The following is a 54,083-nucleotide window of genomic DNA, read 5'->3' as shown; positions in this document are numbered from 1 at the left end:
GCAATGTGCTAAACGCCAACGACCGCTTTCTCAACGGCATGGGCTACAGCCTGGCGCAGATCAAGGGCAAACATCACCGCATGTTTTGCACGCCGGAGGAGTACAACAGCGTTGATTACCAGAATTTCTGGCGACGTCTGAACAATGGCGAATTCGTGGCTGAACGGTTCAAACGAGTCGACAGTCATGGTCGTACGGTCTGGCTGGAAGCGTCCTACAACCCCGTGGTCGATGCCAACGACAAACTGTACAAAGTGGTGAAGTTCGCCACGGTGATCACCGATCAGGTCAATCGCGAACAAGCCGTGGCCGAAGCCGCCAACATTGCCTACAGCACGTCGCAGCAAACCGACAGCACCGCCCAGCGTGGCACCACGGTGGTGACCGAGGCGGTCAACGTGATGCGCGATTTGTCCAGGCACATGCAAACCGCCGGGGAAGGCATCGAAGCGCTGAACGAGCAGTCGCTGGTGATTGGCACCATCGTCAAAACCATCAGCGGGATTGCCGAGCAGACCAACCTGCTGGCGCTCAACGCGGCCATCGAAGCCGCGCGGGCCGGTGAGCAGGGCCGTGGCTTCGCGGTAGTGGCCGATGAAGTACGCCAACTGGCCTCACGTACCAGCCAGGCGACCGACGAAATTGTCGGCGTGGTTCGGCAGAATCAGGAGATGGCCCGCAACGCCGTGGCGCTGATGACCGACGGCAAGCTCCAGGCTGAACAAGGACTGGCGCTGGCGGCAGAGGCGGGCACGGTGATCGTCGAGATTCAGGACGGTGCGCAGAAGGTCGTCAATGCCGTCGGCCAGTTCGCCAACCAACTCTCGCACTGAAGCCCCACCCAATCCCTGTAGGAGCTGTCGAGTAAAACGAGGCTGCGATCTTTTGATCTTAATGTTGAGGTCCAAGATCAAAAGATCGCAGCGTTCCGCCGCTCCTACAGGTTTTTCACCAGCAGATATTTCGATGCTGGCGCTACAATCGGCTCCTTTTCTCCCCGGAGCAGACCCCTATGAGCGACTCCCACCGCCGCCCGGTTCCCCTCAACAGAGCCTACCGTTTGCTCAACCACGGGCCGACCGTATTGGTCAGCGCCGCCCATGATGGCCAACGCAACATCATGGCCGCCGCCTGGGCGATGCCGCTGGATTTCGAACCGCCGAAAGTTGCCGTGGTGCTCGATAAAGCGACCTGGACGCGGCAGTTGCTCGAAGCATCGGGCACTTTCGTCCTCAACGTACCGTGTGCCCAACAGGCCGATATCGTGCAAACCGTCGGTACCACTTCCGGTCTGGATATCGTTGGCAATCAGGGCCACGACAAGTTTGAAGCGTATGGCCTGCAAACTTTTGCCGGAGATCTCGTAGACGCGCCGCTGCTCGACGGCTGTGTTGCCTGGCTTGAATGTCGGCTGCTGCCGGAGCCGCACAACCATCAGCAGTACGATCTGTTCCTCGCCGAAGTGATTGCCGCTCACGCCGATGCGCGCGTATTCAGCGAAGGGCGCTGGCATTTCGACGGCCACGATTCACTGCGCACGCTGCACCATGTGGCGGGCGGGCATTTCCTCACCATCGGTGATGCGCTGGATGGCAAAGTGCTGACGGCGAAACCATCGGCATGAAATATAAATTAACGTTTTGCAGTAATTAATTATTGTTTTACGATAATTTTATCGTCTATGGTTTGTCTCACATTCATTCTGTGAGGCATCCCATGACTTCCGTTTCTCTCGCGCAATTCAGCCGTCGCATGGCCACGATCACGCTGCTGCTGATCATTCTTATGCTGGTACTCAACGCCGCAGTCTGGTTATTCCCGACGCTGGGCAGCAAGGACGGTCTGGGCCTGGGGTTCGCCTTGAGCGAACGCCAGCTCTCGGACATGACCAGCGCCGCTACGGTGTTCCCGTGGTGGCAAACCCTGGGCGCCATCGTGCTGTCGAGTATTCCCCTGATCGCATTGGCCTTTGGTTTGAAGGCGCTGCGCCGTCTGTTCCAGTGCTACGCCACGGGTGAGTATTTTTCCGCTGAAGCCGCCGGTCATCTGGGCAAGGTCGGGCGCGCCGTGGCTCTTTGGGTACTGCTGGATTTTCTCTGCGAGCCAATGCTCAGTCTGTGGGTTACGCAAAACGCACCGGTCGGCGAGCGCATGGTGACCCTGAGCGTCACGGCTTCCACCTTCGTCGCACTGTTCATGGCCGGCTGCATTTCGATCATTGCGCGTATCCTGTCGCAAGCCAGCGAAGTGGATTCCGAAAACCGTACTTTTATTTGAGATCGCCATGTCTATCGTGATTCAGCTGGATGTGATGCTCGCCTTGCGCAAAGTCAAATCGAAGGATTTGGCCGCAGCCATCGGCATCACCGAGGCCAATCTGTCGTTGCTCAAGCAGGGCAAGGTCAAGGGCCTGCGTCTGGCAACTTTGGACGCCATCTGTGAATACCTGAACTGCCAACCCGGCGACCTTTTGATACGCGTGCCGGATGGCGAACCTGCTGTTTAAAAGCAGTGCTCAACCCATGGCAAAACGCTGTGGGATGCTGCAAGGTATGGGGCATTGTCGAATCAATCAGGCACATGCCCCATGGATCTCTCAACTGTGAGCTACTTTGCTCCACTGCTGTCGCTGGCGTTTTTGTGGACAGTCGCGGTGATCACGCCGGGGCCAAACTTCTTCAATATCGCGCAACTGGCCGTCAGCCGTTCGCGGCGCCATGGCGTCGTCGCCGCACTTGGCGTGGCCAGCGGCACAGTGTTGTGGGGATTGGCCGGCGGATTGGGCATCCAGTCATTGTTCAGCGCCGCACCGACGCTGTACCTCAGTTTCAAGATCGCGGGTGGCTGCTACCTGATCTACCTCGGCCTCAAGCAATTCAAGCGCAAAGCCGCTACCGCGCCGGGTACGCTGGATGCGTCGCAGCAAACACTGCGCGGCGCCTATGCCCGGGGCTTTCTCGGCAACATGACCAACCCGAAATCGGCACTGTTTGTCGCCACCATCTTCGCCACGGCCATGCCCGCCCACATACCCCCTCTGCTGCTGGCGTTGGCGGTGCTGACCATGGCCACGCTTTCCTTCACTTGGTATTGCAGCGTCGCGCTGTTCTTCGCCAGCCGCCGGATGGCGAGTATTTACGAACGCTCGCGTAAGTGGCTGGATCGACTGGCGGGTGGCTGCTACTTGCTGTTTGGCGCGCACTTGGTGGCGAGCCGTTGAGCGAAAACAGGCTGAACGAACAGAACTTGTGGCGAGGGAGCTTGCTCCCACCGGGGCGCGAAGCGGCCCTAATCTTAAATCCAGGAGCAGGGCCTGCTGCGCAGTCCAGCGGGAGCAAGCTCCCTCGCCACAATCCTCAATCCCCCAACGCTTCCCCTTCACGCCGTGGATCCGCGCCACCTTCGAGCGTTGCTTTGCCCTGCGCATCCTTGACCCGCACGATGGCCTGAGTGCCGCTGGTCATGTCGATTTCGCTCACGGCATGTCCCTTGTCTTTCAGTGCCTGAATCAGCGCCGGGCTGAATTGGCCTTGTTCCAGTTCGGTCGGGCCGTTGCGGCTGCCGAAGTTGGGCAGGCTGATGGCGCTTTGTGGGTCGAGGTTCCAGTCGAGCAGGCCGATGGTGGTTTTGGCCACGTACTCGATGATCTGCGAGCCGCCCGGTGAGCCGACGCTGGCGAGGAATTCGCCGCTGTTGCGATCGAAGATAAGCGTGGGAGCCATCGACGAGCGTGGGCGTTTGCCGGGTTCGACGCGGTTGGCGACTTTTTGGCCTTTCTCTTCAGGGATAAAGGAGAAGTCGGTCATCTGGTTGTTGAGCAGAAAACCCTGAACCATCAGGTGCGAGCCGAACGCCGCTTCGATGGTGGTGGTCATCGACACGGCACCGCCGAGGTCATCCACCGCGACCACTTGTGACGTCGAGATACGCAGTGGCGAACGGTCGGGCGCGTAGGCCACCTGCACACCCGGCGGTGTGCCAGGTTTAGCGGTGCCCATGCTGCGCTCGCCGATCAGGCTGGCGCGGCTGGCCAGATAACCCGGGTCGACCAGGCCTTTCACTGGTACAGGAACGAAGTCAGTATCGGCCACGTATTGCGCACGGTCGGCGTAGGCCAGACGTTCAGCTTCGGCGATCAGGTGCACCGCTTGTGGCGCGGGTTCGATGCCGGCGGGTTTGTCAGTTTTCACCGGTTTCAGTGGGTTGAGTGACAAGCGCGGATCACGGGTTTCCAGCGCCTGCAAGGTGCCGAGAATCTGCGCCACCGCGATGCCGCCCGACGACGGTGGCGGCATGCCGCAGACCTGCCAGCGTTTGTAATCGGTGCACAGCGGCGCGCGTTCTTTGGCTTGATAGTGCTGAAGATCGTTCAGCGACAGGCTGCCCGGGTTGGCGTGGCCCTGAACCTTGGCGACGATTTCTTCGGCGATCGGGCCTTTGTACAACGCATCCGCGCCTTCGTTGGCGATGCGTCTGAGCACCGCAGCCAGGGCCGGGTTTTGCAGTCGCGTGCCGACGGCTTTGACGCTGCCATCGGCATTGAGGAAATACGCGGCCATGTCCGGCGAGTTGCGGATCACCGGATCAGATTCCAGCAGCGAATACAGGCGCGGGGAAATCGCGAAACCTTGTTCGGCGAGTTTGATCGCCGGTTCAAACAGCTTCGCCCATGGCAGGCGACCGTGTTGTTTATGCGCCATTTCCAGTGCGCGCAAAACGCCCGGAGTGCCGACTGAGCGGCCGCCGATCTGTGCCTGTGGGAACGACATCGGTTTGCCGTCAGGGCGCAGAAAGAGTTTCTCGGTAGCACCGGCCGGTGCGGTTTCGCGGCCGTCATACGTGCGCACGTGCTTGCCGTCCCACAGCACGATCATCGCGCCGCCGCCGATCCCGGAGGATTGCGGCTCAACCAGCGTCAGCACCGCTTGCATCGCAATCGCCGCATCAATCGCCGAACCGCCCTGACGCAGCATCTCGCGACCTGCTTCAGCGGCCAATGGATTGGCGGCCGCTGCCATGTGTTGGCTGGCGTGGCGGGTTTGCAAATCGGTGCGGAAACCGGACGCGGCTTCCGGTGCCAGCGGCAGGGTCGAGGAGGGCGGGGCGTTGCAGGCGGTGAGGGTCAGGGCACTGATGATCAGTGTCAGGGCAGGCAGGCGAAAGCGCTTCAAGGGCAAGGCTGAAAACACGCGGGCTCTCCGTCCGTGGATTAAAAGTCTGAGGGACTTTATCGACCGCTCGGTCGCGACGCAAACCGGTGGGCATTTTTGTCTTTCTTTTCCGGGCGGATGTTCGCTAGGGTCAACCTCGATTGATCGGGCGCACGCGTCCCCTTTCAGGAGTGAGCCAGCTCGCGATAGCGGTGGGTCAGTCAGCGATGATGTTGAATGTGATGACGCTATCGCGAGCAGGCTCATTCCTACAATTTCAACTTCAACAAGAGGCCGACATGCACAGCGAGTTCCCCACCGAATCCAGCTACCGCGATCAACGCGAACAGTTCATCGCCGCCGCCAATACCGCCGGAGCGGCGCTCACCTCGTATGCACATCCGCGCTGTGGGCCATTTGGCGAACCGTTGAGCACCGACGTCGCTGTGCTCGGTGATCCACAGGCCAAACGCCGATTGGTGGCTCTCAGCGGTACTCACGGCGTGGAGGGGTATTACGGTTCCGACTGCCAAATCGATTGGCTGAAAGATTTTCTCCCAGGCTCCCTGCCCAAGGATGTCGCGGTGGTCATGGTGCATCTGATCAATCCGTGGGGTACCGCATGGCTGCGTCGGGTCAACGAAGACAACATCGACCTCAACCGCAATCACCTGGATTTCACCGGGCCGCTGCCGGACAACCGCGCGTACGCCGCACTGCATGAAATCTACGCCTGCACCGATTTGCACGGCCCCGAGCGCAAACGCGTCGATGCCATGCTTGATGCACAGATAAAAGAACACGGTTGGCCAGCGGTGATGTCGGTTGTCGAGGGCGGTCAGCACAGTCATCCCGACGGACTGTTTTACGGTGGCCGCGCGCCGAGCTGGTCGAATCGCACCTTGCATCAAATCATCGAAAAGCATCTGGCTGGCGCTGAAACCGTGATGTGTTTTGACCTGCACACCGGCGCCGGCGAATACGGTCATCCGATGTTGCTGACGATTACGCAGGCACCTTACCCGGCACTCGCGCAAGCTCAGACAATTTACGGCCCATGGCTCTACACCCTGCACACCGGCGCCGACACGTTGAGCGAAACCGGAGTGGCAGCGACGGCTACCGGATACACCTCACAAGCGTTGCTCAATGCTTTACCAGACGTGCAGTTGATGCCGTTCGTGATCGAATGCGGAACCTATCCGGGCGCGGACGTGCATCGGCATTTGCGTGATGACCATTGGCTGCATCTGTATGGTGATCCACTGGATGCGGTAGGGCGTGAGATCAAACTGAATCTGCTGGAGCAGTTTTATCCGGCCGATCCGGATTGGCGGGCAATGGTCGGTTTGCGCACTCGACAGATCTGGGCGAAAGGGTTGTCGGCGTTGGAAAACTGGTAGCAGTAAATCATCAGTGTCTTTGCTGCCGGCACTTTCCTCCAAGCACAGAAAACGGCTCACTTTGCGTCGCATTGCTCACTTACGCACAGTGCACGAGATCACACAGACTCGGTTTGCACGGACCTTAGGTCTTTCCCGGCAGACCTTTCAGGGCTACGAGGAGGGCGCGCGCAGCATGCCGGTCACGACGCTGGTGAAGATGGCATTTGCGCTGCGCGTTCCTGTTGCATACCTGCCCGGGGTTCCCTCGTACACGGAGACGCCCAGACGCAGCTTGACCTCGACATGGTATCGACGGCTGCAGTCCATCAATGAGCTTTCGAAGATCCAGCAGAAGGTCATTGCGCAGATGCTCGATGCCCTGATCGCACAGGCAGCGACCAAAACAAGCGACGAAGAGAAGGATGTTTGAAGTGACAGATCACCTCGACTTTTCTCGAGGCATAAAAAAACGGCCTACCTTTCGGTAAGCCGTTTTTAGTACTTGGTGGCTACACAGGGACTTGAACCCCGGACCCCAGCATTATGAATGCTATGCTCTAACCAACTGAGCTATGTAGCCAAGTGGCGCGCATTATTCCCCTGAAATGGAAAAGCGTCAAGCGTAAATTTAAAATATTTCTTCTTATTTTCAACCGCTTATCCTCCAGCCCCGAAAATAAAGGCCGGGCAGGGTGTCAGTTCAGCTGGAATCTCGCCGTATTGGCACTTAATGCATGGCTGCCCCGGCTCAAGGTATCCGCCGCCAGATTCACCGCACGTGCGCCTTCAAGTAAACGTACGGCCGCCTGATCGACCTGCTGAATATTGCCGCTGACTTCATCGGCGGTGCTCGCCTGTTCTTCAACCGCCGTGGCGATCTGCGCCAGGGTATCGGTGACGCTCTGCACGGCGCTGGCGATTTCGCCCAGGCGTTCACCGAGACCGGTGACCGACTCGGCATCGGTTTGCGCCTGGCCGCACGCCGCTTCCATCAAGCTCACCGCTTCGTTGACCGTGGCGCGCAGGCTGTCGACCGTACCGGCGATCTGTGCGGTGGACGATTGCGTGCGTTGCGACAGGCTGCGCACTTCGTCCGCCACTACGGCAAAACCGCGACCCTGTTCACCGGCCCGCGCGGCTTCGATGGCCGCGTTCAGTGCCAACAGATTGGTCTGTTCGGCAACGCCGCGAATAGTGTCGACCACCAATTGAATCTGTTGGCCTTGCTCGCTGACCCGACCCAGCGCCGCAGCAGTGTCGTTCAAGCGCTGATTGAGCTGCTGAATACTCGCCGTGGTGCGCTGGCTGTCGCGGCTGCTGTCAGCAGCGATGCGCTGGGTGTGCTGAGCGCTGCCTGAGGCCTGTTCGCAGCTTTGCGCGACACCTTGCGAGGTCGCGGCCAATTGTGTGGCGGCTGCGGCGATCTGGCTGATCTGCAACTGTTGCGCTTCGACTTCGCCGAGGGCGCCGCTGGAGTGCTCGTTGAGACTGCGCACGGCCTGGCTCAACTGCGAGGTCTCGTGATCGACGCCGAGCATGCTTGTGCGCAATTGCACCACGGCAACGTTGAGCGCAGTGCTGATCGCCGCCAACTCATCGCGGCCCACCACCGGCACTTGCAGGCTCAGGTTGCCGTCGCGCAGGGCTTCGGCGAGCAGGGTGATGCCGCTGGCGCTGCGGCGAATCGAAGCTTGCAGGCAGACAAACAGATACAGCGCCGCGAGCAGCAGGCAGCCGAAGATCGCCGCGACGATGATGAACTGACGGATCGCCGAGCCGTGATAGGCGTCAAGTCGCTGATCCAGCGACACCAGTGATTGCTGGCGCAAGGCGGCGAGGTCGCTCAGCAGGGCATCGAGGTTGCGCTCGAAATCGTCCGGTTTGAGCGTGATGCTGCCGCCGAACACGCCGTCGTCGAGCACCTTCAGGCCGCTGTCGAGACGTTTCAGGCTGTCGTGGTATTGGCTGGCCCAGCTCTGTTGATCTTTCGGCAAGCGTGCTTCGAGCAGCGTGGCGGTTTTCACCAGTTGTTCGCGGGCATCGCCGATGCGGCTGCGCAAGTCGCGTAATTGCAAACGGCTTTGCAGGGTGAATTGGCCGGAGACCACCGAGGCTTGACCGACGGCGGCGAGGCGGCCGACCCGTTCGATCAGGTCCGGCGCGTGTTGCGTGGAAATTTGCGTCAGCAAGTAGGTTTCCAGCCACGGCGCGAGGGTCAGGCGATTGTCCATGACGATCTGTTCGCGCAACGCTTGCAGAACGCTGAGGGCGTTGGTGAAACGGTCATAACCGTCCGGCCACCAACCGACACCGCTGAGGCTTTTCGAGTCCAGGCCATTGAGCGCGGTTTGCAGGGCCTGATAGCGGCTGAGGGTTTCGCCTTCGGCACCTTCGTTTTTCAGCGCGTTACCCAAGTCCGTGGTGGCTTGCAGAACTGCCGGTTGCACTGCGTCGAACGCGCCCATGGCGGCGAGGGTAGCGGGCGTCGGCTGGCGATTGGTTTCCGTGGCGCGCCAACGGGCGGCGCGATCACGTTGGGCGGCGAGCAGGTTGTCCAGCGCATCCAGCGCCAGCAACTGGCGGACACCCGCGCGTTCGCCGGAGATCAGATTGAGCTTGTCGCGATAGTCCTGGCCGATCATCAGCAGACTGCCGGCCAATGGCAGAATGAACAGCAGAAACAACAACTGGAATTTACCTGCGAAGCCAAATCGCCCCAGCAATCTGATCCCCGGTGAAAGAAAAGCCTGCATGCCCCATGACTCCTCTGGACACCACGCACCAACGGCGTGCATCGCGGTCGTTCGACGTTGATGTTGTGCCCTGCTAAAAGGCCTCGAAAGTTCACTCTCGCCCGCTCTGTAGGCCGGCTCTGTAGCGAAACTTCCCATTGTCGGTGCCCTTTGTAAGGGCGCCGCGTTCAAGGGAAGTAGCAAGGCAAGATTCAGACCATGGCGTTGCGCTATCACCTAAATCCCATCCCCTGTAGGAGCTGCCGAAGGCTGCGATCTGTTGATCTTTGTTTTCAAGATCAAGATCAAAAGATCGCAGCCTTCGGCAGCTCCTACATAATTCATGTCAGTCAGTTGGTCAGTTGGTCAGTTGGTCAGGTTTAGTGGGTCAGGTTTAGTTGGTTAGTTAGCTGGCTAAGGGGATGGCGCTCGCGCACTGAAAAATGGCACATTGACGCACCTGCCTGTGCGCACCCATCTGTTGTCCGGAAATTCTCATGGCTATCAGCAACGCTCAGACCGCCGCTGCCTCGGCGCCCGCTGTTCCGCAAAGCAGTCCATTGGTGATGCGCATTATCGGCGCGGTGGCGCTGGCGCATTTGATCAACGACTTGATCCAGTCGGTACTGCCGTCGATCTACCCGATGCTCAAGGCCAATTACGGCCTGACGTTTACTCAGGTCGGCCTGATTACTTTGACCTTTCAACTGACGGCTTCGCTGTTGCAGCCGTGGGTCGGCTATCACACTGATCGGCATCCGAAACCATGGCTATTGCCGGCCGGTTCGATCTGCACGCTGATTGGCATTGTGATGATGTCGATGGTCGGCAGTTTCCCCTTGATTCTGCTGGCGGCGGCGCTGATCGGTATCGGCTCTTCGACGTTTCACCCCGAGGCCTCGCGAATTGCACGACTGGCCTCTGGCGGACGCTTTGGTCTGGCGCAATCGACCTTCCAGGTCGGTGGTAACGCCGGCTCCGCGTTCGGTCCGCTGCTGGCGGCGGCGATCATCATTCCGTTCGGTCAGGGCAACGTGGCGTGGTTCGGCTTGTTCGCGGTGTTTGCGCTGTTCGTGATGTACCGCATCAGTCGCTGGTACGCCCATCACTTGAACCTTTTCAAGCTCAAGGCCGGCCAGGCGGCAACTCACGGTTTGTCGAAGGGCAGGGTGACCAGTGCGTTGGTGGTGCTGGGGCTGTTGGTGTTTTCGAAGTATTTCTACATGGCCAGCCTGACCAGTTACTTCACGTTCTACCTGATCGAGAAGTTCGACCTGTCGGTGGCCAGTTCGCAACTGCACCTGTTCCTGTTCCTCGGTGCGGTAGCGGCGGGGACATTCTTCGGCGGGCCGATTGGCGACAAGATCGGCCGTAAGGCGGTGATCTGGTTCTCGATCCTCGGCGTGGCGCCGTTCACGCTGCTGATGCCTCACGTTGATCTGTTCTGGACGACTGTCCTCAGCGTGGTGATCGGCTTCATTCTGGCCTCGGCGTTCTCGGCGATTGTGGTGTATGCGCAGGAACTGGTGCCGGGGAATGTCGGGATGATTGCCGGGGTGTTTTTTGGTTTGATGTTCGGGTTTGGCGGGATTGGCGCTGCGCTGCTGGGGCATCTGGCGGATGTGCACGGGATTGAGTACGTGTATTTCCTGTGCTCGTTCCTGCCGTTGTTTGGCGTGTTGGCGATCTTCTTGCCGCGCACCAAAAAGGCCTAAGATCAAAAGATCGCAGCCTTCGGCAGCTCCTACAGGTGTACATCAATCCCATGTAGGAGCTGCCGCAGGCTGCGATCTTTTAACAATCTGCCATGTCTAGTCCTGAAATAGGTTTACACCTATTTCAGGACTAGACACCAGGCACAAAAAAGCCGCGTATCAAACGCGGCTTTTTCTTGGGCGTAATGCTTACACGTTGAAACGGAAGTGCATCACGTCGCCGTCCTTGACGATGTAATCCTTGCCTTCCAGACGCCATTTACCGGCTTCTTTGGTACCGGCTTCGCCCTTGTACTGGATGAAGTCGTTGTAGGCGATCACTTCGGCGCGGATGAAGCCTTTCTCGAAGTCGGTGTGGATCACGCCGGCGGCCTGAGGTGCGGTGGCGCCGACTTTGACGGTCCAGGCGCGGACTTCTTCGACACCGGCGGTGAAGTAGGTCTGCAGGTGCAGCATTTCGTAGCCGGCGCGGATCACGCGGTTCAGGCCAGGCTCTTCCAGGCCCAGGGCCTCGAGGAACATGTCTTTCTCTTCGCCGTCATCGAGCTCGGCGATTTCCGCTTCGATCTTGTTGCACACCGGAACGACCATCGCGCCTTCTTCTTCGGCGATGGCGCGAACCACGTCCAGGTGCGGGTTGTTCTCGAAACCGTCTTCAGCGACGTTGGCGATGTACATGACCGGTTTGGTGGTCAGCAGGTGGAAGCCCTTGATCACTGCCTTTTCGTCAGCGTTCATGTTCTTCATCAGGCTGCGTGCCGGCTTGGCTTCGGTGAAGTGCGCGATCAGCTGCTCCAGCAGACCTTTCTGAACCACTGCATCCTTGTCACCACCCTTGGCGTTACGCGCGACTTTCTGCAGTTGCTTCTCGCAGCTGTCGAGGTCGGCGAAGATCAGTTCCAGGTCGATGATTTCGATGTCGCGCTTCGGGTCGACGCTGTTGGAAACGTGGATCACGTTTTCGTCTTCGAAGCAGCGCACCACGTGAGCGATCGCGTCGGTTTCACGGATGTTGGCCAGGAACTTGTTGCCCAGGCCTTCACCTTTCGAGGCGCCGGCAACGAGGCCCGCGATGTCGACGAATTCCATGGTGGTCGGCAGGATGCGCTTCGGATTGACGATGGCCGCCAGTGCTTCCAGACGCGGATCCGGCATCGGCACGATGCCGCTGTTCGGCTCGATGGTGCAGAAGGGGAAGTTCTCGGCCGCAATACCGGATTTGGTCAGGGCGTTGAACAGGGTGGACTTGCCGACGTTAGGCAGGCCGACGATGCCGCAATTGAATCCCATGGTGTTTCCCCTCGGAGTAGAGTCAGGCCTTCTGGCTGTGCAGGTTTTTCATCGCGCGGTTCCATTCACCGGCGAGGATATCCGGCAGCACGCCGAGGGCAAAGTCGATGCTGGCATCGAGTTTTTCCTGTTCGGCGCGTGGCGCACGACCCAGGACGAAATTTGAAACCATACTGGCGACGCCCGGGTGGCCAATGCCAAGCCGCAGGCGGTAGAACGTATTCTGATTGCCCAGTTGCGCAATGATGTCGCGCAACCCGTTGTGACCGCCATGGCCGCCGCCCTGCTTGAGCTTGGCAACGCCCGGAGGCAAGTCGAGTTCGTCGTGCGCCACGAGGATTTCTTCAGGCTTGATGCGGAAGAAACCGGCGAGTGCCGCCACGGCCTGGCCGCTGCGGTTCATGTAGGTGGTGGGAATCAGCAGACGAACATCCTGACCCTGGTGCGAATAGCGCCCGGTCAGGCCGAAATATTTGCGATCGGCCACAAGATTCACATTCTGTGCGTGGGCGATGCGCTCAACAAAAAGGGCCCCTGCGTTATGCCGGGTCTGGTCGTATTCGGCGCCTGGATTTCCCAGGCCAACGATCAGTTTGATGGCAGTCACGATAGGGGCCCTTCCTTTGAGTGGTGGATAACATCGCCGCGATCAGGGATAGCGGCGAAAGTGGACGAAAAATGCTCATTTACCATGAATGTAAACTCCGCGATCTCGCCCGCTTTCTCGCTACGTTCCAGTCCGCGATGTTACTTGCTCACTCAGGCATGACAGAGTGAATTACTCTGCTGCGCCTTCTTCAGCTTCTGGAGCAACGCGTGGAGCGTGTACGTTTGCAACAGCTTTGTCGTCACCGTGAGCCAGTGCAACGAACTCAACGCCTTTAGGGGCTTTGAGGTCGGACAGGTGAACGATTGCGCCGATTTCCAGAGCCGACAGGTCGACTTCGATGAACTCAGGCAGATCTTTCGGCAGGCAAGTTACTTCGATTTCGTTCAGGACGTGCGAGATCTCGCCGCCTTTCTTGGTCGGAGCTTCTTCACCAACAAAGTGCACAGGCACGATAGCGGTCAGTTTCTGGCCGGCTACGACACGTACGAAGTCAGCGTGCAGAACGTGACCCTTGGACGGGTGACGTTGCAGAGCTTTGATGATGACGTTCTGCTTTTTGCCGCCAACGTTCAGTTCGATAACGTGGCTGTAGGCAGCATCGTTTTCGAGCAGTTTGGCAACTTCTTTGGCCAGCATGCTGATGGATTCAGGGGCTTTTTCGCCACCGTAAACAACAGCTGGAACCAGAGCGGCGAGACGACGCAGGCGGCGGCTCGCACCTTTCCCCAGGTCGGAACGCAGTTCAGCATTCAGAGTAAAATCGTTCATTGTGTATCTCCAAAATAGCCATGACCGGAGTGGCGTTTGCGACCAGCGCCAAACACGGTATGGGCAAAAAAGCCCCGCCCCGGCAGGAATGCCGGGGCGGGGCGCTTTTCGTCAACGAGACATTTCGAGAAGGGCAGGGCCCTTAACGGAACATCGCGCTGATCGATTCTTCATTGCTGATGCGGCGAACCGCTTCGGCAACAACCGGTGCGATATCCAGTTGACGGATACGTGCACAGGCTTGTGCTGCAGCGGACAGCGGGATGGTGTTAGTCACCACCAGCTCGTCCAGCACGGAATTTTCGATATTCTCGATGGCCCGACCCGACAGCACAGGGTGTGTGCAGTAGGCAAAGACCTTGGCTGCGCCATGCTCTTTCAAGGCCTTCGCCGCGTGGCACAGAGTGCCGGCGGTATCGACCATGTCATCGACCAGAATGCAGGTACGCCCTTCGACATCACCGATGATATGCATCACTTCAGAGTGATTGGCTTTCTCACGGCGTTTGTCGATGATCCCGAGATCCACGCCCAGGGATTTGGCAACAGCACGTGCACGCACGACGCCACCAATGTCCGGGGACACAATCATCAGGTTTTCGAAGCGCTGATCTTCAATGTCATCCACCAAAACTGGGGAGCCGTAGATGTTATCTACCGGAATATCGAAGAAACCCTGAATCTGGTCAGCATGCAGATCAACCGTGAGAACACGGTCGATGCCGACTACGGTAAGCATGTCAGCGACGACTTTCGCGCTGATAGCCACACGTGCGGAACGCGGACGGCGATCCTGACGGGCATAACCAAAATAAGGAATAACAGCAGTGATACGAGTAGCCGAGGAGCGGCGGAAGGCGTCAGCCATCACTACCAGTTCCATCAGGTTATCGTTGGTCGGAGCGCAAGTCGGCTGAATAATGAAAACGTCTTTACCGCGAACGTTTTCATTGATCTCGGCAGTAATTTCGCCGTCGGAGAACTTACCGACAGAGATGTCACCGAGAGGGATATGCAGCTGACGTACAACACGCCGAGCCAGATCGGGGTTAGCGTTCCCCGTAAAGACCATCATCTTGGACACGCGCAGTACCTAGAGGCTGAGGGTAACCTGGATGAGTATAGAAAATGGCAGGGGCGGCTGGATTCGAACCAACGCATGGCAGGATCAAAACCTGCTGCCTTACCGCTTGGCGACGCCCCTGTATCTGTTGCATCAAGTGCCGAGCACTTGGTTCCTTTAGAGCAGACTTTGCAGCTTGCGGTGCAACATCGAAACGTTGCTGCCTTTTGCTACAAACCCTGTAAGGGTCTCTGTCAGAAGGGCCGAGACTTTATCAGCTTCAGCTTTGCTTGGGAAGCCCCCAAACACACAACTTCCAGTTCCGGTGAGTTTTGCTTCGGTAAATTTACCTAACAAATCCAATGCGTTACGTACTTCTGGATAACGCCTTGCAACCACCGGCAAGCAGTCATTTCGACTGTTTCCCTCGGGAACGGGGCGCACTTTAATGGGCGGCGTGTTACGTGTCAACAAAGGATCGGAAAAAATTTCTGCCGTACTTACAGAGACTTGCGGTACGAGCACCAGATACCACGGTTCTTCGGGATCGACCGGGGTCAGTTTCTCGCCCACGCCCTCGGCGAAAGCTGCGTGACCACGGACGAAAACCGGGACGTCGGCACCCAGCGTCAGGCCCAGAGTAGCCAGGCGATCTTCATCCCAGCCCAGTTGCCACAAATGATTGAGGCCGAGCAAAGTGGTCGCCGCATTTGAACTGCCGCCACCAATGCCGCCGCCCATGGGCAGCACTTTGTCGATCCATATGTCCATACCAAGCGTAGAGCCGGACTGTTGCTGAAGCATTTTTGCTGCGCGCACGATCAGATTGCTGTCATGCGGCACGCCGGCAAACTCGGTGTGCAGCTGAATCACGCCGTCATCGCGCACGGCAAAAGTGATTTCGTCGCCGTAATCGACAAACTGAAACAGCGTCTGCAACTCGTGATAACCGTCTTTACGGCGCCCGAGAATGTGCAGCATGAGGTTGAGTTTGGCCGGCGAGGGCAGGGTCAGGCGTGCAGCGGTCATGCGTTATTGCCCCAACTTGCGCGGTTGCCAGGTCTTGATCACCAGCGTGACGTCGAGGTCGGTGCCGTGCAGCTTGATGCGCTCGGGCAACCAGTAACCATTTTGTTCGGTGTAAGCGGTGTATTCGACTTTCCAACCATCCTGTTCCAGGTTGGCCAGACGGCTGTCGGCGTCCAGGTTCAGGCGACTTTTGCTGTCCGGAGCCGGCAGGCCACGCACCCACCAGGCCAGATTCGACACCGGCAGTTTCCAGCCCAACTGCTCTTCAAGCAGGGCTTCCGGGGATTGCGATTCGTAGCGGCCCTGATTGGCGACTTCCAGCGACACCTTGCCCGGACGCCCGGTCAGGCGTGCGGCGCCGCGACCCAGTGGGCCCGACAGACGAATGTCGTAGTAATCCTGACGTTGCAGCCAGAACAGCGTGCCGCTACCGGAATCTTTCGGTGCGCGGATGCCGATCTTGCCGTCGATCTGCCAGCCGTCGAGCCCGGTCAGTTGCTGTTTGTTCGCGGCCCATTGAGCCGGACTGCCGTGGCCCTCGACCGATTCACGGGTGCCGAAACCCGAGCAGCCAGCGAGCAGGGCGATGAAGCTGAAAACAATAACGTGGCGCAAAAACATGAGTTAAAGAGTCTCGGATCCGGTCAGGCGCTTGATGGTGCTGCGCAGAATGGTACTGTCGGGCTGATCCTTGAGGAATTTGCCCCAGATTTGTTTGGCTTCACGCTGATTGCCCTTGGTCCACAACACTTCGCCCAGGTGAGCGGCGACTTCGTGGTCAGGGAAACGCTCCAGCGCCTGACGCAGGTATGTCTCGGCGTCATCCAGATTGCCCATGCGGTAATTCACCCAGCCGAGGCTGTCGAGTACGGCCGGGTCTTCCGGATTGATCTGGTGCGCCTGCTCGATCAGCGCCTTGGCTTCAGCGTAGCGGGTAGTGCGATCGGACAGGGTGTAACCCAAAGCGTTCAGCGCCATGGCGTTGTCCGGATCACGCTTGATGATCAGGCGCAGGTCTTTTTCCATCTGCGCCAGGTCGTTGCGTTTTTCCGCGAGCATCGCCCGGGTGTAGAGCAGATTCAGATCGTCCGGGTATTGCAACAAGGCTTGCTGCAAGACTTTCCAGGCCTTGTCGTCCTGTTTGTTGGCCGACAGGGTTTCCGATTCGATCAGGTACAGCTGAATCGCGTAGTCCGGTTGCTCGTCACGCTCGGCGGCGAGTTTGCTTTGCGCTTCAGCGGTCTTGCCGTTGTTCATCAAAATATCGGCCTGACGCAATTGCGCCGGCAGATAGTCGTTGCCGGGGCCGACCTGGGCGTACTCGATGAGTGCGCCTTGCGGGTCGTTGCGCTCTTCGGCAATACGGCCCAGGTTCAGGTGCGCCGAATCGACGTGGCTTTCACGGGCGATCAGGTCTTCCAGATAACCCTTGGCCTCGTCCCAGGCTTTGGCTTCCAGACACACCAATGCCAGCGAATAGCGCAGTTCGTCGTCTTCCGGGTATTGCTGAACGAGGCTGGAAAACTCGGCCTTGGCATCGTCCATCCGGTCTTGCTCAACCAACATGCGCGCGTAAGTCAGGCGCAGGCGCTTGTCGTCCGGATATTTCTTGATGCTTTTTTGCAGAAGTGGCAGGGCTTCGTCGCCGCGGTTCATGATCTGCAGAAGACGGGCGCGCAGCAGAATCGGAGCGATTTCGCCTTCTTCCGGCGGATGGTCTTCGAGCAGGGTCAGGGCCGCTTTATTGTCGCCGTCCTGCTGCAGGAGCAGAGCCTTACCGAAAATCAGCTGACTGTTGTTCGGATGACGCTGCAACAAACGGTCAAAACTTTTCATCAGACCGTTGCGGGTCTCTTGATCAGTGTCAGCCGCCGACAGGGCGAGGAAGTCGAAATGGGTGTCGCCCTTGCCTTGCAGGACTTTCTCCATATAGACCATCGAGTCGTCGTAACGCCCGGCGCGCGCCAGTTGCACGGCAGCGGCGCGTTGCGCTTCGAGGTCGTCCGGCGCGTTTTTCGCCCAGATCAGTGCGGTATCCAGCGCAGGCTGATCCGCGCCCAGATATTCGGCGATACGGAAGGCGCGCTCGGAGACGCCCGGATCCTGCGTATTGATCGCCTGAGTCACGTAGTTGTCCAGGGCAATGTCGAAACGATTGCGCTGGCCGGCGAGTTCGGCACTCAACAGGCTGAAAACGGTTTCCTCGCTGAACGAGCTGTAAACCTTGGGCTTTTCAGGCACGGGCGTGGTGTCTTCGACCGGCGGTGTACCGTCCGGCGACACGGGTGCCAAGGCCTGGCAGCCGCTGAGGAAGACAAAAGCAAGGAGCAACGCGGAAGATCTATTCATATAGGAAGAGGACGACTAACCTGCGGTCGGATCATCATGACACAAGCTTTCGGCCAAACATAACCGCTCAGGCAATTTACGCTGATCGCCCTGTAGGAGCTGCCGCAGGCTGCGATCTTTTGACGTTGATTGAGGCGCGGAGCGTCCCGGGCTGCATTCCCACGCCGAGCGGGGGAACGATCAATCAAAAGATCGCAGCCTGCGGCAGCTCCTACACGGTGGTGTGTACATGAACGAGAATGGATCGCAGCATAAGGTGGATACAATAAGGGCGATAGATATCCAATAGTTGTTCTGAATCTGGCGAAGTAGGACAATTGCCGGCTTCACGTCACCATCAGCGACTTTGAATGGCCTTCCTTGCACTCGGTATCAACCACAAGACTGCTTCAGTAGACGTCCGCGAGCGCGTGGCCTTTACGCCTGAGCAACTGGTGGAAGCCTTGCAGCAGCTCTGCCGACTGACCGACAGCCGCGAAGCTGCGATCCTTTCGACCTGCAATCGCAGTGAGCTTTATATAGAACAGGATCAGCTGTCGGCGGATATCGTGCTGCGCTGGCTGGCCGATTACCATCATTTAAGCCTCGATGAGCTGCGCGCGAGTGCTTATGTGCATGAAGATGATGCGGCAGTTCGTCACATGATGCGCGTCGCCTCCGGGCTCGACTCGCTGGTGTTGGGCGAGCCGCAGATTCTTGGCCAGATGAAATCGGCCTACGCCGTGGCCCGCGAGGCCGGCACCATCGGTCCGCTGCTCGGGCGACTGTTTCAAGCGACGTTCAATGCCGCCAAACAGGTGCGCACCGACACCGCCATCGGTGAAAACCCGGTGTCCGTGGCATTTGCGGCGGTCAGCCTGGCGAAACAGATTTTCAGTGATTTGCAACGCAGCCAGGCCCTGCTGATTGGCGCCGGCGAGACCATCACGCTGGTCGCCCGCCATTTGCACGAGCTGGGTGTGAAGCGCATCGTCGTCGCCAACCGCACGCTGGAGCGCGCCAGTCTGCTCGCCGAACAATTCGGCGCCCATGCAGTGCTGCTCTCGGACATCCCGGCAGAACTGGTGCGCAGCGACATCGTCATCAGTTCGACCGCCAGTCAGTTGCCGATTCTTGGTAAGGGCGCGGTAGAAAGCGCATTGAAGTTGCGCAAGCACAAGCCGATCTTCATGGTCGACATCGCCGTTCCCCGTGATATCGAGCCAGAAGTCGGCGAGTTGGACGACGTTTACCTCTACAGCGTCGACGATCTGCACGAAGTGGTCGCCGAAAATCTCAAGAGCCGTCAGGGCGCAGCGCAAGCCGCCGAAGAGATGGTTGCGGTCGGTGCCGACGATTTCATGGTGCGCCTGCGCGAGTTGGCGGCGGTCGATGTGCTCAAGGCCTATCGTCAACAGAGCGAACGCCTGCGCGACGAGGAGCTGCAAAAAGCCCTGCGTCTGCTGGCCAACGGCGGCAACGCCGAAGACGTGCTCGGGCAACTGGCCCGTGGCCTGACCAATAAACTGTTGCATGCGCCCAGCGTGCAGCTGAAAAAGCTTTCTGCCGAAGGCCGCCTCGATGCGCTGGCCATGGCCCAGGAACTCTTTGCCCTTGAGGGCTCACCGGATAGCTTTTCGGATAAAAAACCGCAATGAAAGCGTCACTGCACAATAAGCTGGACATCCTCCAGGACCGTTTCGAGGAACTGACCGCGCTGCTCGGCGACGGTGAAGTCATTGCCGATCAGACCAAATTCCGCGCCTATTCCAAGGAATACGCCGAAATCGAGCCGGTCGTACAAGGCTATAAAAAGCTTCTCAGCGTACAAAGCGATCTCGAAGGCGCGCAGGCGCTGCTCAAGGACAACGACCCGGACATGCGTGAAATGGCCGTGGAAGAAGTCCGCGAAGCCAAAGAATCGCTGATCACCCTGGAAGCCGACCTGCAACGCATGCTGCTGCCGAAGGATCCCAACGATGGCCGCAACGTCTTCCTCGAAATTCGCGCCGGCACCGGTGGCGACGAGGCGGCGATCTTCTCCGGCGACCTGTTCCGCATGTACTCGCGTTACGCCGAGCGTCGCGGCTGGCGCGTGGAGATCCTCTCGGAGAACGAAGGCGAACACGGTGGCTATAAAGAAGTCATCGCGCGCATTGAGGGCGACAACGTTTACGGCAAGCTGAAATTCGAATCCGGCGCGCACCGCGTTCAGCGTGTACCTGCCACCGAATCCCAGGGCCGTATCCACACCTCGGCCTGCACCGTAGCGGTATTGCCCGAGCCCGACGAGCGCGAAGCCATCGAGATCAACCCGGCGGATTTGCGCGTCGACACGTTCCGCTCCTCCGGGGCCGGCGGTCAGCACGTCAACACCACCGATTCGGCGATCCGCATTACGCACATTCCGACCGGCACCGTCGTCGAGTGTCAGGAAGAGCGTTCCCAGCACAAGAACCGTGCCCGGGCGATGGCCTGGCTGTCGGCAAAACTCAACGATCAGCAAACCGCAGCGGCGGCGAATGCCATCGCCAGCGAGCGCAAATTGCTGGTCGGTTCCGGCGACCGCTCCGAACGCATTCGCACGTACAACTTTGCTCAGGGCCGGGTTACCGATCATCGCGTCAACCTGACCCTGTATTCCCTCGATGAAATTCTCGCCGGTGGCGTTGATGCGGTGATCGAGCCGTTGCTGGCCGAATACCAGGCTGACCAACTCGCCGCGATAGGTGAATAAATGACCATCATTGCCAGCCTGTTGCGCGCCGCCGAACTGCCGGACTCGCCCACCGCGCGTCTGGACGCCGAATTGCTCCTGGCCGCCGCACTGGGCAAGTCGCGCAGCTTTCTGCACACCTGGCCCGAGCGCATCGTGCCGAGTGACGCGGCGCTGATCTTTGCCGAGTATCTGCAACGTCGTCGTGGCGGCGAACCGGTGGCCTACATTCTCGGTCAGCAGGGTTTCTGGAAACTCGATCTGGAAGTCGCGCCGCACACGCTGATCCCGCGCCCGGACACGGAGTTGCTGGTGGAAGCGGCGCTGGAATTGCTCCCCGCGACTCCGGCCACAGTGCTCGATCTCGGCACCGGTAGCGGCGCGATTGCCTTGGCCTTGGCCAGCGAGCGTCCGGCGTGGAAAGTCACTGCCGTGGATCGTGTGCTCGAAGCCGTGGCCCTCGCCGAACGCAATCGCCAGCGCCTGCATTTGAACAACGCCACGGTACTCAGCAGCCATTGGTTCAGCGCGTTGGCCGGTCAGCGTTTTCAGTTGATCATCAGCAACCCGCCGTACATTGCCGCCGCCGATCCGCATCTGGTTGAAGGCGATGTGCGCTTCGAACCGGCCAGTGCCTTGGTCGCCGGCGAAGACGGCCTCGATGATCTGCGCTTGATCGTCGCTCAAGCCCCCGAGCATCTGCAGGCCGGTGGCTGGCTGATGCTCGAACACGGCTATGATCAAGCCGAAGCCGTGCGTGATCTGTTGCTGACGCGCGGCTTTGAAGAAGTCCACAGCCGCACCGATCTGGGCGGTCATCAACGCATCAGTCTGGGACGCCTGCCGTGCTGAATGATCAGGAATTGCTGCGCTACAGCCGGCAGATTCTGCTGCAACACATCGACATCGATGGCCAGTTGAAGCTCAAGGACAGTCGCGTGCTGATCGTCGGTCTCGGCGGCCTGGGCGCGCCGGTGGCGTTGTATCTGGCGGCGGCCGGTATCGGCGAATTGCATCTGGCGGATTTCGACACAGTCGATCTGACCAACCTGCAACGGCAGATCATTCACGACACCGACAGCGTCGGCATGAGCAAGGTCGACTCGGCGCTCAAGCGTCTGGGCGCGATCAATCCCGAGATTCAACTGATCGCCCATCGTCAGGCACTGGACGAGGATTCCCTCGCCGCCGCCGTGGCAGCGGTGGATCTGGTGCTCGACTGCTCGGATAATTTTTCCACCCGTGAGGCCGTCAACGCTGCGTGTGTGGCTGCGCGCAAACCGCTGGTCAGCGGTGCGGCGATTCGCCTGGAAGGGCAACTGTCGGTGTTCGACCCGCGTCGCGATGAAAGCCCGTGCTATCACTGCTTGTACGGCCACGGCAGCGAAGCCGAACTGACCTGCAGCGAAGCAGGCGTGGTCGGGCCTCTGGTGGGTCTGGTCGGCAGCCTTCAGGCGTTGGAAGCGTTGAAGGTGCTGGTCGGTTTCGGCGAACCGCTGGTAGGCCGTCTGTTGCTGATCGATGCACTGGGCTCGCGTTTCCGTGAGCTGCGCGTCAAGCGTGATCCGGGTTGCAGCGTCTGTGGCTCGCGCCATGCGTGAAGCGCCGATCGGCGTGTTCGATTCCGGGGTCGGCGGCTTGTCGGTACTGGCAGAAATCCAGCGCTTGCTGCCCAATGAATCGCTGCTGTACGTCGCCGATTGCGGTCACATTCCCTACGGCGAGAAAACCCCGGAATTCATTCGCCAGCGTTGCAGCGTGATGGCCGGGTTTTTCCGCGAGCAGGGCGCCAAGGCGTTGGTGTTGGCCTGTAATACCGCGACCGTTGCCGGTGTCGCCGATCTGCGGCGTGATTTTCCCGATTGGCCGCTGGTCGGCATGGAGCCTGCGGTCAAACCGGCGGCTGCCGCGACCCGCAGCGGAGTCGTGGGCGTACTCGCCACCACCGGCACGTTGCAGAGCGCCAAGTTCGCCGCCTTGCTCGATCGCTTCGCCACCGATGTGCGCGTGATTACCCAGCCTTGCCCCGGGCTGGTCGAGTTGATTGAAAGCGGCGATCTGCACAGCGCTGCGTTGCGCACGCTGCTGCAAAGTTATGTCGATCCGCTGCTGGCCAACGGTTGCGACACGATCATTCTGGGTTGCACGCACTATCCCTTCCTCAAGCCGATGCTCAAGTCGATGATCCCTGCGCACATCAGTTTGATCGACACTGGCGCCGCCGTGGCGCGGCAACTTCAGCGCTTGTTGGCCGAGCGCGAGCTACTCGCCGAAGGGCCAAGTCAAGCGGCGAAGTTCTGGACCAGCGCCGATCCGGGTCATTTCAGAAAAGTCCTTCCTATGCTGTGGCATTCGTCTGGCAGCGTGCACCCCTTCGATTTGTAAAAATAATGTGAAACAAACATGGAAATAGGCTGAACTTCTGTTGAAGCGCAGATTTCTATAGCGTTGAATCACCTTAAAAACCAAACGATCGTTCCGGAAAAGGAAGTTTCAAAGTGAAGCGACTGTTCTGCTTGGCCGCGATTGCGGCCGCACTGATGGGGCAAAGTTTTACCGCACAAGCCGCAGGCGTTGAATTCGCAGTGGGGGCCACCAGCGATTCAACCATGACCTACCGCCTGGGGATGAATTTTGATTGGGACAAGAGCTGGCTGCAGAGTGACGTCGGTCGCCTGACCGGTTACTGGAGTGGCGCCTATACCTATTGGGAAGGTGACAAGACCTCCAGCAACAACAGCCTGTCGTTCTCGCCGGTGTTTGTTTACGAGTTTGCCGGTCAGTCGGTCAAACCGTATATCGAAGCGGGGATCGGCGTCGCCGCGTTCTCCAACACCAAGTACGAATCCAACAACATTGGCGGCTCATTCCAGTTCGAAGACCGTCTCGGTTTTGGTCTGCGTTTCAATGGCGGGCATGAAGTCGGAATCCGTGCGACGCACTATTCCAACGCCGGCCTGGCCAGTAGTAACGACGGCGTAGAAAGCTACGCGCTGCACTACACAATGCCGTTGTAAGCACGATCAAAAGATCGCAGCCTTCGGCAGCTCCTACAGGTGAAACTCAATCCCATGTAGGAGCTGCCGAAGGCTGCGATCTTTTGTTTATGGGATCAGCGATACGCGGTGGTAATGCCCTGGCGTTCTTCGAGGCACTCAGGCGCACCCATTTCGAATTCGCGGCAGATCAGCGGGCGTTTTTCGTAGATCGTGCACATCATCGTGTCGCGATCCAGCGCCGCGCACCAGCCGTCGTCCAGACGCAGCATCACTTCGCCGCCCCACTCATCGGTATCGATAAAGCGATCAGGCACGCCGGTGTCGGTGATCAGCATCACTTCGAGCTGGCAGCAGCACGCCGCGCAGGTTGAGCAAGTAACGGCAGGCTCGGTGATTTGCTGGTGGGGAATGGTTTTCATGGCGCCAGTGTAAGGCAGTGGTCGATCTGCGTGTGAAAGGTCTGACAGACGCTCAGTGCGCCAAACGCCGAGCCATGGTGTGCAAAAGCGGAAACAGCAGTGCCCAGAGCAGGCCGATGCCGATCAGCGTTGGTAACTCGCCGTAGGGAAATTGCACCCCGGCCAGTCGTCCACCGCCGTAATACGACAACGCGCCACCGACCGCGCCCAACCCACTTGCCAGCCACCAGGGCCGGCCACTCCATTGCAGACAATGACGCAAGGTGGTCGCAAGCAATGCCCACAGCAGCATCAGCCACAACGGAATCAGTGGCGATTGATCCTGAAACTCAAACACCCCCACCGCACGCAAAAGGCTGTCCACCGCCGTGCCGACAATCACTACGCTGAGAATCAAACGCCCTTCAGCCGCCCAACTGCTGATCCAGCTCAAATGCACCACCAGTACCGCCAGCGCCAGCAACAACCACAGACTGTTGCCGCCGAGCACGCAGGTCAGCCAGCCGATCTGGAACAGCACGGCATTGGCGACACGCTCAAGCATCGAAGCGGCCAAGCAGCGGCGCGGTCATCGCTGCGGGTTTGGCCAGCAGCAATTGCGCGGTGCCGATGGTGCGTTCGAGAAATCCTCCTTCGCAGTAGCACAGGTAAAATTCCCACAACCGCAGGAAATAATCGTCGTAACCCAACTCGGTCAAACGACCATGGGCACGGCGAAAGTTCTCGTGCCACAGGCGCAGGGTCTTGGCGTAATGCAGGCCGAAATCTTCCATGTGCAGCAGGTTCATGTCGGTGTCGCGGCTGACCACTTCGAGCATCTTCTGTACACAGGGCAGGGCGCCGCCGGGGAAGATATAGCGTTGAATGAAATCGACGCCGCGTTTGGCCTGTTCGTAGCGCTGCTCGCGGATGGTGATCGCCTGAATCAGCATCAAACCGTTGCTCTTGAGCAAGTGCGCGCACTGTTTGAAGTAGGTCGGCAGGAAGCGATGGCCGACCGCTTCGATCATTTCGATCGACACCAGTTTGTCGTACTCGCCGGTGAGGTCGCGGTAGTCCTCGAGCAGCAGCGTCACTTGATCCTGCAAACCCAGTTGTTCGATACGTTGGGCGGTGAAGGCGTACTGCTCTTTCGATAGTGTTGTGGTGGTCACGCGGCAACCGTAATTCTGCGCGGCGTAAAGCGCCATGCTGCCCCAGCCCGTGCCAATCTCCAGCAAATGGTCGCTGGGCTTGAGCGAGAGTTTCTGGCAGATACGCTCCAGTTTGTTCAACTGCGCCTGCTCCAGGGTGTCTTCGGGGGAGAGGAACTGCGCCGCCGAATACATCATGGTCGGGTCGAGAAATTGCTCGAACAGATCGTTGCCAAGGTCGTAGTGCGCGGCGATGTTCTTCTGCGAACCCTTGCGCGTGTTGCGGTTGAGCCAGTGCAGGCCTTGCACCAACGGCCGGCTGAGACGGGCCAGGCCACCCTCCATTGCATCGAGCACGTCGAGGTTGCTGACGAACACGCGCACCACCGCCGTCAGGTCCGGCGAACTCCAGTAACCGTGAATAAACGCTTCGCCCGCGCCGATCGAGCCATTGCTGGCGACCATGCCCCAGACGGCCGAATCCAGTACATGGATCTCCCCGAGCAACGCACTGCCCGGCGTGCCGAACATCAAGCGTTCGCCATCCTCGACCACCAGCAGTTGGCCGTGTTTGAGTTGACCCAATTGGCGCAATACACCGCGGCGCAGCAGCGATCCGGTCAAACCGTTAGTGCTGAGCCGACTGACCGACAGGCTAGAGGATTTCATGGCGGTGCTCCTTGGGAGGCACAGTGGCGGTTTTAAAGCTGCCGTTGGCAGCCTGATGAGCAAAGATCGGTGCGCGTTTGAGCAGCAGCCGTAGCGCTTGCCAGTAAATCGCTAGAGCGGTTTTCGCGGTCATCCACGGGAAGCGCCGCAAGTAACGATGCAAGCTGTGACGGTCGAGGCTTTCGCGTTGCAGATTGAGCGTCGCATCGAACAGTTTGTCCTCGCCCTGCCAGTCGGCCATGTGCACGCCGAGGGTTTGTGCGGCGGGGCTGAAACTCATGCGGTATTCGAGATCACGCGGCAAAAACGGTGAAACGTGAAACGCCTTGGCCACCGCAAAATGTTGATGCAGATCTTGCCGGCTGAGCGGTGCGCGCGCCGGCAACACGTAGTGATAACGCTCGCGCCATGGCGTGTTGGTGACTTCACAGACAATCGCCGCCAGTTGCCCGTCGGCTTCGTGGCAATAGAAAAAACTCACCGGATTGAACGACAAGCCCCAACTGCGCGCCTGGGTCAGCAGGCAGACTGAGCCTTGTGGTTCGTGGCCGATGGCCGCGCCGACCAACTGGCGCACGGCATCGATCAGGCTTACGCCGCGACTGGTAAAGGTCTTCAGGTAATCGGTCTCGCGAAAAGAAAATGGCGCAAAGCGACTGCGCCCCGCCAGCGGCGATAACGCCAGCACCGCGTCCTGCTCGCTCAGGTCGAGATAGAGCAAGCCGATCTGGTAGCGGAATGCATGCTGGCGCGGCGAAAAACGCCGATGGCCGATCCAGCCGCTGTACAGGGCGCTGTTCATAGGGTTTCCCCGAACGCCGACGCCACGCGCAAGGCGCTGACCACGCCGTCTTCATGGAAACCGTTGGCCCAATAGGCGCCGCAATAATGCGTGTGTTGCGCACCGTCCAGTTCCGCCCAGCGATGCTGTGCCGCCACCGCCGCGAGGCTGTATTGCGGATGGGCGTAGGTGTATTTGGCGAGCACTTTGAACGGGCTGATGCCGGCACTCTGATTGAGGCTGACGCAGAACGTGGTATCGCTCTGAATGCCTTGCAGAATGTTCATGTCGTAAGTGACTGCGGCGTGAGTATGGCCGGGGCCACCGAGGCGATAGTTCCAGCTGGCCCACGCCAGTTTGCGTGTCGGCAGCAGGCGTGTGTCGGTGTGCAGCACCACCTCGTTATCGGCGTAGGGCAGGGCGCCGAGGATTTCGCGTTCGGCATCGCTGGGGCTGGCGAGCAATTGCAGGGCTTGATCGCTGTGGCAGGCGAACACCACTTTGTCGAAATGCTCGATCCCGTCCGGGCTGTGGATAACCACGCCGTGTTCATCGCGATCGACGCGCGTCACCGGGCAACTGAGGCGGATCTTGTCTTTGAACGAAGCGCTCAGCGGCGCCACGTAGGCGCTTGAGCCGCCTTCGATGACTTGCCATTGCGGACGATCACTGACCGACAACAGCCCGTGGTTCTTGAAGAAGCGCACGAAGAACTGCAGCGGGAATTTGAGCATCTCGGCCATCGGCATCGACCAGATCGCCGCGCCCATCGGCACGATGTAATGCAGGATAAAACGCTCGCCGTAGTTACCTGCTTTCAGGTAGTCGTCGAGGGTCATGTCGCTGGCGATGCGCAATTCGGTGAGGTCGCGCTGGGCTTCTTTATTGAAGCGCAGAATGTCGCGCAACATGCCCCAGAACCCCGGCGACAACAGATTGCTGCGCTGGGCGAACAGGCTGTTGAGGTTGTTGCCGTTGTATTCCAGGCCGGAGTCTGGATCGCTCACCGAGAAACTCATTTCAGTCGGTTTGAACGCCACGCCGAGTTGGCCGAGCAAACGGATGAAATTCGGGTAGGTCCAGTCGTTGAACACGATAAAACCGGTGTCCACCGCGTACTGCTGGCCGTCGACCGTCACCTCGACCGTGTGCGTGTGGCCACCGACCCAGTCGCTGGCCTCGAACACGTGCACGTCATGTCGGCGATTGAGCAGGTAGGCGCAGGTGAGCCCGGCGATCCCGCTGCCGACGATGGCGATTTTCATGCCGGATCCCGCAGCGGCGGTGACTTGCGCACCATGCGCTTGCCGATCGCCAGTTGCAGCCTGGCGGGGAGTTTCGACAACGGCCACAGCGCGGCCATGAACAAGGCCGGAAAGGCGATTTCCAGCGGACGATCTTTGAGTTTGGTGAAGATATGCCGCGCAGCTTTATCCACAGGCCAACTGAGCGGCATCGGAAAATCGTTCTTGGCGGTCAGTGGCGTTTCGACGAAACCGGGGCTGACCACGGTGACTTCAATGCCTTCGTCCGCCAGATCGATGCGCAGCGATTCGAACAGGTAACGCAGTCCGGCTTTCGATGCGCCATAGGCTTCGGCTCGCGGCAGCGGCAGGTAGGTCACCGAACTCGCGACGCCGATCAGGTGCGGCGCTGTGCCTTTGCGTAACAAGGGCAGGGCGGCTTCGATGCAGTAGCTGCTGGCGAGCAAATTGGTGCGCACCACGTGCTCGATGATCGACGCATCGAATTGCTTGGCATCGACATATTCACAGGTGCCGGCGTTGAGGATCACCGAGTCCAGCGAGCCCCAGTCTTCGGTGATCTGCTCACCGATTTCACGCACGGTCTGGCTGTTGGTCAAATCCCCCGGCACCACCAGCACCTGGCCGGGATAGCGCTGCGACAAGACCTTGAGCGGGGCGGTTTGGCGAGAACTCACTGCCAGGTGCGCCCCGGTTTTGAGAATTTCTTCAGCCAGCGCCGCGCCGATGCCACTGCTGGCCCCGGTCAACCAATAACGCCGTGGAGGTGTACGACTCATCCCATTCTCCTTTTTAGCCAGGCGATCACCCGGCCCAATACGGGTAAATGCTCATACAACAGCGCCCCGGCATCGAAATAGTCCCGGTGGCGATAAACCTTGTCGCGCCAGAGCAGGTGCGAGCAGCCGCTGACGCGAATCACCTGGCCACCCGCCAGACGCGGATGGCGATAACTCATGACCCAGCGCAGATAACCTTCGCCGTCGCCGATCTGGTCGAAGCCGTGAAAGTCGAAACGCAGCTCGCTGACGTTGGCGTACAGCTCACTGAAATATTCGTGCAGTTGTTGCAATCCCTGCACTTCATGCAGCGGATCGGTGAAGTGAATGTCATCGCTGTACAGCTCGCCCAGCCGGTGCAGGTTGTCTCTGTTCAACTCGCAGAATTGCCGGGCGAAGCGGCGCAGGAATTCACTCATCATCGCCCTCCATTACCGTGCGCGATGGCAGGTTCTTGAAGGCGGCCAGTGCGCGGTCGCGTGAGGCGCTGAGGTTGACGATGGGTGACGGATAATCGGCGACGGCGAACAGCCCGCCGAGGCTCGCCGGGTTGTGGATTTGCTTTTTGTTCAGCCCGGCCAGTTCCGGTAACCAGTGCTTGATGAACAGGCCTTCGCTGTCGAATTTCTCCGACTGACTCAGCGGGTTGAAAATCCGGAAGTACGGCGCGGAATCGGTGCCGGTCGATGAACTCCATTGCCAGCCACCGTTGTTCGCCGCCAGGTCGCCGTCGATCAGATGGCGCATGAAAAAGCGTTCGCCTTCGCGCCAGTCGATCAACAGGTTTTTGGTCAGGAACATAGCCACGACCATGCGCAGACGGTTGTGCATCCAACCGGTTTCGAGCAATTGGCGCATCGCCGCGTCGATGATCGGCAGGCCGGTGCGCGCTTCTTGCCAGGCGGCAAGCTCCTCTGGCGCATCACGCCAGGCCAGCGCCTCGGTTTCCGGGCGGAAGGCGCGGTGGCGCGAGACCCGTGGATAACCGACCAGAATGTGTTTGTAGAACTCGCGCCACAGCAGCTCGTTGATCCAGGTGACCGCACCGACCTTGCCGCTTTCGAATTCGCCCTGATTGCTTTGCAGCGCGGCATGCAGGCATTGACGTGGCGAGATCACGCCCGCCGCCAGATAGGCGGAGAGTTGACTGGTGCCGGGTTTGGCCGGGAAGTCTCGTTCGCTTTTGTAGTAATCGATTTGCGCGTCAGCGAAGGTGTCGAGGCGGCGCCGCGCTTCTTTTTCACCCGCCGGCCAAAGGGCTTGGAGGGATTCACTCGGGGTGGCGAAGCCTTTGACCGAATCAGGTATCGGGTCGCTGTCGATCTTGAGTTTTGACTGCTTGCCCGGCGCCTTGACAAGCGCCGGCATCGAGCGGTGCAGGCGTTCGTAACAGACCTTTCTGAACTGGCTGAAGACCTTGAAGTAAGTGTCGGTCTTGGTCAGCACCGTGCCAGGTTTGAACAGCAACTGATCGAGGTAGCTGTGAAACTCAATGCCCTCGGCCCGCAGGGTTTCGGCCACTGCGGCATCGCGACGGCTTTCGTGCACGCCGTATTCTTCGTTGACGTGAACCGCTTCGATCTGCAGTTCGCGGCACAGTTTGAGCAATTCCGCCGGGGCGTGATCCCAATGAGTGGCGGTGCGAATCAACAAGGGAATGTTCAGCGCGTCGAGGCTGTGGCTCAGCTCTTTGAGATTGCGCAGCCAGAAGTCGACCTTGCACGCGGCATCGTCGTGATCCAGCCATTGCTGCGGGCTCAACAAGTACACGGCCACGGTCGGGCCGCGGGCTGCGGCGGCCGCGAGGGCGGTGTTGTCGTGTTGGCGCAAGTCGCTGCGCAGCCAGATCAGTTGCATGAGATTAAATCCATCATTAAATCAGCCCACACTGAACGAGTGCCTGGTGCGCCGAGAGCGGATCTTCAGCCAGGTACACATCAGTGATCTCGGAAGTTCTTACGGACAACTCGGCGTGGTGGATGCATACCGTTGGTCCGACAATCATTTTTGGACAACTGACTCCGTTCAGTAGCTTGGGGAGCTGCGCCAGGTTCATCGCTTTGCTGGAATACAGCAGTACGCCACGAGCCTGCAGGTGTTCGACCGCCAGTGCCAATTCGCCGGCCGGTAACGGCCAATCGAAGACTTGCACCGGGCAATCGGCGCTGCTGATCAGCCACGCGCATAGCCACAGATGAGGTTCCAGTGACAGGTCGGAATGGTTGATCAACAACAAGGGCGCGGCGTGCAACTGACGGTTGTTATGGTAGATGCGTGCGCCGAATTTGCTGCGTAACCAGGAAAAAAAGAACACGCGCTCCATCTGCGCACCAAATTGGCCCTGCCAACGCTGTTCGAGATCGGCCAGCAGCGGCATCAGCAACTGCTCGCACAAGGTGCGCGGCGGGTAGAGCGCCATCGCTTGATTGACGCTGTCGTCGAGGTTGCGTTCGTTGAGCTGGATGACCGCCGCCAGCAACGTCTGACGCAGCGGGTGCCAATCGTTCTCCTCGGTGGGCGTGAAAGCTTGCGGGGTGTCGAGCAGCGGCTTGACCTGACTGACCGCGACGCCACGATTGAGCCAGGTCAGGATGGTCAGAATCCGCTGCACATGTTCGGCCGAATACAGCCGATGTCCCTTGGGTGTGCGTTGCGGGATGACCAGTCCATAACGTCGCTCCCACGCGCGCAGGGTGATCGCGTTGACGCCGGTCTGCCGCGCGACTTCGCGGATCGGCAGCCAGCCTTCGTCGAGGGCTTTCTTGAAGTCGGCGCCGAGGTCTTCCTGGGCGCTGGAATCGGGTTTGTCGTTCATCAGATGGCGTTTCGCAGGCTGAGGTTTTCCGGGTGCGGTTGCAGGTAAACCTGTTGCGCGATGTACGGATCGGGGTGTTGGCGAAAGTGATGCTTGAGCAGCGTCAACGGCACCACCAGCGGCACGATGCCGAGGCGGTACTGGCTGATGACGTGGACCATTTCCTGTTTGTCTTCGGCGCTGATCACTTGCTTCAGATATCCACTGATGTGCAGCAGCACGTTGCAATGAGTGCCGCGCGTTGCGCATTTTTTCAGCGCCGCCATCAGCTCGCTGAAATAACGCGGGCCGAGTTCGGCCGGATCGCTGTGCGCCATGTTGCCCAGCAGCTTGCCCAGCGCCTTGTATTGCAGCGGATTGTGGGCCATCAACTGGTATTTGTAGCGCGAGTGAAATTCGGTGAGGGCGCGGCGGCTGAGGCCGTCGGCGAGGACTTGCTGCCAGGCACTGTAGGCGAAGACGCGGGTGATGAAGTTTTCCCGCAGCACCGGATCGTTGAGGCGTCCGGCTTCTTCCACCGGCAAATCCGGGTGTTGTGCGCAGAAGGCCTGGGCGTAGATGCCACGTCCGCCGCCATTCACCGGCGCGCCGTTGGCGTGGTAGACCTTGACCCGTTCCAGCCCGCAGGACGGCGATTGCTGCATGAAGATGTAACCGCAGATGCCCTCGAGTTCGGCGGCCATTTGCTCGCCGTACGCCGCCAGTGGCTGGGTGACGTTGATCGCCGAATTCACTGTGCCGATGGCTTCAGGATTGTCGGGATCACCGACGAGGCGGATCGGCTCGCGCGGAATGCCGAGGCCGATGGCGACTTCCGGACAGACCGGGGTGAAATCGAAATATTCAGTGAGGGTGCGGCTGCACAGGCGTGATTCCTTGTGTCCGCCGTTGTAGCGCACCTCGGCACCCATCAGGCAGGCGCTGATGGCGATTTTCGGTTTGGCGGCGGGAAGGGCAAGCATAGGCACCTCGAATCTAAACCTGTACAGAGATCAATCTCTGTACAACATTGGCTTAGCATAGATTCAAAGGTGTACAAGTCAAATCATTTGTATAACTTTCTGTAGGAGCTGCCGAAGGCTGCGATCTTTTGATTTTGCTTTTACAACCACAAGATCAAAAGATCGCAGCCTTCGGCAGCTCCTACATGAGCCAACCGATTTTCCAGTGAGTGCTGTTTTGTAGCGCTTGCCAATCGAGGCGTTCAACGCGTTTGGTCAGCACCGCTTGTAACTCGATTTCCAGCACAGTGCCTTCCTCATCTCGGAACAGCTCGGTCACCAGAAAGTGTTTTTCACGGTTCTGCGGGTGGGCTGCTGTCCATTTCGACAGCAGCAATTTACGCGGGTTGATGCGGTTCATTGCAGGTGTTCGTGCAGGCGACGCGCAGCCTCCTGACCACTCAGCCATGCACCCTCCACACGCCCCGACAGGCACCAGTCGCCGCAGGCATACAAGCCCAGATCAGCATCGGCCAGCGTGCCCCATTCATGACCCGTCGCCGGGCGGGCATAGAGCCAGCGATGGGCGAGGCTGAAGCTCGGCGCCGGCATCGCGCTGTGCAGCAGTTCAGCGAACGCGCCGTGCAGTTGCTCGATCACCGCTTCCTTGGAGAGGTCAATGTGTTGCCGACTCCATGCGCTGGTCGCGTGCAGCACCCAAGTGTCGAGGGTGTTGTCGCGCCCCGGTTTGCTGCGGTTGCGCGCCAGCCAGTCGAGCGGGCTGTCTTGCACAAAGCAGCCTTCGATCGGTGTATCCAAAGGCGTATCGAAGGCGAGGGCGACGGCCCAGGTCGGGTCCATTTTTACTCCGGCAGCGGCGCCGGCGAGTTTCGGCGCAGCGGCCAACAAAGCAGTGGCCTGTGGCGCTGGCGTGGCGATCACCACATGGCTGAAAGGGCCGTGCGTGAAGCCTTCGGCATCTTGCAAATGCCAGTGCTGTTCACCCCGGAAAACCTCGGTGATGCGGCAGGCGAAATGCACTTCCAGACCGTCAAGCAAGCCACGGGTGATGGCGCTCATGCGCGGCGCGCCGACCCAGCGGGTCTGCTCGTCCGGCGACAGGTTCAGTTGCCCGCCCTGATAGGTATAGAGCTGCGGCGTCCACTCGGCGACCCAGCCCAGGCTTTGCCAACGCTGTACCTCGGTGACGAAGCGGCGGTCGCGGGCGGTGAAGTACTGCGCGCCCAGGTCCAGCGAGCCGGCGTCGCTGCGTTTGCTCGACATGCGCCCGCCGCTGCCACGGCTTTTATCGAACAGTTGCACGGTATGCCCGGCCTCTGTCAGAGCCTGGGCGGCGGAGAGCCCGGCGATGCCGGTGCCGATGATTGCGATAGGTACAGTCATAGGGGCCTCGTTTACCTTTCTGTACAGACTACGCCGTGATTGAAACCTGTACAATTTTGTTTTCTGGTATAACTTCTAGCGTTCTCGTTCTGACAGCTTGGCCTATGGTTAAACAATAGAGCCTGCCCGATAGAAAAGATCCCTGCTTTTAAAAATAGACTAGTGATCCGGGTTAAACGCCATGCGAGGAAGATGTCATGCACATATTGCTGACCGGCGGTACTGGTTTGATCGGACGTCAGCTCTGCCGGCACTGGTTGGGGCAGGGCCATCGCTTGACGGTGTGGAGTCGCAAACCGGAGAAGGTTGCGAAGATCTGCGGTGCGCAGGTGCGTGGCATTGCGCGTCTCGAAGACATTGGCGAAGAACCGCTGGACGCGATCATCAACCTTGCTGGCGCACCGATTGCCGATCGGCCTTGGACCCATCGCCGCAAGGCGTTGCTGTGGAGCAGCCGCATCACCCTGACGGAGTCCTTGCTGGCATGGCTGGAAACCCGCTCACAGAAACCGGCGTTGCTGATTTCCGGTTCGGCGATCGGCTGGTACGGCGATGGCGGTGAACGCGAACTGAGCGAAGATTCGCCGCCGGTGATCGACGATTTCGCCAGTCAGTTGTGCATCGCCTGGGAAGAAACCGCGCAACGTGCCGAAGCGCAGGGCATCCGTGTGGTGCTGGTGCGAACCGGGTTGGTGCTGTCGGCCGAGGGCGGCTTTTTGTCGCGGTTATTGCTGCCGTTCAAGCTGGGTCTGGGCGGGCCTTTGGGCAACGGCCGGCAGTGGATGCCGTGGATTCATATCAACGATCAAATCGCCCTGATTGATTTTCTTCTGCACCGCGATCAGGCCAGTGGTCCTTATAATGCGTGCGCGCCGCAACCTGTGCGCAATCGCGAATTTGCCAAGACGCTGGGCAGCGTTTTACACCGCCCGGCGTTCATGCCGATGCCGACGCTGGCACTGAAGATCGGCCTCGGCGAGATGTCTTTGTTGTTGCTTGGCGGCCAGAAGGCTACGCCGGCACGCTTGCTGGAAGCGGGTTTCACTTTCCAGTTCACGGATTTACGCGCGGCCCTGGATGATCTCTCCAGCCGCCTCTGAAATAGGACGTTGCATGACCGATCACGCTTTGCTTCTGGTCAACCTGGGTTCCCCGGCCTCAACTTCTGTGGCCGATGTGCGCAGCTACCTCAATCAGTTCCTGATGGACCCGTACGTGATCGACCTGCCCTGGCCGGTGCGGCGTCTGCTGGTGTCGCTGATCCTGATCAAACGCCCGGAGCAGTCGGCCCACGCCTATGCGTCGATCTGGTGGGAGGAGGGCTCGCCGCTGGTGGTGCTCAGCCGTCGTCTGCAACAGCAGATGAAGGCGCAGTGGACTCAAGGCCCGGTAGAACTGGCGATGCGTTACGGCGAACCGTCGATTGAAACCTGCCTGCTGAAACTGGTCGCGGCGGGGCACAAGCGCATTACGCTGGCGCCGCTTTATCCACAGTTCGCCGACAGCACCACGACCACGGTGATCGAAGAAGCCAAGCGAGTGATCCGCGAGAAGAAGCTCGAGGTGAAATTGTCGGTGCTGCAGCCGTTCTACGATCAGCCGGAATATCTGGATGCGCTGGTGGAAAGCGCCAAGCCGCATTTGCAGCAGGATTACGATCACCTGTTGCTGAGTTTTCACGGTTTGCCTGAGCGGCATCTGACCAAGCTTGATCCGACCGGCAATCATTGCTTCAAGAATGACGACTGCTGCAAGAACGCCTCGCCTGCGGTCATGGCGACCTGTTATCGCGCGCAATGCCTGCGCACGGCGGCATTGTTTGCCGAGCGCATGGGCCTGCCGGATGGCAAATGGTCGGTGTCGTTTCAGTCGCGTCTGGGGCGGGCGAAGTGGATCGAACCGTACACCGAAGCGCGGCTGGATGAACTGGGTAAAAGCGGCGTGAAGAAGTTGCTGGTGATGTGCCCGGCGTTTGTTGCCGATTGCATCGAGACGCTGGAAGAGATTGGTGATCGCGGCAAGGAACAGTTCCGCGAAGCGGGGGGTGAGGAGTTGGTTTTGGTGCCGTGCCTGAATGATGACACGCATTGGGCGAAAGCTTTGGCGACTCTCTGCGAACGAGCGCCGCTGGCGTTGTGATGATCGTTCCCACGCTCCGCGTGGGAATGCCTCTAGGGACGCTCTGCGTCCAGTGACGCGGAGCGTCACGGGCTGCATTCCCACGCAGAGCGTGGGAACGATCACACAGGGTATGAGCCGATCTTTAGATCAGCGGCTCATCCGCCTTCTTGTTCTTCCAGCCGTCATTGCCCGGCAGGATCAGGTTCAGCGCAATCGCCACCACCGCGCACAGCGCGATGCCTTTGAGGCCGAAGTCGTCCGGGCCAGTCCCGGTGCCGACCAGCACTCCGCCAATCCCGAACACCAACGTCACCGAAACAATCACCAGATTGCGTGCTTCGCCCAGATCGATCTTGTGACGGATCAGCGTGTTCATGCCCACCGCCGCGATCGAGCCGAACAACAGGCACAGAATCCCGCCCATCACCGGCACCGGAATGCTCTGCAGCAGCGCACCGAACTTGCCGATGAACGCCAGGGTGATGGCGAAAACCGCCGCCCAGGTCATGATTTTCGGGTTGTAGTTTTTGGTCAGCATCACCGCGCCAGTCACTTCGGCGTAGGTGGTGTTTGGCGGGCCGCCGAACAGGCCAGCTGCGGTGGTGGCAATGCCGTCACCGAGCAGGGTGCGATGCAGGCCCGGCTTCTTCAGGTAATCACGACCAGTCACGCTACCCACGGCAATCACGCCACCGATGTGCTCAATGGCCGGGGCCAATGCCACCGGAACGATGAACAGAATCGCCTGCCAGTTGAACTCCGGCGCAGTGAAATGCGGAATCGCAAACCATGGCGCAGCAGCAATCTTCGCGGTGTCGACCACGCCGAAATAGAACGCCATGGCAAAACCGACCAGCACACCGGAGATGATCGGCACCAGACGGAAGATGCCTTTACCGAACACCGCCACGATCAACGTGGTCAGCAGCGCCGGCATCGAGATCAGCATTGCGGTCTGGTAGTGGATCAGTTCAGAACCATCGCCAGCCTTGCCCATCGCCATGTTCGCGGCAATCGGCGCCATGGCCAGGCCGATGGAAATGATCACCGGGCCAATCACTACCGGCGGCAGCAAACGGTCAATGAAGCCGGTGCCTTTGATCTTCACGGCAAGGCCTAAGAAGGTGTAGACGAAACCGGCCGCCATCACACCGCCCATGGTCGCCGCGAGGCCGAACTGGCCCTTGGCGAGAATGATCGGGGTGATGAAAGCGAAGCTCGACGCCAGAAACACCGGCACCTGACGCCCGGTGACGATCTGGAACAGAATCGTCCCAAGACCTGCGGTAAACAGTGCCACGTTCGGGTCCAGGCCCGTGATCAGCGGCATCAGCACCAGGGCGCCGAAAGCCACGAACAGCATCTGGGCGCCGGACAGCACCGTGCGCCAGAGCGGATCGTTGAACTCTTGCTGCATGGTTACGCGTCCTTCTGCTTGGTGCCGAAGATCTTGTCACCGGCGTCGCCAAGTCCAGGGATGATGTAACCGTGCTCGTTCAAGCGCTCATCGATGGACGCGGTGTAGATGGTCACGTCCGGGTGAGCTTTTTCTACTGCGGCAATGCCTTCCGGCGCGGCAACCAGCACCATCGCGCGGATGTCTTTACAGCCGGCTTTTTTCAACAGGTCGATGGTCGCAACCATCGAGCTGCCGGTGGCGAGCATCGGGTCGATGATCATCGCCAACCGTTCGTCGATTTCCGGAACCAGTTTTTCCAGATAGGTGTGCGCTTGCAGGGTTTCTTCGTTGCGGGCGACACCCACAGCGGAAACCTTGGCACCCGGGATCAGGCTCAGCACGCCTTCAAGCATGCCGATGCCGGCGCGCAGGATCGGCACAACGGTGATCTTCTTGCCGGCGATTTTCTCGACCGACACGGTGCCGCACCAGCCTGCAATATCGTAGGACTCCAGCGGCAAATCTTTTGTAGCTTCATAGGTCAACAGGGCGCCGACTTCCTGAGCAAGCTCACGGAAGTTCTTGGTGCTGATATCGGCGCGGCGCATCAGGCCGAGTTTATGACGGATCAGCGGATGGCGGATCTCGAGGATGGGCATGGAAAAACTCCGGCGGCGGGCAAAAAAACCGGCCTAGATTAATCTATCCGAGGGTGATGTCCTATAGGACATTCTGTACGTTAGTCCATAAAGGCTTGATTCGGCCTCCCGAGATGCGTACCTTTGCCCGCTTTTCGCAGCCATACCCCCCCACATTCCCCCCTGGAGAGCGCCATGTCCGCTGATCTCGAGCATATCCGTCAAATCATGCGAGAGGCTGACTGCCTGTACACCGAAGCTGAAGTCGAGGCGGCCATCGCCCGTGTCGGTGCACATATCAACGAACAACTGGCTGACAGCAACCCTGTGGTGTTCTGCGTGATGAACGGCGGCCTGATCTTCTCCGGCAAACTGCTGACGCATCTGCAATTCCCGCTGGAAGCGTCCTACCTGCACGCGACCCGTTATCGCAACGAAACCAGCGGCGGCGACCTGTTCTGGAAAGCCAAGCCGGAAGTCTCGTTCATCGACCGCGACGTGCTGATCATCGACGACATCCTCGACGAAGGTCACACCCTGGGCGCGATCATCGACTTCTGCAAACACGCCGGCGCGCGCAAAGTCCACACCGCTGTGCTGATCGACAAGGATCACGACCGCAAGGCGCGTCCTGACCTGAAAGCCGATTTCGTCGGCCTGCCGTGCATCGACCGTTACATCTTCGGTTACGGCATGGATTACAAAGGCTACTGGCGCAACGCCAACGGGATCTTTGCCGTTAAAGGCATGTAAGCAAGATCAAAAGATCGCAGCCTTCGGCTGCTCCTACAGGTTCAATGTAGGAGCTGCGGAACGCTGCGATCTTTTGCTTTTAAACCCATGCTAGAGTGCTCGGCCCCGCCTTCCGGAGCCTGTCATGCGCCTCTTGATCCGCAGCCTCGCCGCGCTTTTCCTGATCTTCAGCCTGCCTCTTTCCGCCGCGCCGATGCACAGCCAATTCCTGCCGCCGGACGATCTGACCGTACGCGATGCCGAGCCCGAGCAGCAGCAACTCATGCAGATCACCGACTATTCCGTTGTGGTGGGCGCGCAACGCCAGTCCAATCAGCAACCGATCCCGGTCACCTCGCCGCTGCTGATCCGCCTCAAGGGCAAGTCCCTGAACAAAGGCGCGACCATCGCTCAGGTGCTGGTCAATTTTGATGGCGAAAGCAAAAGCCTGAAAAAGCCGATCTACGACGACAAGAGCAAAACCCTGACGCTGTTTTATCCACAGGCCCAATATCGCGTGATCATCGATTTGCTGCGCAATGACACCGTGTATGTGCAGTTCCTCAGTTACGCCAACGGCCATATCTGGGCCGATTTGCACACCGGCAGCACGCGTTCGCGTTGAGCCCGACGGCAGGGCAGGGGTAAACTGCCCGCCCCGTGTAATGTCTGCGAGCTGGAGTCGGCAATGCGTAAAGATAAGAAACAAGTGATTGGTGACGAGATCGGCGATGAGCAGATCAAGCTGTTCCTCGATTTTGAACCGGTCGACGCCACTTCGCCGTCGCTGCACAAACTGATCAAGGCTTACCGTGGCTTGCGCATCGATGACTTCGAGCGCTTCCTGGGTTTCTTCGTTGCAGCTGGCTACGACGTCGATGGCAAGGACGAGCAGGGCAAGACCTTTGTTGACCTGATCGCCGATCAGCGCAACGCGCCGGAATACATCGAACTGATCGAAAAATCCCGCACGTGAGTTATCCCCAATAACTGTGGGGAGGGGATTTATCCCCGTTCGGCTGCGCAGCAGTCGCAAAATTAGTGAGTGCGGTTTGCCTGACATACCTTAGCAGCAGGTTTTGGGGCCGCTTCGCAGCCCAGCGGGGATAAATCCCCTCGCCACAGAAGTCTTGCCAATGTTCACGCGTAAAAAAACGCCCCGCACTCTCTGAGTCCGGGGCGTTTTTTATGCGGCGTGATCAAGCGTAGCTTGGTGTCTCGCTGCTTTCTTCAACCAGTTCCAGCGCGATGTTGTTCTGCGTGTTGATCTTGCGATACAGCGCAGCATCGGTCTCCAGCACCTTTTCACGAGCCGGGAAGATCTCGGCCAGTTTGCCAGCCCACTCACCATTGGCCTTGGCCGGGAAGCACTTCTCGATCAGTTCCAGCATGATCGAAACGGTCACCGAGGCACCCGGCGAAGCACCGAGCAGGGCGGCGAGGGAACCGTCCTTGGCCGACACCAGTTCGGTACCGAACTGTAGGATGCCGCCCTTTTTCGGGTCTTTCTTGATGATCTGCACCCGTTGGCCGGCCACTTCCAGGCGCCAGTCTTCGGCTTTCGCTTCAGGGTAGAAACGACGCAGGGAATCCAGACGCTGCTCCATCGATTGCATCACTTCGCTGACCAGGTACTTGGTCAGGTCCATGTTGTTTTTCGCCACGGCCAGCATCGGCCCGATGTTGCCGGCGCGAACCGACAGCGGCAGGTCCATGAAGGAACCGTGCTTGAGGAACTTGGTGGTGAAACCGGCGTATGGCCCGAACAGCAGGGATTTCTTGCCGTCGACCACGCGGGTGTCCAGATGCGGCACCGACATCGGTGGCGAACCCACGGCGGCCTGGCTGTAAACCTTGGCCTGGTGGTGTTTGACCACTTCCGGGTTGTCGCAACGCAGCCACTGGCCGCTGATCGGGAAGCCGCCGAAGCCTTTGCTTTCTTCGATGCCCGACGCCTGCAGCAACGGCAGCGCCGCGCCGCCCGCGCCGAGGAAGACGAATTTGGCGTCGACTTCGCGGGTACTGCCGCTGTTGACGTCCTTGATGCTGACGGTCCAGCCGCTGCCGTTACGCTTGAGGCCGGTCACGCGCTTGCAGTATTTGACTTGCGTGTCCGGGGCGCTGGTCAGGTGCTTGAGCAACTGATTGGTCAGCGCGCCGAAGTTGACGTCGGTGCCGTTCATCACGCGGGTCGCAGCGAGGACTTCGTCCGGCGAGCGGCCCGGCATCATCAGCGGCATCCACTCGGCCATTTTGGCCTTGTCTTCGGTGTATTCCATGTCGGAGAAAGCGTGGTGCTTGCTCAACACGTCAAAGCGTTCCTTGAGGAACGACACACCTTTGTCGCCCTGGACGAAACTCAGGTGCGGTACCGGGCTGATGAAGGATTTGCACGAGCCGAAGGTGCCTTGCTTGGTCAGGTACGACCAGAACTGCTTCGACACCTCGAACTGGGTGTTGATGTGCACGGCTTTCTTGATGTCGACGGTGCCATCAGCGGCTTGCGGCGTGTAGTTCAGCTCGCACAGGCCGGCGTGACCGGTACCGGCGTTGTTCCACGGGTTGGAACTCTCCGCAGCACCGGAATCCATCAGCTCGACGACTTCCAGCTTGATCGCGGGGTCGAGCTCTTTGAGCAGTACGGCAAGGGTGGCACTCATGATGCCGGCCCCAACCAGTACTACGTCGACTGCTTCGTTATGCGCCATTTAACGCGTCTCCAAAATCTGCAGCACCAAATTGTCGGCATGGCTGCCAGGCTTTCCGGGACAGATCAGTTGTGCCCCAGCTATCCGTGGTCAGGTCGCCATGTCCGAATCTTCGCAATTTTTCGCAACTTCGACGGATGCGTGCGGCCAGGCTTCAAGAGCTCCATGAACTCATTTCAGCACGTGGCTGGCAATTCGACTTATGGTCGAGACATCCGTTTTTGTGCAACCAAATCCGTAGCGGACAGGCTTCAGGCTCCGATATTCGAGGTATACCCGGTCCTGTGTCGTTGGGCTGTTTCAGACGCTAATGGTGCATGTTCAGACGCAAAACTTTTCATTTGCTCGCCACACTCTTGTGAAGTTGTGAAAACCCGTTTTTTTCACGCTCTTTTGAAGACGTGAACCTCAAAAAAGGGCTGTCCGGGCTTGGCACCATGCCCGAGGGCAAAAACAACGCGGCGGCCGAGCGTCATGACAGCTCTGCAGATTCGCGAAAAGCGGGGTTTTTGCCGGAAGAACAGGCAAGCGCGCCAACTTCACTCGATCTGTGTGGGCGGCTCTCTGTGGGCGATTTTGATGTCGATGCGATGCGCATTGACGCTGTTGCGGGGCCCGATCAGGAGACGTCCTTATAATCGGGGGGAGATTGTATCGAAGAAATGCGGGCAGTTGCTCGTGTTTAATGACTTTTATTAGGCATCCGGTCAGATGCTCAACATCGCTTGCACCCGTGCGCGGGGCTGCGACACCATGACGCGGGCGCTGGCGGGCAGTGGCTGGTGCAACCAGTTGAGGCGAATTTCCTCGATTTCCACCCAACCGTCGCCCATCGGTTGCAGGCTGCACTGCTTGAATGCCTGGCAATGGCCGTTGCGGTCGAGCAGCGCGAAGCTGCGGTGCAGCGGACGAGGGGCGAACAACGAGATCAGATAACGCATGGTCGAGTACCTTGTTGGAGGACTGCTTTGGAGGTTGGCAAAGGGCCGTGACGTCAACGTGTATGACAGGTGAACAATCTGTGACAGGAACCGCGTTCGGCAGGGTTTGTCAGACATTGCAGTATTCGCTGTCGGGTGCTGGTGACCCGCAGTGGCCCACCGCTATACTGCCGGCCTGTTTGTGCCTGATTCTGGAGAGAAGAGCATGTTGCAACGCCTGTTGTTCGGTTTGATCACTGTGGCCGGTTTGACCCTGGCCGGCTGCGCCCACAGCCCGCAACAACTGAATCCGGAGCCGAAGCTGACCACGCAGTTGCCTGCGGTCGGCCGTGGCCAGCCCGTTGTCGTGCGTGTGGTTGACGGTCGTCCGTCGCCAACCCTCGGTACCCGTGGCGGCCTGTACCCGGAAACCAGCGCCATCACCGTGCAGCGCGAGCAGATCCTGCCGAAGTTGCAGGCTCAGGCTGAAGCCGCCGTGCGTCTGTTGGGCTTCACCCCGACCAACAACGCGCCGAATGCGCCGCAGCTGACCGTGACCCTGGCCGAGCTGAAATATCAGTCGCCGAAAGAAGGCATGTACGTGACTGAAGCGACCATCGGCGCGACCTTCCGCTCCGACGTGCAGAACGCAAACCGCCGTTACAGCGGTCGTTACGGTGCGTCGCTGGACCAACGTTTCGGCATGGCGCCGAACCAGGAAACCAACACCAAGCTGGTGAGCGATGTGTTGAGTGATGCGCTGACGCGTCTGTTCAAGGATCCGACCGTGGGTCAGGTGCTCGCCGAGTAAGCTGTCGGCAGATGCAAAAAAGCCCGGTGCCAGCAATGGCCCCGGGCTTTTTCATGGGGCATGAAATCCTGCCCCCTCACCCCAGCCCTCTCCCCCAGGGGGGGCGAGGGGGAAAGGTAGCCGATCTGTGTTGTTCATGAGATCTACATTCACCTTGGAGTTTCAGGTCGATGTACCTCGACCAAGCAACCCGGTCAGTCCCCTCTCCCTCCGGGAGAGGGTTAGGGTGAGGGGCTTTTGATTTTTCAGGCCGCCTGCGAGTAGAAGTCGAGGACGCTGACGCCGGTCAGCAGGTCGGTCTCGGGTAAATCCGCATGCTGATGCCCGCCGAGGGCGCAATACACCAGCCAATGGCGATCCTGAACATTGAAGGCAAGGCTGCCAACGAGGCTTTGTTGTTCGTCGTAAGGGGTGATGAGGTAGAGACGATCCTGGTTTTCAGCGTGAAGCATGTCGCGTTCCATGTGCGTTTCGAGGCGCGCATGGTGGTGCATCCACATGACGAAGCCGTGACACAGGACAGCCATCGGTCGATTGTCATGTAATTTGTCGCAAACGCTGGGGCAGGGCACTCGGGTTTCGGTAGAATCCGCGCCGCGGTCGTCGATCTGGCGCCTGTCATACCGGTTTAGATAGAGGTCTGTGATGTCGCTGCACTTGATGACGCTGTTTACCGCCCATCCCGCCAAATTGATCAACCTGCTGGCGCTGCTGTTGGCGTTTCCCGGCAGTTGGCTATTGCACGCCACCCGTCGCCGTGAACAGCGCGCGATGGCCAGTATTGCCGCTCAGCGCCAGGCGCAACCCAATGCCGAGCCGATGCTGGACTGGGCGACGTTGCGCATGAACCGGTTTTTCTATCGTTTTGGTTTCGCCTGCCTCACTCTGGCCCTGATCGTTTCCTGGATCAGCACCCGCTTCTAAAAGCAAAAGATCGCAGCCTGCGGCAGCTCCTACATGAATCCCCTGTAGGAGCTGCCGCAGGCTGCGATCTTTTGATCTTGCTGTTGCTTTTACAACGGCAGCCCGGCTTTTACGCGGTACTGATTGCGCACCGGCGTCGCATATTGCAGCACCAGATACGGACGGTGCTCCGCAGGGCAAGCATCCAGCCGGCTCTGCCATTCTTCCTGGGCCTTGGCCAGTTCATCCGCCGGGAACACTTCGGCAGCCTTCGGCACATTCAATTGCGCATCAGCATCGGCCCACTGCGCATACGCCAGGTAATGCACCGGGAATAACCGGTAGCCGCCAAGAATCTGCTTGTCCATCTCGACTGCCAATTGCTTGGTGTCTTCAAACAGCTCGCTGATCGGCGCGGCGAAGTTCACGTGTACGCGGCCCTTGTAGCCGGTGATGCCCTTGGCGATGCTCACGTCATCTTCGCCCGGCGCTTTCGCGTAGGTGCCGGTGGTGGCGCGGATGTACAGCTCGCGGGCCTTGGCCTGGTCGCACGGGTCGTATTCGTAGCTGATCGACACCGGAGTGACGTTCAGCGAGCGAATGACTTCGCCGAACGGCTCGTCCTTGCGGCTCATGTGGAACATCTTGAGGATCGCCGACTCGGTGCGGTCATCGCCGTCCTTCGCCCGACCTTCAGCCTGCGCGATCCAGATCGAGGCGCAATCGTTGCGAATCGAGTGGTTGATGTACGCCGACAACAGCTGATACGCGGCCATTTTCTCGCGACGGCCGGTGATCGAGCGGTGGACGATAAAGCTTTTGTTCAAACGCATCAGGTCGCTGACAAACGGCTTCTGCAGCAGGTTGTCGCCAATCGCAATGCGCGGCGTCGGCAGGCCGGCGTGGTACACGGCGTAGTTGACGAAGGCCGGGTCCATGACGATATCGCGGTGGTTGGCGATGAACAGATAGGCGCTGCCCGACTTGAATTGCTCGACACCGGTGTAGGTCACGCCGTCGGTGGCGCGCTCGATGGTGTGGTCGACGTAGGACTCGACCTTGTCCTGCAACGTCGCCACCGAGGTCACGTCGGCGAACTCACGACGCAGCCGATGGGCTATAAGTGGTTTGAGCATCCAGCCGAATGCACCGGCAAAACGCGGGAAGCGGAAGTGGGTGAGGATATCTAGAAACGCCTTGTCGCCGAGCAGTCTTGCCAGTACCACAGGTACTTCGCTGTCGTCGTAAGGTCGGATGGCATCGAATTCGCCCATCATGCTCTCTTGTTGGAAACGGCTAGGGTAAGTAAAGGTTTTGATCGAAAACCAACGGGGCACGGTCTGAAAAGGTAGCCAGACAAAAATAGCCCTGCAAATAGACCGGCGATTATACGCACAAGTCACTTGGGAGACCGCGATGCTGGAACCTGCTGAATACGAATGTCCTTATTGTGGGGAAACGGTCGAGACGTCAGTGGACCTGTCCGGTGGCGATCAGACCTATATCGAAGATTGTCAGGTGTGTTGCCGGCCAATCACGTTTGTCTTGCAGGTACACGAAGAGGACTGGTTTCTGGAAGTCTTCAGCGAAAACGAGTGAGGCGCGCCCATGCAGCGAATCTACGAGCCGGAAAACCTGATGGAAGGCGAAATGCTCAAGGGCATGCTTGCCAGCGAAGGCATCGAGGCGCATCTGGTTGGCCGCGATTTGCTCGGTGGTACGGGCGAATTGCCGATCTTCGGGTTGTTGGCACTGTCCGTCGATAACGACCAGGCCGAATACGCCCGCGAGTTGATCACCGCGTACAATGCCGCGCTGCCGCTGCCCGGCGATGAACCGGAGAGCTTCCCCGGAACGCTGGTCTGTTAGGCTGAGCTTCGTTTTACTTCAGAGCCGTGTTGCCCCATGTGTGGACGTTATGCCCTGTTTCGCTGGAACCGCGATTTCGCGGCCCTGCCAGGTTTTCCCGCCGATCAGCAGGCGCAGTGGAACATTTCCCCCAATGATTCGGTGTTGATGCTGCGTGCCGGTGAAGACGGCGAGCGCGCCCTGGCCCGCGCCCGTTGGGGCCTGACGCCGCCGTGGCTGACCGATCTGTCGAAAACCCCGGCGCATGCCCGCGCGGAAACCGTCGCCGAGCAACCGATGTTTCGTGAGGCGCTGCGCCAGCGTCGCTGCCTGCTGCCGGCGAACGGGTTTTACGAATGGCGCGGGACCCAGCGCAAGCGGCCGTTCTGGCTGACGCCGGGCGAGGGTTCGTCGCTGTTTTTTGCGGCGATCTGGGAGGCGTATCCGGTGCAGGAACAGGTCTGGTTGAGCACGGCGGTGATTACTCAGCCGGCGTCGAGTCAACGCCGGCCGTTGATTCTCGATGAGGCGGGGCAGGCGGCGTGGCTCGATCCGCAGACGCCGTTGCATGTGTTGCAAGGGTTGCTGGCCAGTGAACCGGTCGCATTGCGTGAGCGGGTGTTGGCGAACCTGATCAATGATCCCAAACTCAATGGCCCGGAGTGCCTGACCCCGGGTTAATTTGAAAAGCGAAAAGATCGCAGCCTCTGTAGGAGCTGCCGAAGGCTGCGATCTTTTGATCTTGCCCTTAAACCTTGAACTGATTGATCAACCGCCGCTGCTGTTCCGCCAACTTGGTCAAATCGGCACTCGCCGAGCTCGACTCATCCGCACCGCCCGCCACTTCATTGGCCACCTGTCCAATGTTGATCACGTTGCGATTGATGTCATCCGCCACCGCGCTCTGCTCTTCCGCCGCACTGGCAATCTGCGTGTTCATGTCGTTGATCACCGACACCGCCTGGGTAATCGTCTCCAGCGCCTCAGCCGCTTTCGCCGCGTGCTGCACGCTTTCGTCGGTGCGGTTCTGACTGTCTTCCATGACCCGCACCACGTCGCGGGTGCCCTGTTGCAGTTGCTGGATCATGCTCTGGATTTCTTCGGTGGCCTTCTGCGTTTTCTGCGCCAGATTGCGCACCTCATCCGCCACCACCGCGAAACCGCGACCTTGCTCGCCGGCACGTGCCGCTTCAATCGCCGCATTCAGCGCGAGCAAATTGGTCTGCTCGGCGATCCCGCGAATCGCTGTGAGGATCGCGTTGATGTTCTCGCTGTCCTTCGCCAGCGTCTGTACCACGCCCACGGCTTTGCCGATTTCCAGCGCCAGCACGCCGATCGAATTGGACGTGTCGCGGACGATCTGCATGCCCTGACTGGCCGCTTGATCGGCATGGCTGGCGGCTTGTGCAGCCTGCGTCGCATTGCGCGCAACGTCCTGCGCGGTGGCGGTCATTTCCTGCACGGCGGTGGCGACCTGATCGATCTCGGCCATTTGTTTCTGGATGCCGATGTTGGTGCGAATGGCGATGTCGGCGGTGTGCTCCGAGGAATCGCTGACGCTTTGCACTGACGTCACCACCTGCGTGATCATCGCCTGCAATTTGGCCAGGAAGGTGTTGAAGCCCTTGGCGATCGAACCGAGTTCATCGCTGCGATCACTGCTCAAGCGGCGGGTCAGGTCACCTTCACCCTGAGCGATGTCGTTGAGCATCGCGACCATCTGCTTCAACGGCCGGGCAATGCCGTGGCCGACCAGCCAGATCACCAGCAAGCCAAGGCCGGCGATCAGCAGACCGACCATGGCCATGCCGAAGGTGTCGGACTTGCGTTGCGCATCAAGGTCGCCCTGCAGTTTCTGCAGATCGGCCATCACCGCGTTGAGCGGCAATTGCAGCATCAGTGTCCAGCGCGCGTCGGTCTGGCCGATGCCGAACGGCAGGTACAACTCGATGCGGCCCTTGTCCTTGTTGACCGAGTAAGTCACCTCGCCGCGTTTGAGATTGGCCATGTTGGCCGTTTGCTCGGCGTCGAGGATGTCGCTGATTTTCTCGCCGAATTTGCTCGGGTCCTTGGTGTAGGCAACGATCCGGCCATTGCCGCCGACCAAGGCCATTTCACCGGCGCCGCTGTAGAGCTTCTGGTTCGCGCCGAGGAGCATTTCCTGAATGAAGTTCACCGACAGGTCGGCGCCGACGATGCCCTGGAAGGTGCCGTTGAGCATGATCGGTTCAATGAAGGAGGCGAGCATGACGATCTTGTCGCCGACCTTGTACGGTGCCGGATCGATCACGCAGGACTTTTTGCTCTCTTTCGAGCACAGGTAGTACTCGCTGGCGCGCACGCCGGTGGAGAGGACTTTCTGGTCATCGACGTCGGCCAGTTTGTCCAGGCCCAGCGTGCCGTCGTCATTGCGGAACCACCACGGCAGAAAGCGCCCGTTGGCCGCATCGATGCCGACCACGCGGGTGCCGACGTAAGCCGCGTCATTGTGATCGAGGGCGTTTTTCTCCCAGCCGATGTAGGTGCCGAGAATCTTCGGGTTCTTTTCGACGTTCTCTTTGATCAGGCTGATCAGTTGCTCGCGGCTGACGCTCAGGCGCGGCTGGCCATCGGCGCCCGGCGTGCCGAGCAGGGCGTTGACCCGTACCAGGCCGCCGGCAATCAGCAGTGGCGCTTCGAGCTCGCGCTGGATCTGGCTGACCTGGGTTTGCGCCAGTGCGCTCAGGCGTTGTTCGATGACTTGCTCGAACTGCGCCTGGGTGCGCTGCTGCACCATCTCCTGGGTGCGGGCGCCGGCAAACAGCGCATACAGCACCAGCGCCGCCACCACGCTGAGCACAATGGCGCCAGCCAGGGCGGCGACGGAAAACTGGATCGACTTGAACTTCATGGGAGCTCCGCACGCAAGAGGACGTCTGCGGTGATGTATCGGCAGCGGGCAGGGCGCCATGAGCGTGGCAGGGTGGAATTGGCAGGGCATGTCGCAAATGGATCACTGCGTGCCGCAGTTGTTGTGGGCTGGTCGGTGGTGTGAATTTTTTACGACAGCTGCGGTGGGAAATGTCTGAAAGGCGCTACAACACGTCCGTTGTATCTGGCGCCGATACAATTACCCGCCTAGGATACGCGACAGGTTTTCAGGGAGCTTTTGAATGAACAAGACATTGGTTGTAAGTGCACTGAGCGCAGCGCTGTTGCTGGCCGGTTGTCAGTCGGTCAACACCACCAGCGGCGGCGCCGTGGGGGTGGAGCGCAAGCAGTACATGTTCAGCATGCTGTCCTCGCAAGAGGTCGACCAGATGTATGCCCAGTCGTATCAGAAGACCGTCGGCGAGGCGTCCAGCAAAGGTGTGCTGGACAAGACCAGCCCTGAGGCCAAGCGGGTTCAGGCGATCGCCAACCGTTTGATCGCACAGGCGCCGAACTTCCGCCCGGATGCGGCGCAATGGCAGTGGGAAGTCAATCTGATCAAGAGTGACGAACTCAACGCCAACTGCGGGCCTGGCGGCAAGATCATTTTCTACACCGGGCTGATCGACAGCCTGAAACTCACCGACGATGAAATCGCCGCGGTCATGGGCCATGAAATCGCCCACGCCCTGCGCGAGCACGGTCGTGAAGCGATGTCCAAGGCGTACGGGATTGAAATGGCCAAGCAGGGCGCAGGCGCATTGCTTGGTCTGGGTCAGGACAGTCTGGCGCTGGCCGACACCGTGGCCAACTACGGCATGACCCTGCCGAACAGCCGAGCCAACGAAAACGAAGCCGACCTGATTGGTCTGGAACTGGCTGCTCGTGCCGGCTACAACCCGAACGCCGCGATCACCTTGTGGAACAAGATGAGCAAGGCCTCGGAAGGTTCGCCGCCGGAGTTCATGAGCACTCACCCGGCGTCGGCCAGCCGGATCGCTTCGTTGCAGGCGGCGATTCCGAAGGTAATGCCGCTGTACGAACAAGCCCCGAAGTCCTAAGAGTCGAAGGACACAACGATTCTTCAGGTTGGGAGGGCTGTTGTGGCGAGGGGATTTATCCCCGATGGGCTGCGAAGCAGCCCCAAAACCTGCAAATGCGTTATGTCTGACACTCTGAGGCAGCAGGTTTGGGGGCGCTTCGCGCCCCATCGGGGATAAATCCCCTCACCACAGGTTTTGGGTGGTTCAGTAGACGGGGGTTAAACCCAGCCGCTGCTCTGCATCGCCTTGTACACCGCCACGATTGCCAGAATCATGAACGCCGAAGCCGCCAGGCGACGGATCAAGGTCAGCGGCAATTTGTCGGCAGCAAAATTACCCGCCAACACCACCGGCACGTTGGCAATCAACATGCCCGCCGTCGTCCCGATAATCACCAGCCACAGTTCCGGGTATTGCGCGGCGAGCATCACCGTCGCGACCTGAGTCTTGTCACCCATTTCAGCCAGGAAAAACGCGATCAGCGTGGTCAGGAACGGCCCGAACTTGCGTGCGGTGCTGGTTTCATCGTCGTCCATTTTGTCCGGGACCAGTGTCCACAGCGCGGTGGCCGTGAAGCTTGCGGCGAGAATCCAGTGCAGGACCGAGTCAGAAAAGAAACTGCCGAACCAGGCGCCGACCGCACCGGCTGCTGCGTGGTTGGCCAGGGTCGCGGCGACAATACCGGCAATGATCGGCCAGGGTTTGCGGAAGCGAGCGGCGAGAATCAGCGCGAGCAGTTGCGTCTTGTCGCCGATTTCGGCCAAGGCAACGATTGCGGTGGGAACGAGTAACGAGTCCAGCATCAGGATTTTCCTAAGGGGCGGGTCGACACGGCTATGACACGTACAGCCTTCCCGCCCCGGGTAAGGTGTGCGTGTCATAGGTCTTGTCAAACCCTGCGATCCGTCTGCTGCGGACGCTTGGGTCGCATACGCCATGATCTGAGGATCAAGTATGTTGACGTATGCCGGACGAGCTTGGCGCTCGTGGGAGACTACTCCCCTAGGACGGAGCGGATTCTGCCTAGGCAAATCCGATTGAGCAAGCCTCTTTTTTGAAAGAAGTTCTACTCGCGCTTGGCCCGGTAGATGCGGAAACCATTGCCTTCGGCCTTGATCGCACACACGCCCAGATGCTCCTCGATCAGCGGTTGATACTTGAGAAAGCTGTTGGCGACCAAGCGCAGTTCGCCGCCGTTTTTCAGATGTTTGGCCGCTTTTCGCAGCAAGTTCTCGGTAGCGAAATAATCGGTGTGCACGCCGACATGGAACGGCGGGTTGCTCAGAATCGCGTTCAACCCCATCGGCGCCGCATCGATACCGTCACCGGTCAGCACCTCGGCTTCCAGACCGTTGGCGGCCAAGGTCAAGCGACTGCTGGCAGCAGCAAACGCATCGACGTCGAGCAACGTCACCTGATTGTGCGGATAGCGACGTTTGACCGCAGCGCCCAACACACCGGCACCGCAACCGAAATCGAGCAGATGGCCGCTCGGCAACTTGTCCAGATGCTCCAGCAACAAAGCGCTGCCGCGATCCAGTCGGCCGTGGCTGAACACGCCCGGCAGGCTGATGACTTTCAACGGGCCTTCAGCCAGTGGCAATTCATAAGTCTGCGCCAGGCTTTCCAGGGATTTCGCTTCAGGGGCGTTGGCCACGGTCACTTGCCAGAGTTGGCAGTGCCGCGCGCTGTCGAGCTTGCGTGGCTTGCCGAACGGGTTGAGCTGCTTGGAGGCACCTTCGATGCCGCTGCGCTTTTCCCCGACCAGAAACACTTCACGCCCAGCCAGACGCGAAGCCACGGCATTGAGGATGTAGTCGGTCAGGTCCTTGGACTTGGGCAAGAACACCACGGCGCTGTCGAACTCACGCTCCGGGACATTCACGCCGAAATGGCTGCGACCTTCGAAACGGGCGTCCAGCGCCGCTTGATCGCCGGCATGCCAGCACCAGCCGAACGCATTGGGCAAGCGCCCGAGCAAATCATCGGCGGGCAAACCGGCGAGCAACAACGATCCTTGAAACAACTCGGGCTGACGAAGCAGTACTTCACTGCGCGGATCCATAACTGCTCCTCAAAAAAAAGTGCCGCAGTTTATCAACTGACGACCCGCAGCGCCTTAGCGCTGAAGAACGCCTGAGCGTTTTCGGTCAATTGGCCGACGATGCGCTGCCGCGCTTCGACACTGCCCCAAGCGTTGTGCGGCGTGACGATGAGGCGCGGGATGTCGGCGGCCAGTAGCGGATTGCCTTGAGTCGGTGGCTCGACACTCAGCACATCGGTGGCCGCGCCGCCGAGGTGACCGTTGCGCAGGGCATCGGCCAGCGCCTGCTCGTCGATCAGGCCGCCACGCGCGGTGTTGACCACGAAGGCGCCGGGTTTCATCGACGCCAGCTCGCGCGCACCGATGAAGTGGCGAGTGTGTTCGTTGAGCGGGCAGTGCAGGGTGAGGGCGTCAACTTGCGGCAGCAATTCATCCAGCGGCAAGCGATCCGGGCGGGCAGGGCGTCCGGGAATTTGCCCGAGCAGTACGCGCATGCCGAAGGCTTCGGCCAGTCGCGCCACGGCACCGCCGAGTTCGCCATGACCGAGCAAACCGAGGGTTTTGCCTTGCAGTTCAACGATCGGATAGTCGAGCAGGCAGAACTGTTTGGCTTGCTGCCAGCGCCCCGCGCCGACGGCTTTCTGGTAATCGGCCAGGCGCGTGGCGAGATTGAGCAGCAGCATGATCGTGTGTTGCGCTACCGATGGCGTGCCGTAACCCTGGCAGTTGCATACGGTGATGCCGTGGGCGCGTGCGGCGGCGAGATCGACGTTGTTGGTGCCGGTGGCGGCAATCAGAATCAGCTTCAGATCGGGGTTGGCGGCCATGGCGGCGGCGTCGATCAGAACCTTGTTGGAGATAGCGACGGTAGCGCCTTGCAGGCGTTCGCTGACTTGCTCGGGCAAGGTCTGGGCGAACAGTTGCAGATCGCTGAAACATTCGCGCAACGGACTAAGGTCGAGGTCGCCAAGATCGAGCGACGGGTGATCAAGGAATACGGCGCGGCGCGTGTTCGTCATCAACTGTACCTTTTAGGCTTTGAGCGTTGGGCGTAATCTGCCGAGCCTACCAGATGAAACAAATCGTTACGCAGACCCCGCAGCGAATACACAACCCTGTGGTGAGGGGATTTCTCCCCGATCGACTGCGTAGCAGTCGCAAAATCATTGACTGCGGTGTGCCTGATACATCCAAACGCGAGGTTTTGGGGCTGCTTCGCAACCCTTCGGGGATAAATCCCCTCACCACAAGTGCTGCGTTTCCTACAGATTTTTTATTGACCAAGCTGCCCCAGAGGAGCCCCCATGTACTGGACCGAGTTCTTGACCGTTGCACTGATCCACCTGCTGGCCGTCGCCAGCCCCGGCCCGGACTTTGCCGTGGTGGTGCGCGAAAGCGTGACCCACGGACGTCGCGCCGGTACCTGGACTGCCTTGGGTGTCGGTACGGCGATTTTCCTCCACGTCGGTTATTCTTTGCTGGGCATTGGCCTGATCGTGTCGCAGTCGATCGTTCTGTTCAATGCCTTGAAATGGGCGGCCGCCGCATACTTGCTGTACATCGGCTTCAAGGCCTTGCGTGCGCAACCGGCGAAAACCGTCACCGATGATCTGCACAAAGAGGCCGGCGTGCGCACAGCTCGCGGCGCCTTCACTTCGGGCTTCGTCACCAATGGCCTGAACCCGAAAGCGACGTTGTTCTTCCTGTCGCTGTTCACCGTGGTGATCAACCCGCACACGCCGCTGTCGGTGCAGGCCGGGTATGGCGTTTATCTCGCCGTGGCGACCGCGATCTGGTTCTGCCTGGTGGCGATGCTGTTCAGCCAGCAGCGCGTACGCGCCGGTTTTGCTCGCATGGGTCACTGGTTCGACCGCACCATGGGCGCGGTGCTGATTGCTCTCGGCGTGAAAATCGCCTTCACCGAAATGCATTGATCCTGCTTTGTAGGAGCTGCCGAAGGCTGCGATCTTTTGATCTTGTTTTTAAGGACCAAGATCAAAAGATCGCAGCCTTCG

General features: G+C 59.5%; 58 protein-coding genes, 2 tRNA genes, 2 pseudogenes and 1 riboswitch (1 of these 63 running past the window's edge). Of the genes and pseudogenes, 28 read left to right on the top strand and 34 right to left on the bottom strand.

Going from position 1 to position 54,083, the window contains the following annotated elements; translation table 11 throughout:
- The 6 genes and pseudogenes from EJA70_RS31510 to EJA70_RS30070 form a co-directional block, all read left to right on the top strand.
- Window positions 1-293: pseudogene (locus tag EJA70_RS31510) on the top strand (PAS domain-containing protein); its annotated part reaches 532 nt to the left of the window's first position; the annotation flags it as partial.
- On the top strand, window positions 273-833 hold the full coding sequence (locus tag EJA70_RS31505; RefSeq protein WP_256677777.1) for a methyl-accepting chemotaxis protein: 561 nt from the start codon (window positions 273-275) through the stop codon (window positions 831-833). The pseudogene EJA70_RS31510 and the gene EJA70_RS31505, both read left to right, overlap by 21 nt.
- 179 nt (window positions 834-1,012) lie before the next feature.
- A complete protein-coding gene (locus EJA70_RS30085; RefSeq protein ID WP_158836213.1) occupies window positions 1,013-1,624 on the top strand; it encodes a flavin reductase family protein in 612 nt (203 codons plus the stop codon).
- A 92-nt stretch (window positions 1,625-1,716) separates the two neighbouring features.
- Window positions 1,717-2,277 (top strand): DUF2975 domain-containing protein, encoded by a 561-nt coding sequence (locus tag EJA70_RS30080; RefSeq protein WP_158836211.1) that lies wholly within the window; start codon window positions 1,717-1,719, stop codon window positions 2,275-2,277.
- A gap of 7 nt (window positions 2,278-2,284) precedes the next feature.
- A complete protein-coding gene (locus EJA70_RS30075; RefSeq protein ID WP_008079575.1) occupies window positions 2,285-2,506 on the top strand; it encodes a helix-turn-helix transcriptional regulator in 222 nt (73 codons plus the stop codon).
- 81 nt (window positions 2,507-2,587) lie between these two features.
- Entirely contained in the window at window positions 2,588-3,220 is a 633-nt protein-coding gene (locus EJA70_RS30070; RefSeq protein WP_158836209.1) for a LysE family translocator, read from the top strand.
- 136 nt (window positions 3,221-3,356) lie between these two features.
- Here EJA70_RS30070 and ggt read toward each other — a convergent pair whose 3' ends face one another.
- Complete coding sequence (gene ggt / locus EJA70_RS30065) at window positions 3,357-5,189, bottom strand: gamma-glutamyltransferase (protein WP_158836207.1); 1,833 nt, start codon at window positions 5,187-5,189, stop codon at window positions 3,357-3,359.
- 260 nt (window positions 5,190-5,449) lie between these two features.
- Here ggt and EJA70_RS30060 point away from each other — a divergent pair, with 260 nt between their 5' ends.
- Entirely contained in the window at window positions 5,450-6,553 is a 1,104-nt protein-coding gene (locus EJA70_RS30060; protein WP_158836205.1) for a DUF2817 domain-containing protein, read from the top strand.
- Between the two features lie 13 nt (window positions 6,554-6,566).
- Window positions 6,567-6,965, top strand: coding sequence for a helix-turn-helix domain-containing protein (locus EJA70_RS30055; RefSeq protein ID WP_158836203.1), 399 nt, complete (start codon window positions 6,567-6,569; stop codon window positions 6,963-6,965).
- Between the two features lie 73 nt (window positions 6,966-7,038).
- Here EJA70_RS30055 and EJA70_RS30050 read toward each other — a convergent pair.
- Window positions 7,039-7,115, bottom strand: a tRNA-Met gene (locus tag EJA70_RS30050).
- A 115-nt stretch (window positions 7,116-7,230) separates the two neighbouring features.
- Window positions 7,231-9,288, bottom strand: a complete 2,058-nt coding sequence (locus tag EJA70_RS30045; protein WP_158836201.1) for a methyl-accepting chemotaxis protein — start codon at window positions 9,286-9,288, stop codon at window positions 7,231-7,233.
- A gap of 476 nt (window positions 9,289-9,764) precedes the next feature.
- Here EJA70_RS30045 and EJA70_RS30040 point away from each other — a divergent pair, with 476 nt between their 5' ends.
- A complete protein-coding gene (locus EJA70_RS30040; protein WP_158836199.1) occupies window positions 9,765-10,982 on the top strand; it encodes an MFS transporter in 1,218 nt (405 codons plus the stop codon).
- A 189-nt stretch (window positions 10,983-11,171) separates the two neighbouring features.
- Here EJA70_RS30040 and ychF read toward each other — a convergent pair whose 3' ends face one another.
- The 8 genes from ychF to EJA70_RS30000 all read right to left on the bottom strand — a co-directional run bounded on the left by ychF (window position 11,172) and on the right by EJA70_RS30000 (window position 18,091).
- Entirely contained in the window at window positions 11,172-12,272 is a 1,101-nt protein-coding gene (gene ychF, locus EJA70_RS30035) for a redox-regulated ATPase YchF (RefSeq protein ID WP_158836197.1), read from the bottom strand.
- A gap of 22 nt (window positions 12,273-12,294) precedes the next feature.
- A complete protein-coding gene (gene pth / locus EJA70_RS30030) occupies window positions 12,295-12,879 on the bottom strand; it encodes an aminoacyl-tRNA hydrolase (RefSeq protein ID WP_008079560.1) in 585 nt (194 codons plus the stop codon).
- Window positions 12,880-13,050: 171 nt separating this feature from the next.
- Window positions 13,051-13,650 (bottom strand): 50S ribosomal protein L25/general stress protein Ctc, encoded by a 600-nt coding sequence (locus tag EJA70_RS30025; RefSeq protein ID WP_008079559.1) that lies wholly within the window; start codon window positions 13,648-13,650, stop codon window positions 13,051-13,053.
- A 142-nt stretch (window positions 13,651-13,792) separates the two neighbouring features.
- Window positions 13,793-14,734: a ribose-phosphate pyrophosphokinase gene (locus EJA70_RS30020; RefSeq protein ID WP_003171603.1), complete on the bottom strand. Its 942-nt coding sequence runs from the start codon at window positions 14,732-14,734 to the stop codon at window positions 13,793-13,795.
- A 45-nt stretch (window positions 14,735-14,779) separates the two neighbouring features.
- Window positions 14,780-14,854 (bottom strand) — tRNA-Gln (locus EJA70_RS30015).
- 36 nt (window positions 14,855-14,890) lie between these two features.
- Window positions 14,891-15,742, bottom strand: coding sequence for a 4-(cytidine 5'-diphospho)-2-C-methyl-D-erythritol kinase (gene ispE / locus EJA70_RS30010; protein ID WP_158836195.1), 852 nt, complete (start codon window positions 15,740-15,742; stop codon window positions 14,891-14,893).
- Between the two features lie 3 nt (window positions 15,743-15,745).
- On the bottom strand, window positions 15,746-16,363 hold the full coding sequence (gene lolB, locus EJA70_RS30005; protein ID WP_016987219.1) for a lipoprotein insertase outer membrane protein LolB: 618 nt from the start codon (window positions 16,361-16,363) through the stop codon (window positions 15,746-15,748).
- A 3-nt stretch (window positions 16,364-16,366) separates the two neighbouring features.
- The gene (locus EJA70_RS30000) at window positions 16,367-18,091 is read right to left on the bottom strand and encodes a tetratricopeptide repeat protein (RefSeq protein ID WP_158836193.1); all 1,725 of its coding nucleotides are present in this window, start codon (window positions 18,089-18,091) and stop codon (window positions 16,367-16,369) included.
- Window positions 18,092-18,441: 350 nt separating this feature from the next.
- Between EJA70_RS30000 and hemA the strand changes: the two genes are divergently transcribed.
- From hemA to EJA70_RS29970, 6 genes are all read left to right on the top strand, one after another.
- On the top strand, window positions 18,442-19,728 hold the full coding sequence (hemA, locus tag EJA70_RS29995; protein WP_158836191.1) for a glutamyl-tRNA reductase: 1,287 nt from the start codon (window positions 18,442-18,444) through the stop codon (window positions 19,726-19,728).
- Window positions 19,725-20,807: a peptide chain release factor 1 gene (gene prfA, locus EJA70_RS29990; RefSeq protein WP_158836189.1), complete on the top strand. Its 1,083-nt coding sequence runs from the start codon at window positions 19,725-19,727 to the stop codon at window positions 20,805-20,807. The genes hemA and prfA overlap by 4 nt, the downstream gene beginning before the upstream one ends.
- Window positions 20,808-21,638: a peptide chain release factor N(5)-glutamine methyltransferase gene (prmC, locus tag EJA70_RS29985; RefSeq protein ID WP_158836187.1), complete on the top strand. Its 831-nt coding sequence runs from the start codon at window positions 20,808-20,810 to the stop codon at window positions 21,636-21,638.
- On the top strand, window positions 21,632-22,387 hold the full coding sequence (locus EJA70_RS29980) for a molybdopterin-synthase adenylyltransferase MoeB (RefSeq protein ID WP_158836185.1): 756 nt from the start codon (window positions 21,632-21,634) through the stop codon (window positions 22,385-22,387). The genes prmC and EJA70_RS29980 overlap by 7 nt, the downstream gene beginning before the upstream one ends.
- Window positions 22,380-23,171 carry a glutamate racemase gene (gene murI / locus EJA70_RS29975; protein WP_158836183.1) on the top strand — a complete coding sequence of 264 codons (792 nt, stop codon included), beginning with the start codon at window positions 22,380-22,382 and terminating at the stop codon, window positions 23,169-23,171. The genes EJA70_RS29980 and murI overlap by 8 nt, the downstream gene beginning before the upstream one ends.
- 113 nt (window positions 23,172-23,284) lie before the next feature.
- The gene (locus EJA70_RS29970; protein WP_158836181.1) at window positions 23,285-23,803 is read left to right on the top strand and encodes an acyloxyacyl hydrolase; all 519 of its coding nucleotides are present in this window, start codon (window positions 23,285-23,287) and stop codon (window positions 23,801-23,803) included.
- 95 nt (window positions 23,804-23,898) lie between these two features.
- Here the strand turns inward: EJA70_RS29970 and EJA70_RS29965 are convergent, their stop codons facing one another.
- From EJA70_RS29965 to EJA70_RS29910, 12 genes are all read right to left on the bottom strand, one after another.
- Window positions 23,899-24,204 carry a YkgJ family cysteine cluster protein gene (locus tag EJA70_RS29965; protein WP_053123751.1) on the bottom strand — a complete coding sequence of 102 codons (306 nt, stop codon included), beginning with the start codon at window positions 24,202-24,204 and terminating at the stop codon, window positions 23,899-23,901.
- 52 nt (window positions 24,205-24,256) lie between these two features.
- Window positions 24,257-24,748 (bottom strand): DUF2878 domain-containing protein, encoded by a 492-nt coding sequence (locus tag EJA70_RS29960; RefSeq protein ID WP_158836179.1) that lies wholly within the window; start codon window positions 24,746-24,748, stop codon window positions 24,257-24,259.
- On the bottom strand, window positions 24,741-26,006 hold the full coding sequence (locus tag EJA70_RS29955; RefSeq protein ID WP_158836177.1) for a cyclopropane-fatty-acyl-phospholipid synthase family protein: 1,266 nt from the start codon (window positions 26,004-26,006) through the stop codon (window positions 24,741-24,743). The genes EJA70_RS29960 and EJA70_RS29955 overlap by 8 nt, the downstream gene beginning before the upstream one ends.
- Window positions 25,993-26,808: a DUF1365 domain-containing protein gene (locus tag EJA70_RS29950; protein WP_158836175.1), complete on the bottom strand. Its 816-nt coding sequence runs from the start codon at window positions 26,806-26,808 to the stop codon at window positions 25,993-25,995. Before EJA70_RS29950 ends, EJA70_RS29955 begins: the two co-directional genes overlap by 14 nt.
- On the bottom strand, window positions 26,805-28,052 hold the full coding sequence (locus EJA70_RS29945) for an NAD(P)/FAD-dependent oxidoreductase (RefSeq protein WP_158836173.1): 1,248 nt from the start codon (window positions 28,050-28,052) through the stop codon (window positions 26,805-26,807). Before EJA70_RS29945 ends, EJA70_RS29950 begins: the two co-directional genes overlap by 4 nt.
- Complete coding sequence (locus EJA70_RS29940) at window positions 28,049-28,831, bottom strand: SDR family oxidoreductase (protein WP_158836171.1); 783 nt, start codon at window positions 28,829-28,831, stop codon at window positions 28,049-28,051. Before EJA70_RS29940 ends, EJA70_RS29945 begins: the two co-directional genes overlap by 4 nt.
- The gene (locus EJA70_RS29935) at window positions 28,828-29,250 is read right to left on the bottom strand and encodes a nuclear transport factor 2 family protein (RefSeq protein WP_158836169.1); all 423 of its coding nucleotides are present in this window, start codon (window positions 29,248-29,250) and stop codon (window positions 28,828-28,830) included. The genes EJA70_RS29940 and EJA70_RS29935 overlap by 4 nt, the downstream gene beginning before the upstream one ends.
- A complete protein-coding gene (gene phrB, locus EJA70_RS29930; protein WP_158836167.1) occupies window positions 29,243-30,688 on the bottom strand; it encodes a deoxyribodipyrimidine photo-lyase in 1,446 nt (481 codons plus the stop codon). Before phrB ends, EJA70_RS29935 begins: the two co-directional genes overlap by 8 nt.
- Before the next feature lie 16 nt (window positions 30,689-30,704).
- Complete coding sequence (locus EJA70_RS29925; RefSeq protein ID WP_158836165.1) at window positions 30,705-31,646, bottom strand: MerR family transcriptional regulator; 942 nt, start codon at window positions 31,644-31,646, stop codon at window positions 30,705-30,707.
- Window positions 31,646-32,608: a DUF523 and DUF1722 domain-containing protein gene (locus EJA70_RS29920; RefSeq protein ID WP_158836163.1), complete on the bottom strand. Its 963-nt coding sequence runs from the start codon at window positions 32,606-32,608 to the stop codon at window positions 31,646-31,648. Before EJA70_RS29920 ends, EJA70_RS29925 begins: the two co-directional genes overlap by 1 nt.
- A gap of 181 nt (window positions 32,609-32,789) precedes the next feature.
- Complete coding sequence (locus EJA70_RS29915) at window positions 32,790-33,008, bottom strand: TIGR02450 family Trp-rich protein (protein WP_008086152.1); 219 nt, start codon at window positions 33,006-33,008, stop codon at window positions 32,790-32,792.
- Complete coding sequence (locus EJA70_RS29910; RefSeq protein WP_158836161.1) at window positions 33,005-33,991, bottom strand: NAD(P)/FAD-dependent oxidoreductase; 987 nt, start codon at window positions 33,989-33,991, stop codon at window positions 33,005-33,007. The genes EJA70_RS29915 and EJA70_RS29910 overlap by 4 nt, the downstream gene beginning before the upstream one ends.
- A gap of 197 nt (window positions 33,992-34,188) precedes the next feature.
- Here EJA70_RS29910 and EJA70_RS29905 point away from each other — a divergent pair, with 197 nt between their 5' ends.
- Complete coding sequence (locus EJA70_RS29905) at window positions 34,189-35,091, top strand: TIGR01777 family oxidoreductase (RefSeq protein WP_158836159.1); 903 nt, start codon at window positions 34,189-34,191, stop codon at window positions 35,089-35,091.
- Window positions 35,092-35,104: 13 nt separating this feature from the next.
- Entirely contained in the window at window positions 35,105-36,130 is a 1,026-nt protein-coding gene (gene hemH / locus EJA70_RS29900; RefSeq protein ID WP_158836157.1) for a ferrochelatase, read from the top strand.
- Window positions 36,131-36,254: 124 nt separating this feature from the next.
- On the opposite strand, the gene EJA70_RS29895 is transcribed toward hemH, so the two are convergent.
- Both EJA70_RS29895 and upp read right to left on the bottom strand, forming a co-directional pair.
- Entirely contained in the window at window positions 36,255-37,529 is a 1,275-nt protein-coding gene (locus EJA70_RS29895; RefSeq protein ID WP_158836155.1) for a uracil-xanthine permease family protein, read from the bottom strand.
- Between the two features lie 2 nt (window positions 37,530-37,531).
- A complete protein-coding gene (gene upp, locus EJA70_RS29890; RefSeq protein ID WP_007912842.1) occupies window positions 37,532-38,170 on the bottom strand; it encodes a uracil phosphoribosyltransferase in 639 nt (212 codons plus the stop codon).
- 174 nt (window positions 38,171-38,344) lie between these two features.
- On the opposite strand from upp, the gene EJA70_RS29885 reads away from it, so the two are divergent.
- The 3 genes from EJA70_RS29885 to EJA70_RS29875 all read left to right on the top strand — a co-directional run bounded on the left by EJA70_RS29885 (window position 38,345) and on the right by EJA70_RS29875 (window position 39,857).
- On the top strand, window positions 38,345-38,902 hold the full coding sequence (locus EJA70_RS29885; protein ID WP_141127552.1) for a hypoxanthine-guanine phosphoribosyltransferase: 558 nt from the start codon (window positions 38,345-38,347) through the stop codon (window positions 38,900-38,902).
- Window positions 38,903-39,026: 124 nt separating this feature from the next.
- Window positions 39,027-39,506, top strand: a complete 480-nt coding sequence (locus EJA70_RS29880; RefSeq protein WP_158836153.1) for a hypothetical protein — start codon at window positions 39,027-39,029, stop codon at window positions 39,504-39,506.
- 63 nt (window positions 39,507-39,569) lie between these two features.
- Entirely contained in the window at window positions 39,570-39,857 is a 288-nt protein-coding gene (locus EJA70_RS29875; protein ID WP_008086140.1) for a PA4642 family protein, read from the top strand.
- 223 nt (window positions 39,858-40,080) lie between these two features.
- On the opposite strand, the gene mqo is transcribed toward EJA70_RS29875, so the two are convergent.
- Complete coding sequence (gene mqo, locus EJA70_RS29870; protein WP_158836151.1) at window positions 40,081-41,589, bottom strand: malate dehydrogenase (quinone); 1,509 nt, start codon at window positions 41,587-41,589, stop codon at window positions 40,081-40,083.
- A 401-nt stretch (window positions 41,590-41,990) separates the two neighbouring features.
- Here mqo and EJA70_RS29865 point away from each other — a divergent pair, with 401 nt between their 5' ends.
- Window positions 41,991-42,227 (top strand): hypothetical protein, encoded by a 237-nt coding sequence (locus tag EJA70_RS29865; protein ID WP_158836149.1) that lies wholly within the window; start codon window positions 41,991-41,993, stop codon window positions 42,225-42,227.
- A 69-nt stretch (window positions 42,228-42,296) separates the two neighbouring features.
- Here EJA70_RS29865 and EJA70_RS29860 read toward each other — a convergent pair whose 3' ends face one another.
- Window positions 42,297-42,530: a hypothetical protein gene (locus EJA70_RS29860; RefSeq protein WP_008086138.1), complete on the bottom strand. Its 234-nt coding sequence runs from the start codon at window positions 42,528-42,530 to the stop codon at window positions 42,297-42,299.
- A gap of 205 nt (window positions 42,531-42,735) precedes the next feature.
- On the opposite strand from EJA70_RS29860, the gene EJA70_RS29855 reads away from it, so the two are divergent.
- The gene (locus EJA70_RS29855) at window positions 42,736-43,320 is read left to right on the top strand and encodes a YajG family lipoprotein (RefSeq protein WP_008086137.1); all 585 of its coding nucleotides are present in this window, start codon (window positions 42,736-42,738) and stop codon (window positions 43,318-43,320) included.
- Between the two features lie 245 nt (window positions 43,321-43,565).
- Here the strand turns inward: EJA70_RS29855 and EJA70_RS29850 are convergent, their stop codons facing one another.
- Entirely contained in the window at window positions 43,566-43,772 is a 207-nt protein-coding gene (locus EJA70_RS29850; RefSeq protein WP_008083982.1) for a hypothetical protein, read from the bottom strand.
- Window positions 43,773-43,965: 193 nt separating this feature from the next.
- Between EJA70_RS29850 and EJA70_RS29845 the strand changes: the two genes are divergently transcribed.
- On the top strand, window positions 43,966-44,244 hold the full coding sequence (locus EJA70_RS29845; protein WP_158836147.1) for a hypothetical protein: 279 nt from the start codon (window positions 43,966-43,968) through the stop codon (window positions 44,242-44,244).
- Between the two features lie 89 nt (window positions 44,245-44,333).
- Here EJA70_RS29845 and EJA70_RS29840 read toward each other — a convergent pair whose 3' ends face one another.
- The gene (locus EJA70_RS29840; protein ID WP_178117047.1) at window positions 44,334-45,497 is read right to left on the bottom strand and encodes a 1-acyl-sn-glycerol-3-phosphate acyltransferase; all 1,164 of its coding nucleotides are present in this window, start codon (window positions 45,495-45,497) and stop codon (window positions 44,334-44,336) included.
- A 142-nt stretch (window positions 45,498-45,639) separates the two neighbouring features.
- Between EJA70_RS29840 and EJA70_RS29835 the strand changes: the two genes are divergently transcribed.
- The 3 genes from EJA70_RS29835 to EJA70_RS29825 are packed head-to-tail and all read left to right on the top strand — an operon-like array spanning window position 45,640 to window position 46,752.
- Entirely contained in the window at window positions 45,640-45,822 is a 183-nt protein-coding gene (locus EJA70_RS29835; protein ID WP_007912820.1) for a CPXCG motif-containing cysteine-rich protein, read from the top strand.
- A 9-nt stretch (window positions 45,823-45,831) separates the two neighbouring features.
- Complete coding sequence (locus EJA70_RS29830) at window positions 45,832-46,092, top strand: putative signal transducing protein (protein ID WP_008083988.1); 261 nt, start codon at window positions 45,832-45,834, stop codon at window positions 46,090-46,092.
- A gap of 36 nt (window positions 46,093-46,128) precedes the next feature.
- Window positions 46,129-46,752: an SOS response-associated peptidase gene (locus EJA70_RS29825; RefSeq protein WP_158836143.1), complete on the top strand. Its 624-nt coding sequence runs from the start codon at window positions 46,129-46,131 to the stop codon at window positions 46,750-46,752.
- A 67-nt stretch (window positions 46,753-46,819) separates the two neighbouring features.
- Here EJA70_RS29825 and EJA70_RS31500 read toward each other — a convergent pair whose 3' ends face one another.
- Complete coding sequence (locus EJA70_RS31500) at window positions 46,820-47,563, bottom strand: methyl-accepting chemotaxis protein (RefSeq protein ID WP_371924632.1); 744 nt, start codon at window positions 47,561-47,563, stop codon at window positions 46,820-46,822.
- Window positions 47,564-47,674: 111 nt separating this feature from the next.
- Window positions 47,675-47,872, bottom strand: a pseudogene (locus EJA70_RS31495) (HAMP domain-containing protein); the annotation flags it as partial.
- A 1,351-nt stretch (window positions 47,873-49,223) separates the two neighbouring features.
- Here EJA70_RS31495 and EJA70_RS29815 point away from each other — a divergent pair.
- Complete coding sequence (locus tag EJA70_RS29815) at window positions 49,224-50,042, top strand: M48 family metallopeptidase (protein WP_158836139.1); 819 nt, start codon at window positions 49,224-49,226, stop codon at window positions 50,040-50,042.
- Window positions 50,043-50,242: 200 nt separating this feature from the next.
- On the opposite strand, the gene EJA70_RS29810 is transcribed toward EJA70_RS29815, so the two are convergent.
- The 3 genes from EJA70_RS29810 to EJA70_RS29800 all read right to left on the bottom strand — a co-directional run bounded on the left by EJA70_RS29810 (window position 50,243) and on the right by EJA70_RS29800 (window position 53,087).
- Window positions 50,243-50,827 (bottom strand): TMEM165/GDT1 family protein, encoded by a 585-nt coding sequence (locus EJA70_RS29810; protein WP_158836137.1) that lies wholly within the window; start codon window positions 50,825-50,827, stop codon window positions 50,243-50,245.
- 89 nt (window positions 50,828-50,916) lie between these two features.
- Window positions 50,917-51,039: riboswitch (yybP-ykoY riboswitch) on the bottom strand.
- 51 nt (window positions 51,040-51,090) lie between these two features.
- Window positions 51,091-52,089: a class I SAM-dependent methyltransferase gene (locus EJA70_RS29805; protein ID WP_158836135.1), complete on the bottom strand. Its 999-nt coding sequence runs from the start codon at window positions 52,087-52,089 to the stop codon at window positions 51,091-51,093.
- Window positions 52,090-52,121: 32 nt separating this feature from the next.
- On the bottom strand, window positions 52,122-53,087 hold the full coding sequence (locus EJA70_RS29800; protein ID WP_158836133.1) for a 2-hydroxyacid dehydrogenase: 966 nt from the start codon (window positions 53,085-53,087) through the stop codon (window positions 52,122-52,124).
- A 285-nt stretch (window positions 53,088-53,372) separates the two neighbouring features.
- Here EJA70_RS29800 and EJA70_RS29795 point away from each other — a divergent pair, with 285 nt between their 5' ends.
- Window positions 53,373-54,002, top strand: a complete 630-nt coding sequence (locus EJA70_RS29795) for a LysE family translocator (protein ID WP_008084004.1) — start codon at window positions 53,373-53,375, stop codon at window positions 54,000-54,002.
- Window positions 54,003-54,083 lie beyond the last annotated feature (81 nt).

It is taken from the genome of Pseudomonas sp. PB103 (assembly GCF_009764635.1).
Lineage (GTDB): Bacteria > Pseudomonadota > Gammaproteobacteria > Pseudomonadales > Pseudomonadaceae > Aquipseudomonas.
This window is presented reverse-complemented; position numbering and strand designations above follow the sequence as displayed.

What these genes read in the sequence shown, in the direction of transcription:
- EJA70_RS29920 (WP_158836163.1), bottom strand. Translation starts at nt 32,608, where the DNA reads ATGCTTGCCCTTCCCGCCGCCAAACCGAAAATCGCCATCAGCGCCTGC.
- EJA70_RS30000 (WP_158836193.1), bottom strand. Translation starts at nt 18,091, where the DNA reads ATGAATAGATCTTCCGCGTTGCTCCTTGCTTTTGTCTTCCTCAGCGGC.
- EJA70_RS29810 (WP_158836137.1), bottom strand. Translation starts at nt 50,827, where the DNA reads ATGCTGGACTCGTTACTCGTTCCCACCGCAATCGTTGCCTTGGCCGAA.
- phrB (WP_158836167.1), bottom strand. Translation starts at nt 30,688, where the DNA reads ATGCAACTGATCTGGCTGCGCAGCGACTTGCGCCAACACGACAACACC.
- EJA70_RS29800 (WP_158836133.1), bottom strand. Translation starts at nt 53,087, where the DNA reads ATGACGAACACGCGCCGCGCCGTATTCCTTGATCACCCGTCGCTCGAT.
- EJA70_RS29815 (WP_158836139.1), top strand. Translation starts at nt 49,224, where the DNA reads ATGAACAAGACATTGGTTGTAAGTGCACTGAGCGCAGCGCTGTTGCTG.
- EJA70_RS29960 (WP_158836179.1), bottom strand. Translation starts at nt 24,748, where the DNA reads ATGCTTGAGCGTGTCGCCAATGCCGTGCTGTTCCAGATCGGCTGGCTG.
- EJA70_RS29855 (WP_008086137.1), top strand. Translation starts at nt 42,736, where the DNA reads ATGTTGCAACGCCTGTTGTTCGGTTTGATCACTGTGGCCGGTTTGACC.
- ychF (WP_158836197.1), bottom strand. Translation starts at nt 12,272, where the DNA reads ATGGGATTCAATTGCGGCATCGTCGGCCTGCCTAACGTCGGCAAGTCC.
- lolB (WP_016987219.1), bottom strand. Translation starts at nt 16,363, where the DNA reads ATGTTTTTGCGCCACGTTATTGTTTTCAGCTTCATCGCCCTGCTCGCT.
- EJA70_RS30085 (WP_158836213.1), top strand. Translation starts at nt 1,013, where the DNA reads ATGAGCGACTCCCACCGCCGCCCGGTTCCCCTCAACAGAGCCTACCGT.
- ispE (WP_158836195.1), bottom strand. Translation starts at nt 15,742, where the DNA reads ATGACCGCTGCACGCCTGACCCTGCCCTCGCCGGCCAAACTCAACCTC.
- EJA70_RS29795 (WP_008084004.1), top strand. Translation starts at nt 53,373, where the DNA reads ATGTACTGGACCGAGTTCTTGACCGTTGCACTGATCCACCTGCTGGCC.
- EJA70_RS30075 (WP_008079575.1), top strand. Translation starts at nt 2,285, where the DNA reads ATGTCTATCGTGATTCAGCTGGATGTGATGCTCGCCTTGCGCAAAGTC.
- EJA70_RS29840 (WP_178117047.1), bottom strand. Translation starts at nt 45,497, where the DNA reads ATGGGCGAATTCGATGCCATCCGACCTTACGACGACAGCGAAGTACCT.
- hemA (WP_158836191.1), top strand. Translation starts at nt 18,442, where the DNA reads ATGGCCTTCCTTGCACTCGGTATCAACCACAAGACTGCTTCAGTAGAC.
- EJA70_RS29830 (WP_008083988.1), top strand. Translation starts at nt 45,832, where the DNA reads ATGCAGCGAATCTACGAGCCGGAAAACCTGATGGAAGGCGAAATGCTC.
- EJA70_RS29860 (WP_008086138.1), bottom strand. Translation starts at nt 42,530, where the DNA reads ATGCGTTATCTGATCTCGTTGTTCGCCCCTCGTCCGCTGCACCGCAGC.
- EJA70_RS29885 (WP_141127552.1), top strand. Translation starts at nt 38,345, where the DNA reads ATGTCCGCTGATCTCGAGCATATCCGTCAAATCATGCGAGAGGCTGAC.
- EJA70_RS30080 (WP_158836211.1), top strand. Translation starts at nt 1,717, where the DNA reads ATGACTTCCGTTTCTCTCGCGCAATTCAGCCGTCGCATGGCCACGATC.
- mqo (WP_158836151.1), bottom strand. Translation starts at nt 41,589, where the DNA reads ATGGCGCATAACGAAGCAGTCGACGTAGTACTGGTTGGGGCCGGCATC.
- EJA70_RS29955 (WP_158836177.1), bottom strand. Translation starts at nt 26,006, where the DNA reads ATGAAATCCTCTAGCCTGTCGGTCAGTCGGCTCAGCACTAACGGTTTG.
- EJA70_RS29845 (WP_158836147.1), top strand. Translation starts at nt 43,966, where the DNA reads ATGTCGCTGCACTTGATGACGCTGTTTACCGCCCATCCCGCCAAATTG.
- murI (WP_158836183.1), top strand. Translation starts at nt 22,380, where the DNA reads ATGCGTGAAGCGCCGATCGGCGTGTTCGATTCCGGGGTCGGCGGCTTG.
- EJA70_RS30025 (WP_008079559.1), bottom strand. Translation starts at nt 13,650, where the DNA reads ATGAACGATTTTACTCTGAATGCTGAACTGCGTTCCGACCTGGGGAAA.
- prmC (WP_158836187.1), top strand. Translation starts at nt 20,808, where the DNA reads ATGACCATCATTGCCAGCCTGTTGCGCGCCGCCGAACTGCCGGACTCG.
- EJA70_RS29850 (WP_008083982.1), bottom strand. Translation starts at nt 43,772, where the DNA reads ATGCTTCACGCTGAAAACCAGGATCGTCTCTACCTCATCACCCCTTAC.
- EJA70_RS29915 (WP_008086152.1), bottom strand. Translation starts at nt 33,008, where the DNA reads ATGAACCGCATCAACCCGCGTAAATTGCTGCTGTCGAAATGGACAGCA.
- EJA70_RS29945 (WP_158836173.1), bottom strand. Translation starts at nt 28,052, where the DNA reads ATGAAAATCGCCATCGTCGGCAGCGGGATCGCCGGGCTCACCTGCGCC.
- EJA70_RS29925 (WP_158836165.1), bottom strand. Translation starts at nt 31,646, where the DNA reads ATGAACGACAAACCCGATTCCAGCGCCCAGGAAGACCTCGGCGCCGAC.
- EJA70_RS29805 (WP_158836135.1), bottom strand. Translation starts at nt 52,089, where the DNA reads ATGGATCCGCGCAGTGAAGTACTGCTTCGTCAGCCCGAGTTGTTTCAA.
- EJA70_RS29910 (WP_158836161.1), bottom strand. Translation starts at nt 33,991, where the DNA reads ATGACTGTACCTATCGCAATCATCGGCACCGGCATCGCCGGGCTCTCC.
- prfA (WP_158836189.1), top strand. Translation starts at nt 19,725, where the DNA reads ATGAAAGCGTCACTGCACAATAAGCTGGACATCCTCCAGGACCGTTTC.
- EJA70_RS29835 (WP_007912820.1), top strand. Translation starts at nt 45,640, where the DNA reads ATGCTGGAACCTGCTGAATACGAATGTCCTTATTGTGGGGAAACGGTC.
- EJA70_RS29965 (WP_053123751.1), bottom strand. Translation starts at nt 24,204, where the DNA reads ATGAAAACCATTCCCCACCAGCAAATCACCGAGCCTGCCGTTACTTGC.
- EJA70_RS30045 (WP_158836201.1), bottom strand. Translation starts at nt 9,288, where the DNA reads ATGCAGGCTTTTCTTTCACCGGGGATCAGATTGCTGGGGCGATTTGGC.
- EJA70_RS29825 (WP_158836143.1), top strand. Translation starts at nt 46,129, where the DNA reads ATGTGTGGACGTTATGCCCTGTTTCGCTGGAACCGCGATTTCGCGGCC.
- EJA70_RS29880 (WP_158836153.1), top strand. Translation starts at nt 39,027, where the DNA reads ATGCGCCTCTTGATCCGCAGCCTCGCCGCGCTTTTCCTGATCTTCAGC.
- EJA70_RS29950 (WP_158836175.1), bottom strand. Translation starts at nt 26,808, where the DNA reads ATGAACAGCGCCCTGTACAGCGGCTGGATCGGCCATCGGCGTTTTTCG.
- upp (WP_007912842.1), bottom strand. Translation starts at nt 38,170, where the DNA reads ATGCCCATCCTCGAGATCCGCCATCCGCTGATCCGTCATAAACTCGGC.
- EJA70_RS30040 (WP_158836199.1), top strand. Translation starts at nt 9,765, where the DNA reads ATGGCTATCAGCAACGCTCAGACCGCCGCTGCCTCGGCGCCCGCTGTT.
- hemH (WP_158836157.1), top strand. Translation starts at nt 35,105, where the DNA reads ATGACCGATCACGCTTTGCTTCTGGTCAACCTGGGTTCCCCGGCCTCA.
- EJA70_RS29895 (WP_158836155.1), bottom strand. Translation starts at nt 37,529, where the DNA reads ATGCAGCAAGAGTTCAACGATCCGCTCTGGCGCACGGTGCTGTCCGGC.
- EJA70_RS31500 (WP_371924632.1), bottom strand. Translation starts at nt 47,563, where the DNA reads ATGGCCGAGATCGATCAGGTCGCCACCGCCGTGCAGGAAATGACCGCC.
- EJA70_RS29940 (WP_158836171.1), bottom strand. Translation starts at nt 28,831, where the DNA reads ATGAGTCGTACACCTCCACGGCGTTATTGGTTGACCGGGGCCAGCAGT.
- EJA70_RS30070 (WP_158836209.1), top strand. Translation starts at nt 2,588, where the DNA reads ATGGATCTCTCAACTGTGAGCTACTTTGCTCCACTGCTGTCGCTGGCG.
- EJA70_RS29875 (WP_008086140.1), top strand. Translation starts at nt 39,570, where the DNA reads ATGCGTAAAGATAAGAAACAAGTGATTGGTGACGAGATCGGCGATGAG.
- EJA70_RS30060 (WP_158836205.1), top strand. Translation starts at nt 5,450, where the DNA reads ATGCACAGCGAGTTCCCCACCGAATCCAGCTACCGCGATCAACGCGAA.
- EJA70_RS29905 (WP_158836159.1), top strand. Translation starts at nt 34,189, where the DNA reads ATGCACATATTGCTGACCGGCGGTACTGGTTTGATCGGACGTCAGCTC.
- EJA70_RS29935 (WP_158836169.1), bottom strand. Translation starts at nt 29,250, where the DNA reads ATGAGTGAATTCCTGCGCCGCTTCGCCCGGCAATTCTGCGAGTTGAAC.